Below are 55377 nucleotides of genomic sequence, written 5' to 3' on the forward strand. Positions count from 1 at the left end.
TTGGATGGTTTACCCACTGCTGTTACTATATTGCACCCAACTGAGAACCGCTATAAAGTTGTTGTATCCGACTGATTCGAGCGATCGCACACTCAACCCCACAATCACCCCTAAAGACAGCAAATACCGCACAATTGGGCATCAGATCAAAAATATGGTATAATCCATAAATACACTCAAGCAGTGATTAACAAATCAACCACTAAAAAGGTCATAACTAATAACAATTCGTTAATGATCAAATAAAGAAAAATACTCACCAATTATTATAGATAGAAACAATAAGCCACTAGTAGGGCTTGGCATAAATTCAGCTATTATTTCAATTAGCCAGACAAGTTGCTCAGAGGAACTTGTTAAAGGTAGGCAGACTTTCGCCACAGTGTACTATTTTGAAATTCTGTCCAGATATCTAGATAAGCTACTATTTTTCTCATTTAACAAGAATATCGCACAGATAACAAGAATATCCCACAGAAAGTCACAGGCAATTACAGTCAAGAATAGGCATACTGAAAAGAGGGAGAAAACTTTAGACGACTCCCTCCCAAGTCGGCGTGAAGGTGATTAAGCAACAATGAGACGTAAACCCACTGGTAAATCGGCTACTACTTCTAAACCCTCTATTTTCCAATCCCCGATGTTTAACCTCTTCACCATCGCAATTATGGGAGGGGTATTGATTTTGGGTATTGGCATTGGGATTGCTTTTAGTTCTACAACCACGTTAGCCCCATCAAATGTGGCTTCCCGTGAATTCATTGACACCAAAGCACCGAACCCGGAAATTTGTGTGCAGTACGGAGCCAGCGCGATGGTGATGGACGCTAGACTGTTCGTCACTCTCAACCCATTCAATGTCTATGTTGCCCAGCCCAGTATGCGTCCCGGATGCGTGATCCGACAAAATAACTGGGCGCTTTTAGAGCAACGTAAGTTGGTGACATCTGATCAGGTAAATGAGTGCAAAAATCGCCTGAACACCTTTGGCTTCACAGGTAACTTGGACAGTGACAAACCTGATATTAGATGCATATATCAGAATGAAGCTGCTCAAAACTTATTTACGGCTCAACCAGGAGCAGTTGGAACACCTCAAGAAACGGACAGATTTTAGATTTGGGCATGGGGCAATTCAATTTTAGATTTTGGTGAAGCAGCGCGGTCTTCTCCCAAAGGGAGAGGCTAGCGCCTGCCGTAGGATGCCCGAAGGGCTGTAGGGGGTTTCCCCCATGAGCGACTGCACCAAGCCGTTCGCGCAGCGTCTCCCCAACTCTTGGAGACGCTACGCGAAGGGAGAAGGGATTGACAATTTTGGATTAAATTTCAATTCTAAAATCTAAAATCTAAAATCTAAAATTCTTACTCCCCTGCTCCTTATTCGTACTCATCACGTATAATAGTTAAACCTAAAGCTTTGTAGGCACTGAGCATATTATTAGATACTGTAGGTGCAGTTACTAGATAAGTTAGGGCACGAATGGACTCCACTAGATAAGGAGCAGCCGTGTCTAATTTTTCTGCTGTCACTAATCCTACTACCTCAGCCGATCCAGCAATCATCGCTCGTTTGACGTGGGCTTCGTCTAGGTTAGGTACACTAATTCCAATCTCTGGATGCAAACTGCAAACCCCCAACATGCACAAATCTGCACGAATCATCCGTAATGTCTCAATCGTGACAGTACCCACGTTTACCAAGGCTTTTTTGTAGAGTTGTCCACCTAACATCACAACCTCTATATGGGGATGTTCTGCTAAGGCAACGGCGATTGGCGGACTATTTGTGATCACTGTTGCTTGCAAATCTAGGGGCAAATGACGGGTTACTTGGAGAGTTGTCGTACCTCCATCTAAAATCACCACCTGTCCTGTACATACTAATTTTGCTGCTGTACGAGCGATCGCTTCCTTTTCTTTTGGCGCTTGCTTTTGGCGATCGGCATAACTGGCGATCGCTGGAGATTTGAGGAGCGCTCCCCCATGAACGCGTTGCAATAGTCCAACTTCTGCTAGTTCTCGCAAGTCCCGCCGAATCGTATCTTCAGAAACCTTGAGAACAGCACTAAGTTCTGTTGAAAGTACCTTTTTATCACGACGCAGAATTTCTAAAATGAATTGTCGTCGTTCAGCAGTTAACATAATTTATTTTCCTGAAATTGCGTTTTTGAGCTTGAAATTGCACGTTTGTGAGTTTATACTTATTGATATGCAAATCTTTGTACGGCAATCCGTAACTTCAATTGAATTCAAGCACATTCATGCACTGTTGAATGTGTTGATTTTGTCCATTGAAGTCTAGATGGTTTGACAATGGTTGCTAGTGGTTGACTTTAGCTTGGGAAATGCTTGAATAATTGTTGCCCAATCTGGGTTTTAACAATTTTTTTTTGTAGTGCGCTCATGCGTCCCGCCTGTTCAAATTGCTTTTTATTCAATAAATAAGCCATGACTATTATTAATTCCCAATTTCCAATTGATCTCGGTGCTTACAAACCTTTAGGACTCAATCCAGCAAATTCGAGCCTCACAGATGAACAGCGAGAGACTCTAAAAGCGAATATTCAACTCTGCCGAGATGCGATCGTCTTTTTTACCGCGACTGGCGCTGCTAGCGGAGTGGGCGGTCATACTGGTGGGCCTTATGATACAGTGCCAGAGGTAATGATTCTCGATGCCTTTTTCCGGGGAGCATCGGAGCAATTTGTACCGATTTTCTTTGATGAAGCAGGACATCGAGTTGCCACTCAATATCTGATGGCAACATTGCATGGTGACTTACCTGCCGAGCAACTTTTACGTTATCGGCAAGCACATTCCAATTTACCGGGACACCCCGAACTAAAACTAACTCCTGGTGTGAAATTTAGTTCTGGCCGCCTGGGTCATATTTGGCCTTACATCAATGGTGTGGCAATGGCGAATCCAGGCAAGGCTGTTTTCTGTCTCGGTTCTGATGGCTCTCAGCAAGAAGGTAACGATGCTGAAGCTGCTCGTTTGGCTGTTGCTCAATATCTCAACGTCAAGCTGATCATTGATGACAATGATGTAACGATCGCTGGACATCCTTCTAAATATTTACCTGGTTTTAGTGTCGCCAAAACCTTAGAAGGTCACGGGTTGAAAGTACTTCAGGGAGATGGGGAAGACTTAGACGATTTATACCGTCGGATGAGCGAAGCCGTGAATACTCCCGGAGCGATCGCTCTGATTAATAAACGCCCAATGTGTCCTGGTATTGAAGGCTTAGAAGGTTCCATTCATGGTCATGATGTAATTTCTGTAGATTTAGCAGTTAAGTATCTAGAATCTCGCGGACAAACTGCGGCTATCGAATACCTTAAAAGTATTGAGAAACCCAAGCAAACATATACATTTCTGGGTAGCAGTGACAAATGGGGCGCTAACCGCAATGTGTTTGGTGAAGCCGTGGTGGGTGTCCTCAGTCGCATGAGTGAGGCGGAGCGTAAAGAAAAAGTCATGGTCATTGATAGCGACCTAGAAGGCTCCTGCGGTTTGAAGAAAATTCATGAAACATACCCAGAAATATTTATTTCCTCCGGGATTATGGAACGGAGCAACTTCTCTGCTGCGGCTGGATTCGGGATGGACAAGGGCAAGCAAGGTATTTTTGCGACCTTCAGCGCCTTCTTAGAAATGTGTATCTCAGAAATCACGATGGCACGGCTGAACTATTCCAATGTTCTGTGTCATTTTTCCCATGCGGGTATAGATGACATGGCAGATAACAGCTGCCACTTTGGTTTGAACAATATGTTTGCCGACAATGGCTTGGATGATGGCTACCCAACACAGTTGTACTTCCCGGCAGATAATAATCAAATGACAGCTTGTGTAGAAGCTGTGTTTTTTGAGCCTGGACTGCGGTTTATTTTCTCCACCCGTTCCAAAGTGCCCAACATTAAGGACAGCAACGGCAATGACTTCTTTGGAAATGGCTACAAATTTGTTCCTGGTAAAGATGAGGTTATACGAGAAGGGACACAAGGCTACATCATCAGTTTTGGCGATGCTCTCTACCGTACCGTTGATGCTGTAGAGCGTCTTAAGCAAGAAGGGTTAGACGTTGGTTTGATTAACAAAACAACTTTAAACACCATTGATGAAGAAATAATTACCAAAGTTGGTAACGCTCCTTTTGTGCTTGTAGTAGAACCCTTCAACCGTCGGACAGGCTTAGGCAGTCGTTTCGGTTCTTGGCTACTAGAGCGGGGGTTGACTCCCAAATATGCCCATCTTGGAACTCATAAAGAAGGTTGCGGTGGTTTGTGGGAACAGTACCCATATCAAGGTATCGATCCAGTGAGCATTATCAAGAAGGTGAAAGAGTTAGTTGGAGGAAAGTAATATCATTTTGCTTTCATCAAGCTACATATAGCGGTTATTGGTTGAGTCCAATACAGACCTAACAAGAACAGCCCCTTCCCTTGTAGGGAAGGGGAGTAAGATTTAAAGCTACCGTGTATACGTAACGTAGGGTGTGCAATGGCATTGTCAGCCGATGCAATGGCATTGTCAGCCGATGCAATGCCATTGTTAGTCGATGCAATGCCATTGTTAGTCGATGCAATGCCATTGTCAGTCGATGCAATGGCATTGTCAGTCGATGCAATGGCATTGTTAGTCGATGCAATGGCATTGTCAGTCGATGCAATGGCATTGCAGGTCAAGAAACTTGTGTGTACACCGTAGCTCCTTTTAGGAGGCACAACATTATTAGGGCATGGCGCATAGCGGATGAGGCATTGATTCGATTTTCCATGCCCAATCCCCAATGCCCCATGCCCTATTTGAATTTAGTTTTGGGTAAAGGTTGACCAAACTCGATCACCTGGGGATCGGGAACATTGGGGACTGTTGGAACTGGAAAGTCAGACCGAACAAAAGGAGGAACGCTATTCAAATTACCTGATTGATTTGGGAAAGTAGCAGGGGGAAGAATTGAATCAATTTGTTGAGAGGGTGTATTCGGAGTTAGGGGAGGTACAGTGACAAAAGGCTGTCCTGAGTTAGTAGTAATTGTTGGGGGTAGTTCATTGGATGGAGGCGGAACTGTGAGTAAGGGTAGTTGTGGGTTAGTAGTTACGGGTAGATTACTAGGCGGCTTTTGGAGTGTTTGAGGTTGTTTCTTGGGTGAATGTGGGGAGTTTCCTGGTTTCACGGCAGTAGTTTTACCAGAAATAACCGAACGTAATACCCAGCGAGTGGAGTTTTTTCGGGAAACGGGTTGCAGTTGTACCTGTTTGGGATTTAAAACAGTCCCTGGTGCTAAATCTAGGACAATGCGTGTGGCGTTTGCGTTCAGTTGAGAAACGCGAATGCTTTTGATTGCTCCAGAATAATTTTGTTGCCTGGTAATGTTGCCCAACTTAGTATTCGGTATATCTACAACAAGACGAGGGGGTTGGGCTAGGTAGAAATAACGGGGGGTTGTGCCTGCTGAGAGGGTGATTTCGAGTTGCTGTGTCTTGGGGGAAAAACGCCAATTATCTAGCTTTGCCACTGGTGTAGCAGCAGTAGTGCAAGTTTCGAGGGCGATCGCTGCATAAAAGCCTAATATACTGATGCTAAATAGCTGCTTGCGCCATTGGCAAAATTGCCTAGTCTTTAGTCGCTGATCCATTCTTTTTATTTGCTCCATAAAACCCATACAATGCGCTCACATTGCTGTTTACTTCGCGCTTCCAATTCTCCACTACAGACGCGATTAATCGCGTCTCTCCCCACCCGCAATTCAAGGAGCTTTTTGGGGCACAGCGGTAAATTTCAGAGTTTGTAGGATGCCATTTATGTTTAATTGACCTGTCATACTACCTTTGTCCACAAGTTGCATTTGAATTGTGACTGAGTTTAGAGGATCATTTTGGGGGCGAGGAATATTACAAAGGATTGATCTGCCAACTTTTCCAGATAAATTTAACTGTTTATTTTTGAAGATGCCTGTGAGCGAGTGCTTTTCGTCAATATCGGCGTTGGCAGTTGCCGGTAATACAGAGGCATTCAAGTAAATACCTGATTGCTCAATGTTTAAGGTCAGGGTATCCGATTTTTCACAGTTCGGCAAATTCTCCGCTAGCGTTAGACGATACGCGCCGTTAACTGGAGGAGGAGCCTTGAGATTGTTTTCCCCATAAACGCTGACAGTTCTAAACAACAGTAGCACTGAAATTATTGCTACTCCGTAAAAAGCTAAAGATTTGAAGTTGAAATGATTCATAATCTCAACTCCTCAATGTTGGCTTTTGACTACTAACCTCAGGAAGTACGGAAGCCAGATGAGCGGTGACTTGACTGTAGCGGCGGGTAATCAGCAGGGAGGAGCGACATTGGATGGCTAGTTGATCTATATATCTTCCCAAGGTTTGACGCTCGATACCCCAAGTGCGGCTGGTGCCAGCAATTGTCAGGTCTACACTTGTTGAGGCTTCGACTACAGCTTGGATTGCCTCTGAAGTTTGGACAGTTTTGATTTCTATGCGATCGCGTACACTACTCGGTAATTGCTCCATCATTTTATGTAACTCGTAGCTCAATTCATCCTTGAGGTGATTTTCGGGTAGAACCTGTAAAACCTGTAACATACAAGTTTCATGATTGATTAGCAGTCTGAGCGCCAGTATCAGTGCCAAATCATCATGAATATTTGCCGAATAAGGCACCAACAAGCTTTCTAAGCGATCGCCTCCCTTGTCCACAAACACTGCAACATCCACTGGCGCACTGGTGAGCATTTGACCGACTCTTCCACCTAAGCGATTGCTACTAAAAGCTGGGCGATGCCATCCCACAAGAATTAAATCAACTTGTTTGAGTGCGGCAATCTGTGCTGTTTCTCGTGCGACATTACTGGATATGCGAACGATGGGATGTACATGAGAGCGTATTTCTAACGGTTCGAGAGTATTAATCAGTTCTTCTAGCTGTTGGCGGCGCTGGGCAATTAATCGGTCTGCTTCAACTGGGGTACTTTCAAAGGCATAATCTTCTTCAAATTCAATCAGGCTAAGAGGGTTAACAATCGCGGGATGTCGGAAGTTGAGAGCGATGCTGACTGCCAACTGTACTAAACCTTTTTGGGTACTCGGATTAGCCACTGGTACCAAAATTCGGTAGGGACGAAGATAAGCTTCGCCACCAGTAGCGCTTGTAGCTGTTTCTGCTTCCGACTCCGATTCCACGACATCTAACCTGATCAGCTTCTTCGGATATGTCCATTCCAGCAGTGGTGAGGTCATGAATGTAGTTACCAATGCCATAATTACCAGCATGGTAAATATTAAGGGGGAAATTACCTTTAACTCTAGACCAATGTTTAGCACTATCAGTTCGGTTAAGCCGCGAGTATTCATTAACCAACCGAGTGCCGAAGCTTCCCGTTTATTAATGCCGCTCACACGGGCTGCTACATAGGTGCCAACATATTTGCCTGCGATCGCCACTCCTAAAATCAACGCACACAAAAGCCACAATTCTGGACGGTTGAGTAAGCCAATCTGCGTCCGTAAGCCACTATAGGCAAAAAATATTGGCAGCAAAAAAATCAGGACAAAATCTTCCGTTTTTACTGCCAATTCTCGCACTAAATCTTCATTTTTGGGCATGGCTGCACCCAGTAAAAATGCCCCAAAAATTAAGTGAATACCAATTAGTTCGGTGATTAGTGCTGAGGCCACTACTGCCATATAAATCCCAGCTAGCAGCAATTGGCTCAGGCGTCCCGCACGCAGGTAATGGGTAGCAAGGCGTTTGAGGAACCAACGTCCCGCCGTCAACATCAAGCCGATGTAGACTATGCTGGCGATAATTGTGGGTATGGCACCAGCAAAGTTGCCAGTTCGAGCGACAGCGATCGCTACTGCCAAGAGACACCAAGCTGTCACGTCATCCACTGCTGCACAAGTTAACGCCAACGTTCCTAAACGCGTTCCTTGTAAATTGTTTTCAGTAATGATTCGCGCTAAGACTGGAAAGGCAGTAATCGACATCGCCGCCCCCAAAAACAAGGCGAAAGCGGTAAAGGATACACTTGCATTGGAAACTAGGGGATAAAGTAGCACCGCTAGCAATGTTCCTAAGGAAAACGGCACCAAAATACTTACATGAGAAGTTAAAACTGCTACTTCTAATTGTCCGCTAAGGTATTTTGGATTTAGTTCTAGCCCAATCAGAAACATGAAAAATATTAGTCCCACCTGAGACAAAACATTTAGAAAAGGAAAAGTTTCTGGTGGAAACAAGGTAACTGCTAGATGGGGAGCAACTAAACCAAATAAAGATGGACCGAGCATAATCCCGGCGACAATCTCACCAATTACCAGAGGTTGCTTAATGGAACGGAATGCTAGCCCTACTAGCCTTGAAAGTCCAATAACAATCAGCACCTCAACCAGAACGAGAATAACTATGTGCATGGTTTCCTCACAATTAACTATCTGGTTTCTCTAAGATAATTCTTTAAAAGACTAGAAAATGTCAAGCTTGTTAGATACACCCAAGGTTAATTTGTGTTTTGTTGTCATGTCAATTATTGTTACGATTTAGTTGCAGCCGTGAGACATGAATTTTGATGATTTTAGCTTAAACAGCAGAAGCTCCACACTCACTTCTTAGGAGTGTGGGATGAATGCGCGGGAGTGGGGAGACATGGTAATTAATGTATTCTGGCGTAGTCAGAACAATTAATTATTATGTCGAGCCATGACCCATATTCATTCTGGACTATTTTGATTCTCGATGTATTCTTTAAGCTTTGAAATTGTAACTCCGCCACAGCTTGCGACGAAATAAGATCCGTTCCAAAACGCATCTTTCCAGAAGAACTTTTCTAGATGCTCGGCATATTCTTGGCGTAACCTGCGCGAGGTCACTGATTTAATGTTGTTTACAAGTTTACTAAGTTGCAAATCTGGGTGGTATTGAAACAATAGGTGTACATGATCTTCCTCTCCATTAAACTCCACTAATTTGCAATCCCACTTTTCGAGTAAGTCAATCAAGATGCCTTCTACTCGCTTCAACATTTCTTGAGTAAAGGCTTTGCGTCTATACTTGGTCGTCAAAACCAAGTGAGCTTTTAAGTCACTTACTGACCTACCTTTGGATACAAAATCGTTTTTCATTAAAAATCAAGAACATATGCTATGATTGGTGTAGCCTAAAATTATAACACCCATTCAGTTGATAGGATGAAAGTAACCTACCAGTAACGACTAGAACCGGAATCAAGTCAAAAACTAATTCTTAATGAATGGCTAAGAATTTGTCGGTACTGGTATAACCGCCAATTGGGTGAACGCTTCTCCTGGTGGGAGAATAACCGTCATGCTGCAAATAGTTGTCCAATCTTTGTAACCAGACTACCTGAGTTGCTCGACCGACCTAACTACTACAGTCAAAAACTCCAGCTACCAGTTATCAAAAAAGACTTGAGCATTGTTCAATGGTCAGGTGAATTACTCGATTTTAAAAGTGTAGATTCAACTGTCCTGCAATTGGTTTGCAAGCGAGTTGATAAAGCTTTTGAACGCTTTATAATTGGGGATTCTAGTGGTAAACGTTCTGGTAAACCACGCTTCAAAACTGAGGCGAGTTTCAAAACTATGACGTTTGCAACAGCCAATAACGAATGGATAAAGCTAACTCGCAAAAACTGGCTGTATATTCGTTTGCCCAAATTGGGTATGTTTAAGGTTCGGATGCACCGACCTATACTTGATGGGTTTATCCTTAAACAAGTTAGCATTACTAAAAAGGCTGATGGCTGGTACGCCCAAATAGTCTTGGAGGATATAACCATTCCAAGCCAAACTACCGAACTTATTCCCAGTTGGGTTAACTCAATAGGGATTGATGCTGTGTTGCAAGGTGATAATTATCTTGCAACTTCAGAAGGTGAAAAACTCCCATCTTTAAAACCATTACGCAAGAATCAAGCCAAGCTAGATCGTATTTCTACCAAACGAAATAGACGTAAGCGCGGGTCTAAATCTCGGCGTAAGTTGGCAAAACGTGAAGCTAAACAACATCAAAAAATTGCCAGAAGTCGTAAAGATTTTCAGTACAAAACTGCTCACGAAATTGTGAGAACTGGGAAAAAGTTTTTTTTCTACGAGGATTTGAATCTCAAAGGGCTAACCCGACGCAATAAAACCAAACAGGATGAGAATGGAAGCTATCTTCCCAATGGACAGTCTGCTAAGTCAGGACTGAATAAATCATGGGCTGATGGTGCTTTTGGGCAATTCTTTGAAATATTACAGCGCATAGCCGAAAAAGCTGGTGCTGTAGCAATTTCACAGAAGCCACAATATAGTTCTATGATTCTCAGTTACCGCAATGAGGTTATTTTTACTGATTGCAGTATCAGAGAATATTGGGATGAGCAAAATACTTTGATGGTTGACCGTGATATTAACGCCGCAGTCAACTTGAAAAGACTAGGGTTGGGCATTTTCCCTAGTATAAAACGTCGTAGTGGGAAGATAGACATAGTTGGAACTATGGACGATAGTACCACGAAGGAAATCCTTCATACCCTTAAAAAGGGCTGTTGGAAGCCTACACTTACCGCAAGCGGTAAGTGTAGGAGTATGTCACGAGCTAAATCTAGAAAAACTTCCGAACTAACGATATCAAGAAAATTAGGTAATAGGTAGTCTGTTTGTAGTGGCGCTTATGCGCCACTATAAACAGACTAGCGGTTATAGACACAATCAGGTCAGGACACGATATTACAACCACTCCCCACCCCGGAAACGCCAACGAGGAAAAATAATTCGCATCAGGCTTTGTGAACTAATAAAAACTGCTAGCCACACGACGCTATAGTGCAATAAAAAAGCTGCTGGTGAAAGTTCTTCTTTCGGTAAAGGTATTGGTAAGAAGCCAAACAGTTTGACTCCACAAAATACAAACACAAATTCCCATATGCCGGCTAAGAGTTGATAAGCTGCGGGCCAATCTCTATCCCACCGGAATTTTTGCAGATAGTTATAAAACACATCCCAGCCTAAGCCAAAGATAGTGACATAACCAAGTATCCAAAAATAAACTGAGTTAGCACTAAAACCAATCCAACCAATTGCAAATGGCAAAGATACGAGTAGGCCGACAGTTGCAAGTAATAATAATCGAGTTTGCCAGCGACCAAATAAAGTTGGTGTCATAGGGGCGGGGAGGGCTGAATAATGAACAAGAGAGAAATTAGAGTTTTTATAGATGGATTTTGAAATGGATTTTAGACTCACTTTCATTGAAAATTCAATGTACTTTAACAAACGAGTGTGAGAATCGAACCGCTCCAGGCGCAGAGGACGCACAGGAAGAGGGAGCGATCGCTATTATATGCAGGGTGGTTTTATACAAACAGAGAAAAATTACAATACTTCTGTCAGGCGATCGCAGTTGGGAAGACTAATACAAGTACAGTTTTAGGACTGACAAATAAAAATAATATTTCAATACTTCTTGTGGGGTGGGCGACACGAGCGCCCGTAGCCAAAGGCGGGCTTTCCTGCCCACCCCACAAGATGGATAATTTATTTCTTGGAAATCCCTTACGTCAGTTTGTAAAATGCTGTAAAAATATTAACGAAACAGCAAGATGACATTGAAGATTTGGGCATCCTAAACATCAGGAGTCAAGTTTTTCAGTTTCCCAACCATGCCCACTTCGATGTTTCTTGCCCAATCCTCCGGGATAAAGATTAAAAAGGCATCCCAGGAAGTGCCAGCAAGTAATCCTCAAATACTACCATTATTGGTGGTAACCTCTGGAGGACTGGCTTTAGCGGTGATTGCTTTGATTGTGTATAGTAAGATCCAGATGAATAAGCTGGAGAAAAAACTTAAGTTTGAACAATTCCGCGCGCGAGACTTAGAGAAAAAGTTTAAGCTAGCGCTGGAAACAATTCGCAAAATGGAAACTAATCCCGATTTGGTCAACTCACGGGACTTTAACCTGGATTATCTGCGAATGCGGATGGCAGAGGAGGTGTTTCATTTTGCAATCCTTAATCAAGTGAAGATTCAGATCAAAGAGAAAATTTCTCAAGCCCTGCGCCCAAATCAAGCCCAACTTGGATCAGTCGGAATTGCTAATAGCGTTGGACGGCAAGTAGATGAAATTTTTGATGTAGAGTATGAGACTGGTACTCCGCCGAACTCTGCCAAACGAGTGCTGTTTCGGATTCAAATCCGGTTAACGAAGTTACCGACGCAAGCAACTTCTGCAACTATTAGTCAAATTATTGACTGTATAGAAACTTACCTCAGCCCCATAGAAAATGAAGATACTTGGCAACCAATAATTCAAGGTCGGATTGCTACTATGCAATGGGATCAAAAGGCTAAACCTACGCCTCTACTGGTGCTAGAGCAATCGAATGAAGGCGTGAATGTGACTTTCCGTACTAGTCGCCAATCAAATACCCCAATTCAGCCAAAGCCACCTGGAATGAAAAAATCAGGCTCGACTAGATAATAATTATGGCTGTCATTAGTCATTAGTCATTTGTAGATACAAATGACCAATGACGTAGAAGCTTTGTGCAAGGTAGGACAACCCTTATGAGTCACACAATGAGAGGATTGAAGAATTGAAGAATTGAAGAAAAGAAAAGAGCAATTAAGTCACTTGCTCTGTCATTTAATTTCAGATTTTGCCCAAAGTTGCTCTTGCGGCTGTGGCGCGCTACTTCCTACAACTCTTGGAACCCCCCTTCGGGTGATGCCTCCGGCACGCGCCTTGGGCGAACGGCAGTTCCTCATGGGGGAAACCCCCTTTGAGCGACTGCCTCACCGCAACGGAGTGGCTTGACTTGAGCAAACTTTCCAAGACGGATTAAAGAATTATTCTCGCGTTTAAAGAAAGCTTGCTCTAGACCTTTTTAAATAATGGAACGCAAGAATCTTCTCTTCTTAGGCTCCGCCAACAATTCCATTATCCAAAATTTAAAATCTAAAATTCGGTAAATAGGCTATATTTATTCGCGTCACACCTTAGTTATTGAGTTGTGATTTCTCACTTTGGAATCATGACTGAATAGCTGCATTTGGAGAATTACGGGTTAAAAGTCCATCTTCCATTTCTACGATGCGATCGGCTATGTCTAAAATGCGGTTGTCGTGTGTCACTAATAAGATAGTAGTTCCCTGATTTTTGGCTAGACTCTGCATTATTTCCACAACATCGCGTCCTGATTGTTTGTCTAATGCTGCTGTTGGTTCGTCTGCTAGCACCAAGGGGGGATGATTCACTAAGGCGCGGGCGATCGCAATTCTTTGTTTTTGTCCACCAGAAAGATTGTCTGGGTAGTAATCAACTCGTTCTTCTAGACCAACTGACCCCAGCATGGCTTTTGATTTAGCCACTGCTTCTGTTTTAGAAATATGATCATTCAGTTCTACCGCCATTTGCACATTTTGCTTTGCTGTCAAGAACCCTAGCAAATTGTGAGCTTGGAAAATATAACCAATCTGGCGTCGCATCTGTACCAGTTTGCTTTGACTGACGCCAACAAGTTCTTCACCTAAAAATTTTAAACTTCCCTCTTGTACAGACCGCAAACCACCAATTAAGCTCAATAATGTTGTTTTACCTGAACCTGATGGCCCGGTCATAATTACAATTTCACCAGAATAAATTTCTAGGTTGATGTCAAATAATATCTGTTTTCTCAGTGCGCCTTTGCCATAATAGTGATTGAGATTTTTAATCGCAATTACAGGTTCTTGTTTCATCATAAATTCGTTAGCTATAAGTTAGTAGTTCTGAGATTCAACTGTAGTGCATATCAAAAATTAAGGTTTCTTAATTGTTAATTTTAAACTAGAATTATCAAGAATATGTTTTAATTAATATTGAATTAACTAAAAGATATCTGCTGGATCGGCAGAACGTAATTTTCGGACTGCGATCGCACCAGAAATAATGCACATCATTATAGTCAAAAATAGTACCATTACCGCCCGATCAAAACTCATAAAAACTGGTAGAAGTGTCGCATCTCTGGCACTTTTATACATAAATAAAGAAAAAGTAATTCCCGGAAAATATCCTAAAACTGCTAATAGCAAAGCCTCTTGAAGAATGACTGTCAATAAATAGTTTTGTGTATAGCCGATTGCTTTGAGAGTAGCATACTCAGCTAAGTGATCTGCAACTTCTGTATAAAGGATTTGATAAACAATCACAGTCCCTACAATGAAACCCATGACAGTTCCTAATGTGAAAATAAATCCAATAGCTGTACTATTTGCCCAATAATTTCGCTCAAAATCAATAAATTCTTGCTTAGTTAAAACATTTACCTCGCTAGGTAAGTACTTTCGTAACTCTTGGGCAACAACTTTAGCATCTGCTCCCGGCTTTAATCTAATCAACCCAATATCAATTAATCCTCGCTGACGATTGGGAAATATCCGCAGAAAGTTAAGATCACTCGTAATTAAATTACCATCCGCGCCAAATGATGCACCTAATGTAAATAGTCCCCCTACTTTAATTCGCCGCCTTCGCACTTCTGCTGCTACAGCCTTTCCTTGTTCATAATCAGCAGCAATTGGCCCATATTCCAGCCTAGAAGAACGGTCATATAAAACCACATCTGGCAGTTTAAGTTTATCTAAATTCTCCTGAACTCCAGGTAAATTAACTAGGTTAGTTTCTGGGTTCATTCCAAAGACAAGGATACTACGAGGACGGCCTGTAACGGGATTTTTCCAGATTGTAAAGTCTAAATATATCGGATGTACTGATTGTACTGCGGGTAACTCTAAAGCTTTATATAATCGTCGTTGAGAAAAGCTCCTCATCGCCAGTACAGCGCTAGATTGACTATTGATTAAAACAATATCGCCTTGCAAGCTGCTATGGAATCGAACGTTACTATAATACAGAGCATCCCGGAAGCCGAGTTGCATAAACATTAAAATATCAGCGAAAGCAATTCCTGCCAAAGCCACAGCTAGGCGAGTTTTTTCTCTTGTCAGTTGTAGCCACGACAGAGGTATTTTTTGATTCATTTTCTAGGCATCCAAGCACAGTTAAGATAATTCGGAATGGGCTACGCTAACGGAATTCGTAATTCGTAATTAAGAACATTTACAATCCAAAATATCAAATCATAAATTTGGATGACTGCTCACCTATAACTTAACTAGTTATTAATTTCGACAACAACTTTAGCGTAAGTTAAACCAGAAACTTTCTGGCTATCTGCTGGAGGGAGAGCAATTTTAACTTCTACGACTCTGGCATCCACATCTGCTGCTGGATCTGTATTCAGCACATCTTTTTTACCAATTTTTCTGCCAATTTCAGTGACAGTTCCCTTTAATTCGCCGCTAAATGCTTCATTATCGCTAGTGACAGTGGCGTTTTGACCAATACGCACTTTACCAATACTGTCTTCGGGGACTTCAGCAATCACAAACATTTGGCTGGTTTGGCCAATTTCAGCAATACCATTTGCACCGATCGCTTCGCCTGACTTGCTGTAAACCTTTAAAATCTCTCCAGCGATTGGTGCTTGAACGTAGCTCAATCTCAGTTCTGCTTCGGCTTTTCTGACATTTGCGATCGCATTACTAACTTGGGCTTGCGCTACTTGCACATCGGTAGGACTAACGTCTAAAATTCTGCTCAGTTTGGCCTTTTCTTCATCGATTTGTCTTTGCAAAGTTGCTACAGTTTTATCACGGTTAACTTTGGCTTCGATTAGCTGCTGTTGCAAAGTTGCTAAATTTTGTATTTGGGTAGCTCTGGCTTCGGCAAGTTGCTGTCGTAGAGTTGCCAATGTCTGTTTCAAGGTAGCTTGGCTTTCAGTAACCTGCTGACTAGAAGTTACTGCACTCAAGCGTCTTCTGTCCCGCTCTTGCTGAGAAATCGCACCTTCTCGGTATAAATAATCATAGCGTCCAGCATCGACTTGGGCATTACGCTGTTCGGCTTGGACACGTCCAACTGTCGCTCTTAGGACATCTCTTTGCCCACTAAGTTCAGCTTCTAGGCGATTCACTGTTGCTTGTTGGACGAGTTTATCCCCACTTAACTGAGCGGCAATCCGCGCGATCGTTGCTTGCCCTGCATTCCTTTCCCCAATTAACTGCGCTTGTAGCCGAGCAATAACTGCTCTTTGGGCTTGAATATCTCTTGGAGATCCGGCTCTGACTTGCGCTAAATTCGCACGGGATTCTTGGACTTTAGCTTTTGCCTCTTCTAGTCCGGCTATTTGGGTATCGCGGTTGTCCAAAATTGCCACAATTTGACCTTGCTTTACCTGTTCACCTTCTTTCACCAGAAGTTGCTGAATTCGTGACGATGGTGCTAATCCTGAGGATGGGGCGGATAATTTAACAACTTCGCCTCGCGGTTCCAAACGCCCTACAGCACTAATGCTATTGCTAGATGGCATTATCGGTGCGGATGTAGTTAGTTTTCTCAACTGCTCGATTTTGGCTGTACCTAGTATGCCAGCAGCGATTACTACTGGCACAGCTACAGCGATACCCCACCAAATCTTAGGTTGTTCATGATTAAGTGGCTGCTCACTTGGCTTTGGCTTTTCAGTCACCCTTGACATAATATGTTGCCCGTTTACCTGAATTGTGCTGATGGAAGTAAAAATAAAAGGGTTTTTAATCAACAGCCAGCCGCTTAGGACAAACAACAGTGGTTTAAAGCTGGGTATAGCTTAAAATCCATTGTGTGATCAACGCTCAACACTATGGCTTTGCAAAATGGTGTTTTCTATAGCGATGCCTACGACGGGCTATGACGCTCGTTCGCTCTTAGCGTCTCCCCTTCTCCCAAAGGGAGAGGCTAGCGCCTGCCGTAGGATGCCCGCAGGGCTGTAGGGAGATGACTCGCTACCACTTCGCTTACGGTGACGCTCGTACCCTGCTTTAAACCGCTACGCGTCTATGTATGCAATAGACTGACCTGACTTACATTCCTCTCTCCTTTTAGGAGAGAGGCTTTGAGGTTTACTCTTCTTCCTTTGCAGAGAAGGGCTGTTCTTGTTAGGTCTGTATTGAAACTGAGAAGTTGCTATAGTAGCTGGCTATTCAATAACTGTGAAGTATTTATTTATTATTGAGACATGCGTGCTGCATCTACGCCCGTCGTAGACATCGCAATTAGCAGAATTCACAAGCAGTATGAATCTAGATGTAGAAACGTGATATATAGCCTCTCTACACAAAATTCCAAATTGGTATGATGCGGTACTGTACTGCTACATTCAGTACGGCTACAGTTAGTCACAAAATTGAAAAGAAACATCAAAAATAGACTGTTGCCTTTGCTGGATACAATCTTGCTACAAAAGTTAGTCTTCCTTAAGTGAATCAACGATTAACTAGCTAAAAATTATCTGTCAAGTTGAGCATTTCTAACATCATTTCCTTAACTTTCTGGTCAATGAGTTAGCTGTCTCTAGTTGCTTGTACCCACCAAGACAACAAACCATTTTGTGATATTCGCTTCAAAGACCTTACTAATCTTCCTGTTGCTGTTTTGGGACTCCATTAAACTCTCGTTGAATGAATTCTACATTTATCCGTTACGCGAAAAGGTAACAGAGCCTACAGATTAGGAACTGTGAGTCTCGCAAACCAATCAAAGGTGAACCCCCTAGCATTATTACCGCATAAAGGTGGGATAGCTGTCCTAGACTAGAAGTAGGTTGAATTGGCTCGATATTTAACAACACTATCATTATCTATGAAAGCAATTGAAACCACAGCGACAATTAATGAAAGTGGACAACTTACGCAGGGTAAATCGCTGGGATTCATCAAACCACAGCGCGTTCGTGTTATCGTCTTACTTTCCGAAGATAACGAAACTGATCCTGATTAAACACCTACTGAAATTGTTATTGAAGGTATTCGTCAAGGTTTACACGAGGCTTTAACTGGACAAACTATTCCCCTCTCACAAATGTGGTCAGGCATCGATGCAGAGTGAACCATCGCCAATCCAGATTGCTCTTACACCTCGTTTCAAAAGGGATCGTTAAATTCGTACCGATCTCCAACCCTTAACCCTTGCAACTTCAAGCAGGTGAAATCCTTGGTAATAGAATTGCTGGAGTTAAATATCAGGTTTTCAAAGTTCATCTGCCATGCTTAGACTATGATCGTTTTTGAATATGACGAAAACAAAAGCCAATCTAATCTTGCTAAACATGGGATTGACTTTATTGAAGCTCAAAAATTATGGAATGACCCCAACCTGCTAGAAATTCCCGCCAGAACCCAAGATGAGCTAAGGTTTTTAGTTATTGCTAAAATAAATGACAAATATTGGTCAGGAATTATCACTTACCGCGCTCAAAATATTCGGATCATATCCGCCCGCCGATCACGCACAGAAGAGATTTCCCTCTATGAAAGCTAAGGAATTTGACCAAAAATTTGACGACGGTGAAGACATCACCCAAATGCTTGACCTGTCGCAAGCCAAGCGACCCCTCTCTACTCAAAAAAGACTCAGCATTGACCTACCCATCTGGATGATTGAATTAATCGATCAAGAAGCCAGTCGCTTGGGAGTAACGCCCCAGACAATCATCCAAACCTGCGTAGCTGAACATTTAGCGGTCAACAACCCCTCGTGAACGAAGCCGAAACTATCAGGTTAAGCGAAGCCGAAACCCGCGCCTAACTAATCGAACCCGCACTTAAAGCCGCAGGCTGGGGTATCATCGAAGGCAGTCGCATCCGCCGTGAAGTTATCGCCCCTGGTCGCTTAATTTGGCAGATCGAATAAAACTGTAGTCATGTAATTTTCTGCCCAAGCTGGGCCAAAGGCTTTTTCTAGTACGCGGCGGGTTTTATCGTTTTGCTGCTGTTTGGTACAGTAGTTGTGTTGTCCGGCGAGATTTTCTGTGAGTTGTTCAGCTGAAACAGGATGTGAGGCGATCGCTTGGGTACAATGAATGTCTAAAAATTCTCGCACCCGCGAGAGAAATATTGTTTCTTCTTCTGGGGAACTGGGGCGCACAAAGATGCAAAAATCCGAAAAAATATCTCCCCATTCAGGTAATTCACGAGGTTGGGAAAAGTTAAGCACTGTTAGCTGTGTCAGTGCAGAAGTATAAGATTCTGGTAAAATACGCTCTAATTGGATCGGAGAAAGGTCTGCGATCGCTGCACTAATTTGACCTCTACCCCCAACTAAATCGCAACCAAACATTGGCAGGCTGTATTCTGGACGGGGAAACATCACGCAGTGCAAAATATCCAGCATATTTCCGATTTTTGCCAGTTCCAAGTGCATTTTCCGAAACTGGGGCGTTTGATAGCAGCGATTTTCAATCGTCAGTTTTTCGCCTTCTAGTCTACCTTCCACATACCCCAACTCATCAGGCAAATGGTAGGGCGATAAATCTAGGTGCTGATGCCAAGCTGCCTCAATACAATCAGCTAGCTGACGAATTAGGGGATGTTGTTGCTCACGCAGCGAGGGCATAGAAGTAAATGACATATTCTAGTTGGGAATGCGATCTACTGGCCAGTCTACAACCTGTCGGGCCACACCTGTTATGGACTGCAATATAAGCAAACACTTGCACCCAGCCAACGTAAATTTATAAGACAGATGCTTCTCAGAAAGATTATTTATTTTGTAGTCTAGGTTACAGAAATAATTTTAGATTAGTCCATTCGTGAAGGCTAATAGAAAGCTATGAAACTAGATTCTCATAGACCAGATTTTGCTGTGCAAGCAAGAAGGCATAATCTCAAAGGTTTGCAGCAGTTAAGAGCTTCTACTTGGGTAAGGCTTTTGCTACTACCCAACCCTTTTAGTTTTGACGAAGCACTTTTATTATGTCCAATTTCAGCAGATGAGTGGCTAACCTGGGTTCCAGATCATGGAGAGGCAATACTCAATATTAGACAATTTAGTTATTAGTCATTAGTCATTAACTTTGGACAAAGGACAAACGACTATTGCCACAAATCAGTGACATCGTATCCTAATTCCCCTAGCATGTGCCGCAGTAGGGGTAAACTCAGTCCAATTACATTGCTGTGACAGCCTTCAATTTTTTCCACGAAGAAACTACCAAAACCCTCAATAGCAAAGGCACCAGCACACTTGAGGGGTTCACCTGTGGCAACATAGGATTTAATTGCCTTCTCGCTCATTTGAGCAAAGTAAACTCTTGTAACTTGAGACTTGACTAAAGTACGGTTTTGGTTTAAGTCAATTAAGGCATGACCTGTGTACAAGTCGCCAAAGTTACCTTGCATTATCTGCCACCGGGCGATCGCCTCAGAGAAGTCTGCTGGTTTGCCGTAAATTTCACCATTGATGGACAAAACTGAATCACAACCTATAATCAAAGCCGATTCAAACTGCGGGGCTACAGTTTCCGCCTTATATTGGGCAAGAGTTTTGACCAATTCTGCTGGTTCACTTAGTTCAATTTGCGACTCATCAAAGTCACTGGGTTTAACTATCGGTTCAATACCAACAGTTTGCAACAAGCGGCGACGGGCTGGGGAAGCGGAGGCAAGTACAAAAGGTGGAATTTTCATGAGATTTCTGACAAACTTGGTAATTACGCATTGGGCATTGGGCACTGGGCATTGGCCAAACAGGGCATTGCTTATTTCTCTTCATCTCCCTCATCTCCCTCACTCCCTCACTCCCCACTACCCACTCCCTCACTCCCCACTACCCACTCCCCAATTAATAAACAGAAAAAGAATTGACAACCTCATCAATCATTCGTTTAACTCTCTGCCAGCGTTTTTCAGGAATTGAGGCGTTAAAAGTAAAAAGTTTACCACGGCTAACAGCGACGCTGGCGATGTTGTGTCGTTGCTGTTGATTGGGGAGTTTAACCTCATACTCTAAAAGGTAGTATATTTTACCGTCTACTTCTCGCTGTGCGGCATTGACTAATTCAGCTGAACGACCAGAGTCAGGAGGTGCCAGAGCAGCTTTTCCTAATTTATATCCTACTTCTGTTGGGGTTCCCAATTCTGACAAAGTTTTGCCTTCTGGAACTGGGCTAATCACAACCGAAACATTTTCAGACACCTCAATCAAATCGTGGAAAACCACATCTGGCCCGTTGGCAACTTTAACTTGCAGCCAGCCGTTAGGATATAAAAACTGATAGCCATCACTAGTATCTACAAAGCTTTTGAGTCCAGCCGCAGCCGCTACACCAGAATTGCTCAGACTGAAGCTCAACACCAATAGCAAAATTAATATAATTCGTTTCCACATTTTTACAGATTCCTTTGGGCTGGAGACAACACCAAGCTTGCATCATTTCTCGTTATTATTCTCCCACCAACCGGGACGCTTCGGATGACGCATTATATGGTGAGGGATCAATCCTCAAATGTCGTTGAATGAGGCAGGAGGAGCAAATCATGTTTTTATTTGAAGAGAGGATGATTTGGAGGTACTGAACTTTTGTAAAGTTGCAGCCCTACCCGCCTCGGAATGAATTCCAAGGCTAATAGCTCAAGTCAGCTCAAGCTGACTGGAAGATTTTTAACGATTGTGGGAATACTAGACATAGTAAATTCCATCAAAAACATCACGTACATGGCTCTGTGGCGACTTTATTATCATCTTGTTTGGGCGACAAAAGAGCGAGAGCCACTAATTACCCCTGAACGCGAAACCCAACTTTATAGTTACATCATCGGCAAAGCCAATGCACTTGGTAGCATTATCCATGCTGTGGGCGGAATAGAAAACCACATCCATTTAGTAGCTTCTATTCCACCGAGACTTTCTATCTCTGATTTTGTCCAAAATCTTAAAAGCAGTAGCGCTCATCATCTCAATCATCTCTCGCCCTCCCAAGATTTGTTTGGCTGGCAACGCGGATATGGCGTTTTTTCAATGGGAAGCAAACAACTTGAGCAAGCTGTCGTGTATGTAGAGAATCAGAAAGCGCATCATTCCAATGGGACTATGATTTTGTCTTTGGAACAGCATAATCATGAAGATGAAGGGCCAAAACTCACGCAGCTAAACCAATGAATTCCATTAATCTTTAAGTTCATTGAACCGTAGTCAGCTTAAGCTGACTTCAGGTATAAGCCTGGTGAATTCATTCTGAGGCGGACTTGTGGTCAAGCCAATATTCCGCAATTATTCAAATACGTAATTTCCAATCTCCCGCCTGAACTATTACCCGCCATAGGTTAGAAACCTACGGCTAATAGCGAAAGTCATCTCAAAGATGACTAAAGAAAAGAAAAGTTAAAGAAATAAGGGGCTTATCAGAACACAAAAAACCCCGACTTGATAGCCGAGGTAGATGGGAGAAGTCCAAATGTCGATGAGATATAGCGATACCGAAATCTGCTTTTCTTAGCTAACACCAGTTGGATAGTTAAGTTTAGGCTTTGCTAAGTTATGTAAATAAATTTAACAAAAATATTACAAATAGTCAATTAGACTTGACAAAAAAAGACTGATGTATTCCATAAAAGCTACTTGTCAGGGAAAGTATGGAATTATTTTTGGAGGTGTAGTAAGTGAAGTAGGGAAAATAAAACGGGTTACTGGCTAAGATAGTGACATGAAAATGAGAACTGATGTGCTTTGAGGAGTGGAAAAACTGAGCGATTAGCTGCATAAATCAGGGTAGCCGGAATTAAGCCAGAGATTTTATAAGCTAGCTACTAGATCACCAAAGTCTTTACAATTCCTTTGTTAGCTCAAAAAGTATTTCTCGACCTATGACGAATCAAGCTCCTATCCCGGTTATTGTCAACGGTGCTGCTGGTAAAATGGGACGTGAGGTGATTAAGGCGGTGGCGCAAGCGCCAGACTTAAACCTAGTGGGTGCAATTGACCACAGTCTTGAACATCAAGATAAAGACGCTGGAGAGTTGGCGGGTTTAAGCGAACCCCTGGAAGTGCCGATTACCAATCAATTAGAACCGATGTTGGGATATGTGGCTGGCGACAGACAGTCTCCTCCAGGGGTGATTGTAGACTTTACCCATCCCGATTCAGTTTATGACAATATTCGCAGTGCGATCGCCTACGGAATTCGTCCTGTAGTTGGCACCACTGGGTTAAGTCCAGAACAAATTCAAGACTTGGCAGATTTTGCCGACAAAGCTAGCACTGGTTGTCTAATTATTCCTAATTTTTCCATTGGGATGGTGCTGTTGCAACAAGCTGCGATCGCAGCCTCCAAATATTTTGACCATGTGGAAATTATCGAACTGCATCATAATCAAAAAGCTGATGCTCCCAGTGGTACTGCCATTCAAACGGCGCAGTTATTAGGAGAATTGGGTAAAACTTTTAACCCTGCTGTTGTAGAAGAAACGGAGAAATTACCAGGAGCTAGAGGCAGTATAGCAGATGAAGGGATTAGAATTCATAGCGTGCGCTTGCCAGGATTGATTGCCCATCAGGAAGTTATTTTTGGCGCAGCAGGACAGATTTATACTTTACGACATGATACGAGCGATCGCGCTTGCTATATGCCAGGAGTGCTACTAGCAATTCGCAAAGTCTTAGCGCTAAAGTCGTTAGTATATGGATTAGAAAAGATACTTTAAACTTTAAACACACTATTGGGCATTCATCACTCAGCACTCATGTTAGTACCACTGACTCGCCAAAAATTTGAACAAGTTGTCCCCCTAATTGCCACTGGTTTGCAGTACAAGTACTACTGGGGGAAGTTCTCAAATTTTTTGCAACGGCTGTTAATTTCTGTAGTTGCCGTAGTTGCTATTTTGTTGGTGACATTCGTTTTCAAACTTGAGTTTGCTTCAATAGTATTTGTGCTAGGGGTAGTGAGCGCTTTTTTTTGGCTGTGGTATCCAGTCTTTCAAGCAAGTATGCGGAATTTGCAATGCCGCCGTTATAAGTATGGCGGCTTTTTCCGTGGTCAAGTGCTAGATTGGTGGATCACAGACCAGTTGATGGGTAAAACCGAAACAGTCAACAACAAAGGCGAATTGGTAATTGTAGAAAACCGAGAAAAACAGATTAACCTAGAGGTGGGTGATGACACAGGATTTAGCATTCAATTTGTAGCACCATTACGTTCTGCCCACAAAGTTATTACTCGCGGGCAAATTGCAGAAATGGTAGTGATGTCAAATCGCGCAGATTTGAGCAGTATTGAAGAATTCAGCGATATATACTTTCCCAATCGTGACCTCTGGGTGAGCGATTATCCTTATCTGCGGCGGGATTTCTTTAACGACATCGGTCGCCGCTTGCGTGAAGACCAACAACAAAAGCCCCGTCGGCGGCGTCGTAGAGTAGAGGATTGAAGAACAAGTCAGACAATTTTGGATTTTGGATTTTAGATTTTAGATTGAAAAGAGCAATCAAGTCACTTGCTCTGTCATTTAATCTTAGATTTTGCCCAAAGTTGCTCTTGCGGCTCTGCCGCGCCACTTCCTATAACGGGGGGAACCCCCGCAACGGAGTGGCTTGACTTGAGCAAACTTTCCAAGACGGATTAAAGAATTATTCTCGCGTTTAAATTCGGGGGTTTCTCTACGAGACGCTACGCGAACAGACCTTTTTAAATAATGGAACGCAAGAATCTTCTCTACGAGAGGCTTCGCCAACAATCCAAAATCCAAAATTTAAAATCTAAAATTCGGTGAAGCAGGCAGAGGAGGATGTAATCAGTATGGGCTTCTCTTTCCTGCCCTATACTTCCTGCCTTCTTGCTAACGAGAACATCCCACTTTGATGAGTTTCCCTTGCAAACCATAAGTCACTGTCCCACAAACAAAACCTGCGGACTTAGACTCTAGATAAGTCTCCGTTGGCGGATTTTGTTTATCTAGCCGCAATTTCCAATCGCCAGATATTTTTTCTAGGGTGGGATGCTTACTTAAAAACTGTGAGTCTGCAACAATATCGTGAGGGCCCTTAACACTTATTTTAGAAGTATTCAGGTAGATATTATAATCATAAATAACGTTTTGATTTTTAATATTAATATTAATATCTTTTCCAGGGAAAGCATAGAGAATGTTATTTAAAATTTTCACATCAGATGACGTATGAGCATATATTTGTGCGCCTTTAATTTCTGGACTCTGATTATTTAAAACAGCAGTGTTATTTAGAATATCAACATGATCGCTAAAAAATGCATGAATACCTGATCCACCATTATTAAATGTCAGATTATTTTTAACTAAAGTACGCCCTTTGTATGCACCCAATTTTGGGTTATTATCATTCCTTGAACTATCAATAATAATGCCATTACCGTCTGTGATCTTTCCGACTGCAATCCAAGGGATGTACATGCGATTGTTGTAGCTCTTGTTGTTGGTCACCAACATCTTGTATCCCTGGTTGTTGTCAAAATTCCAATTGCTCAACATCGAAATGCCACTATTACCATAGATTGAGTACCAGGCATTATTGAACACCACGTTATTATCTACTGTCACATAGTCCGATTGGATTACTGAAATACCTCCTCCTCCACAGTCATGAACTTTGTTGTTCAGAATACGGATGTGATGAACATGATCACTGGTTCGTCCGTCAATGTTTATACAGTTTCCGTTCGTCAGTGGGTTTTGTTTGTTAGTCTTCTGACTCATCGCATAATCAAGGGTTACATTGGCATTGTTACCTATGACCTCCAGCCCATTTATCTCAATATATGAAGCTCCATTTGAAACTAGGATACCGTTCCATGTATTGTGCTGAATTTTTGGGAAATGCCCAGGATATGCTTTATACCTAATCCATCCTTTTGCATTTCCAGAACGTTTAATATTTACTACACTCCCAACTTTGGGTAAATTTGTGTATACTCCGTTCATAATCAATACTGTATCGCCAGGCTTAGTCAAATCTGCTGCCTTTTGAATTGTCCTAAAGGCGGATGAAGAAGAAACTCCACTATTTTTGTCGTTTCCAGTACCACTAACATAGTATGTTTTCGGAGTCGCGTTAGTGCTGATTACCTCGCGGCTGGGTAGGCTCATTTCCTTGTTAGTGGATACCTGACGGGCGTTTTCAAAATATACTTTTATCCATTCTCCCCCAGCCAAAAGAGTTAGGATCACGGGAATTGCAAGATATGCTTTTAAACTGAAACCTTGAATTATCACAATAAAATGCTCCTTTATCAGCACTCCTAAACAAAAATATCAAGATATTCAGTACTTTTAAATAGTATTTAGCATAAAGGATAGGATAGAGCGAACTTTCCTAACTCCCGCGATTTTTATCTTGTCCATAGGCTTGCCATGCCAAGTCTACCAATCCATCAACGATCGCAGCTGCTACAACTGCATTACCTTTGCGACTGTCAATTGTAATGTGAGGTACTAAAGAATCTCGTAAGCGCTCCTTAGCTTCATCAACATTTATAAATCCCACTGGAGTCGCAATTATCAAAGCAGGTCTAATTTCCTCAGCTTCAATTAAATCCACCAGTGCTGTTAGTGCTGTTTGCGCCTGACCCACCACAAAAATGCCCTCTGGATAACGCTTTGCTAAGGTTTCTATTCCCCATGCGGCGCGAGTTTTTTCTTTTTGAGGGCGTGTCACAGCTTCCATACTGCAATACACCGGATTGGCAAAGGTATTTTGAATCTCGTAGGCAATACCTACTTGTACCATCGGCACATCTACGACAATTGTGGTACGCGCGGCTAGTGCTGCTGCTCCAGCTTGCAAGGCACGCTCAGAGAAACGAATCAAAGACTTATACTCAAAGTCAGCCGTGGCGTAGATTATCCGACGGACAATCTCATACTCTGCGGGTGAAAACACATGATTGTCAATTTCACTATCAATGATTGCTAAACTTTGAGCATCTGTTACGTGCCATTCCATTTTTGTTGAGCTTCTTCTCAAATATTAGTTTTCAGCTTATCAGCTTCAGAGAGTTAGGAGTTAGGAGTTAGGAGTTATAAGTTTTTAATTTACTCATAACTTAGCGAAAAGTTTGAGCGGCGGCCCAAGCCGCCGCTCAAATCTTCGGTACTCATAACTCATTACTGGAAGAAGACCGACTGAAAATAGGAGATAGGTAGGCAACCAAGACGCCGATAAGAAAACCAGAGATATTGCGAACTAGAGGTACCCAGTCGCTTGTGCGTGTCACCACTGGCCCAATACCAAAGGCAATAAACAAGATTCCCCACAAAGGTGAGAAAATTAAAGCCCATTGCCAAGCAAAAATTTGTCCTTTATTGCGGGGTTGAGCTGCAAATCCACAAATCACCCCACCAATAACTGAGGTAATCAAGGTGAGAATCCACTGCTCTCGTGGCAGTCCGGGGACAACATTGCAACCACCTTTGAGCAAACAGCCTTTAACCGATTCTAAGGCTTGCAGAATGGCTTGATCTTCCCCTTGTTCGCGGACAAAGTACAAATTACCGAAGCGGGTTTGCAGTTCTATCCAGAAAGTCCGGGGTAAAAGTTTATAAACAGCATCACCAACGCTAAAACTGAGGATGTTACCGCCACGAGAATCGGCAACTAGGAGAATGCTTTTGTCATCCAAACCCCAATATTTTATGACTGCTCGACCTGGAGTGCGGTCATATTGGGTCAATACTCGCAGTTTCCAGCCCGTATCGGCTTCAAACTGCTCTAATTCTTTGACAAGCTTTTCTTCTTGCAGCACAGGAAGAGATTTAGCTAAGTCTACAACTGGGGTAAAGGTGGCAGGGAGTAAGTCAGGATTGTCATAAGCCAGTGCTGGGGGAGAATGCATCACCCAAATTGACCCAGCCAGAAAAAATACTGCAATAGATACCAGAATTCGTCGCCAAAAACAAGATTGCATGGACGTTTTTATACAAATATCAACGGTAGAAGTGAACAAGTTGTTTTAAAAGAGTATTGGAAAAGTGATAGTTCTTTACACTTGTTTACTTTACTCTAATCTAAGGGATCAACGCAAAGGGTTTTTGGGAGTGGGTAGTCGGGAGTGGAAGTTAAAGATAAGGTGTATTTTGTCAATCAGTTAAAATACTCAAAATATCCCAATACGGCTCAGTTAAGGATAATCGTAGGTTGGGTTTCACTTCCCTACGGGACGCTGTTCGCGTTCGTTCAACCCAACCTACGCAGTTTAAGGTTTTTGGCGCTAACCCAAGCGTATTGCAAAATATCCTTAATAAAAATGATAATCGTGGCTGGGGAGAGGAGTAAGACTCAAAATTGACTAAGCCATAGTGGAGTTCCCCATACAATAAAAGGGGAATGATTAGAGATCAGAGATGACTAACAAAGAATTATTAATCCAAGAAATAGAAACTTTACCGCCGGAGTTGCTAACAGAAGCACCCAATTTGATCCGTTCTATTAAGGTTAACTATACAAAAAAGAAGTTGGAAGCAGGTAAGCTTGAACCTATCCCTTTAAGCGATTCTACAGAAACTTCTAGCGATCAAGAGCAACTTACATACCGTCCTGCTTCGGGACGCTCCATCCTTCGACACGCTGGTACTTGGGAAGGTGACGACTTTGAAGAATGCCTTCAAGCAGTATATGCTACTCGTGGTCAAGCTAAATTTGATGACGAAAACCTATTTGAATAATGTATTTCGGCTTGATTAAAATATGCTTCACCTGTTTTCCCAAATTGCCGAATACAATGCCAAAGTTTATCCATAAACAAAAAAAATCGCTTTTTTTTAAGCTAATGAAATAGTACGTTTTGACACCGTAACAAGAAAGATTAGCAATGCCCCATGCCCTTTTTTTTGCTCAATCTTCATCATCAAAATTGGTTTCCCAGCTAGCAGCGTCGTTGTAACCGTCATTAACACGGTATACTTCTGCTTTGCTCCGACGATTTTCTTGCTTGAGGACTTCTCGTTCTCGCAACGTTAGTGGTGGTTTTTCATTGCTTAGGGTGCGATCGCTTGTTCGCCTCGTGGGTTTTTGGCGCGTGAAGTTTCTCCAAGCGGCTTTTGCGCCAACAAAGATGCTGCGTGTACCCACTTGCAGATTTTGAGCCTGAATTCTTGCAGTATCAAGGCTTTGATCAACTTGTTTGACGACTTGATTAGCACTTTTTACACCTTCACTGACATCATCAGTTAAGTCAGTGATTTCCAAACCAGTCACGCGGATAGCTTCTAGAGTGGGCGGTAACTCCCGCGAGAGTGTATCAAATAGCTTTTCTGCACTACGAGCCGCGCGTGCTAACTCTTGCAAAGCCGGTATTGCCGCCACTAAAACCGCAGTCAAACTTGTGGCGACTAAAAGTAAGGAAAGTCCCAACCAGAACAGGGGATCAATCACGGTTATGTCATTTATGAGCGTTCTAATTGCTGGGGAAGAGAATCTGAGTCTTCAACAGATGTTTGCCGTTTCAAGACTTGGCTTTCTCGTTGACTGGCATCTACACCTGCTGCGATCGCTTCCTGTAATCTGTCTAAAGTCTCATCCCAGTTTCGTAGTGCGATCGCAGAGAGACGATCTGCCTGGATTTGCACACTCGTTGATAAATCTTCTGCCAATTCTGGGATAGCATTGGCAGATTTTTTCAAAATTTTACGCGTTTCGCGCCCTGTGCGCGGAGCTACGAGCAAACCGGTCAAAGCACCGATGGTAGCTCCCAGCATCAAACCGCCAATAAATACTCCAGAACGGTTATTAGACATCTTGTTGTTTCTCTCCTTACACCCATTTTAGGTGGGTTTTCTCTCCTTGTAAGACTCCACCGATTTTATTCAGTTAATCTATCGTGACAATATATCAGCCCGAAATGTTGCTTTTATTCATTAAATCTCAAAACTATTAATTACTTATAATTCAAAACTCCCCGTGCCTGTTAAAGTTTTTATGCCTCCGGTAAGCATTCTGGCGGGCTTTTAAGTCCCAAATCGGCGCGTCCCGGTGTCCTCGCATCAGCCCTAATTATAAATGTTCATGAAGCTGACATAACTCATTTTCCAACAGTTCTTTTCCCAGATGTTAACACTAGCTTACGAAAATAACGCTGCCAAATTTGCCGTCCTAGCAAAAGTAGACTGATAATTTGCCGCACTTGTTGGATTTGCATTTGTAGCGCTTGATTTTTTTGCCGTAAGTTATAAATATTCTCTTGGCTGAGATAAATATTTTCGGGTGCTTTATTCAGTGCTGCATGGGTACAACTTTCATAGGCGGTTAACCTATCTGTTATGTATGCTAGCTGCTGCTTGAGTTGCCACACCCGCCAAGCCACATAGAATAGTATCAGCGAAATCAGGGTGTTAGCGAGGATAACTAAAATTACCATTGTTTACCTTCACCAATATCAGCTTTGAGGGATTGTTCTATATATTTGACTTGGCTCTTATTTAATGATGAATAAACTAAAGGATAAAAATTATCGCACAAAGTACAGCCTGGATTATGGCAATATAGAGCAGTTAGATAATGCTCGCGATCGCTAATGAAAATTAGTTTAACAAAGGCTGATGGCTAAAAAATCGCCAATTCGCCAATTTTGTAACAACTATATGCCCACACCTCGCAAAACCACAGCTACAATTGCCTTAGATTCACGACTCGGTTTGCTCCCATCAACCCGTATGCCCAATAAGCCCCAGCCTTACTACGTTCCACTCCTTAACGTGATAATCCTAGTCGATTTGCGACCTTTGTAGCATGTAAGCACAATGCCATAGCCGCTTCAACAGACGATGAGAGAACTACACTACACTCTTACGGAGGCTCGCCAGCATCGCCTTTATTATTGTGCTTCTACCTCTACCAGTTTTCGAGTCTCTCGCGTGAAGCTAACTAACATTTTGCCTGCAAAAACCTCACTAGTCAGTAGTTCACTAAGCAAAATTTGCTGGGTGTGGTCTGGGGAAAGGGAAAGTGGGAAACGAGAGAGTTTATTAATTCCTCTTCCCTCAACTTTTACAATTTTCCCAGCCGAAGGCTTCCCCCTGGTATCTCACTAATCCGTTACTGATAATGATTATTTTTTCAATACATCCAGTAGGAGTTGATGATGTCAAAAAAATTACCATCAACTAATTCCTTCCGAGCTATTTTTGTTGCTTTGACGATTGGATTTGTTGGGTGTGGAAATCAAGCTGCAAGAACCGCATTCACTCAGACAACCACCCAGGTAAATGAGAATCTTCCCCAAGTCGTAGCAACTACAAGCGTACTGTGTGACTTAACCAGACAGGTTGCCGGGAATACAGTTAACCTCACCTGCTTAATTTCCCCTACAGCCGACCCCCAATTTTATAAACCAAAACCGGAAGATCGTAGAGCCATTCAGCAAGCTAATCTGATTCTCTATAATGGCTATAATTTAGAACCAAATCTGATCAAATTAATTAAAGCGACTAAAAACAGTGCACGGAAAATAGCCGTCGGTCAACTAGCAGTGTCTAAGCCACAAAAATTTCAGAAAGGCGGCAAGAATGTAACTGATCCTTATCTTTGGCACAATACCAAAAATGCGATCAGAATGGTGGAAGTAATTAATAGTAACCTGAGAAAATTAGAATCTAATGATGCAGCGACTTATAGCAGCAATACCAAAAAAATCACAAATGAACTCACTCAACTAGATAGCTGGATTAAGTCAAGAATTACGAGTATTCCTACCAAAGAACGCAAGCTAGTTACAACCTCTGATGCACTGGGCTATTACGCCAAAGCATACGGTATTCCATTAGCAGGGGGATTACAAGGTATTAGTACTGACGAAAACCTCACAGATGCAAGAGATAAAAATTTGGTGACAAATATTAAACGGGCTAAAGTTTCAACAATTTTTTCGGAAGCGGCAATTAATCCTAATTTGCTTCAATCTGTAGCAAGAGTTGCTGAAGTGAAAATTTCTCAGAGGAAGTTGTATGCTAAGGGACTTGGTGAACCAGAAAGCGAGGGGGACACTTATCAGAAAATGATGATTGCCAATACACGCACAATTGTAGAAGGGTTAGGAGGGACGTATTTAATGTTTGAAGCGAAAAGTCCTAAGTAGTTATAACATCAATTCAGTAATCTGATAAACCGAGTTTTTTAGATTACACAAAGCTCGGTTTATCAGCCTCTTTTTTAAAATTTGGATTTTGAATCTTCTCTTCTTAGGCTTCGCCAACAATCCAAAATCCAAAATTTAAAATCTAAAATTCGGTTAGGTTAAGCTCTACTCACTCTTATGAGGAAATGCTAGATCAGAAACGGGGAAATATATCAAATAAAGTGTGAATTTTATTTCTCGAATCTGATATCAATAACAGTTGCATTAAAGTTGTAGTTAAAGCCTTCTAACTCAAATGGCATACCAATTTTCACTTTACTGCTACCTAGAACTAGTCCGCTTTCAGTACGTTGGGCTTTACCTTCTAAGGTTAAAACCATATCTGTACTAAAATTGTTACTTTTTGGATCTGGCAATTCTTTAACAGTGCCATCAGGTTGAGGAATATTGATTGTTCTAGGTAGCTGTTGAATGGATTTAATCCCTATTTCTCCATAGGGTTGATTGCGGATAATTACATTAGTTTTCCCGCCTTTTTTTAAGCCGTTGTCAAATAATTGCTCAGGATCACGTACATTCAAACCACGAACTATTAAGTCTACTTCTATGGGTACTGTTTTCGCTCCGACTTGGGCAACAGAACCAGAAGTGCCAGGAAAGACAAAGATGCCAAATATAACTAGCAGAATTACCAGTGCAGCAGCTAAATCTAAGAGGTTGATTTTGCCGAACAAACGACCTTTTGAATCTAAAATAGCCATAAAAAGTTTTCCGAGGTAATAGCGAAGTAATTGATTGTAGCAAGAAGGTTTTCGATGGGAATAGCAATTTTCCCTATTTGGTAATAACTCAAAGCGGCTGGGCGTTGCGGTTATGCGACAGTTTATCACGAGTTCGTAAGTTCGGAGTGGCGGCAGATGACTCTCAAACTTTTGCCTGTTACGACTGACGCACCCAGAAGGTAAAATCTAGTGTTTAAGCCTATTCCTAGAGGGAATCCCTAGCCGTCCACAATTCGTTAGATTTGCCTAAGCATTGGCTGTATAACAACCCCTTTGAGCTTCAGTTAAGAATGCAACTTAGAATGATCTAAAACCGTCTGATAATTTATCTCATTATTTTATGTTCTCCCGAAATAATCTTCAGAGCGTATTATGTTCAATCGGAAAGGTTTTGTGGCAAATTCCCGTGTGTGGCGGCATCGCTGGTTTTATCCTTTAATTTCGGTGGTAGTCGCCCTGAGTGTGTGTCTGAGTACACCCTTGCCTGGAAGAACTTTAGACTTCTTGCCTCTTCTACTCCAAGGAGTTCAGGCATTTCAGCTTTCTAATATATCCCCTAACCAAGAAGTTGATCTTGGTAAGCAGATTAATCAGGAATTAGTCGGCAGTCAAGTCCGGCTTTACCGCAATCCCGAAGTTAATCGCTATGTAACCCAAGTTGGTCGGCGTTTAGCAGCTAATAGCGATCGCCCCGATCTCCCCTATACCTTCCAAGTAGTTCAGGATGACACTATTAATGCTTTTGCTACCTTGGGCGGCTATGTATATGTCCACACGGGTTTGCTGAAAACCGCAGACAATGAAGCGGAACTAGCAAGTGTACTCGCCCATGAAATTGGTCACATTGGCGGGAAACACGTAGTCAAACAGATGCAGCAAAAAGCGCTCGAAAGTGGCCTATTAACAGCTGCTGGCTTAGACCGGAGTACGGCGGTGCAAATTGGTGTACAGTTAGCACGAGACTTGCCACGCAGTCGTAAAAATGAATTTGAGGCTGATCAAAGAGGATTAAGAACTTTGACACGCACTGGTTATGCTCAGTCTGCAATGGTTTCCTTTATGCAAAAGCTGCTGAAAAAGGGTGGTTCTGCTCCGACATTTTTGAGTACGCACCCCGGAACCAGCGATCGCATTGATGCCCTCAGACTTGCAATTAACTCTCAGCCTAGTAATGGAAATTATGGCTTGGATAAAGCTAGTTATAAAGCTAGTATTCGACCATTAGCAAGGTCTTGAGGGTATTGGGCAAAACAGTTTCAAGTTAAGAGTCCTGAGTAAAGAAGTGATATTCCCCACTCAGCACAGGCTAAACCCTAGCTATCCGCTAACAGCGCTACTACTCCCCCACTCCCTCTGATCTCAAAATATTGCTCAATTCTTATTGCGGCGATCTACTTTGATTTTGGCTGGATCAACTTTGATCACTACATCTTTTAAGGGGAGAGCACGAATATAGTTTCTAAAAATATTAACTTGATAAACCAACTGATTTGTAACATCCAGTCCAGTTAACCACCCACTCTTGGGATGATAAGCACCAGTATCTATGTCTAGCCATCCCTGTCCTTGTGCCAGTTTTCCAGGAGAAACACCTGGCAGAGTAAAAGTAATGGTGTGACCGATGATAATTTGCTTATCGGGGAAGTAGGGTTTTTCAATACTATGAAATTCCTCTCGTATCCAACACAGTTGATCAGCAGTTTGTTCTGTCACCGACTTGGAAGGGTCAACACCAGCATGAGCTAACCATATATCCCCCAAGTCGAGATATGTAGGCAAACTCTTGAACCAATCCAGATGGTCATCAGGAATTTGAGCCTCCTGGTAACTGTCCACGGTAGCTTGCCCTCCACTATACAGCCATGCTTGCATCGTCGGGGAGGAGGTTCTTTCATTGGTCAGAATGTTTAATAACATCTGCTCATGATTTCCCAGCAAACATGGGTAGTTATTTCGCTTGACAAAATTCACTACTTGTGCGCTATGAGGGCCGCGATCAATTAAGTCTCCTAGAAAATAGACTTGATCCTCTGAGGTGGGGGCGATCGCCTCCAACAATGTCATCAAACCTTCATAGTGACCATGCACATCCCCAATTACAATTCGTCTGGGGCTAATTTCGTTCATTGTCTCTTAGCTTCAATAGTTTTGGCTAATACTTCTGCTACAGTCTAAGCTTTCTGGTTTCCGCAATCACAGGTAAAAATACTGAACAAGTTTTATTTTAATTTAATTATTCTCCCACAAATAAAAATAATCTATGATGCTAATGGGGTAAAATATATAGTTTTGAGTGCTAAAAAAGAAAATCAGCAAATTTCATTTATGTTGTTAGCTTAAAATTTAAGCTGTTACTGTATAGCTGATTTTCCATCTCACAATGTCTAAGGATTTCTCTGCTGATACTAGTTCGCGTATCTGCAAACAGATGAATGATAATCATGCTAAGGCTTTTGGCTTTTGGCGGTATAACAGATGCGATCGCTTGCATTAGTTAAGGTTGTGAGACGCTATCACAATCTTGATTTTCTTTCTTCGATCATACTTAAATCCCACATTCTGCCGGTGCTTCGGCGTAGCCCGCCGCAGGCATGGTAAGTGCTGTATTTTTCAAAATGATCTAAATGCTGCATTTTAGAAGCATGACAGCATCACCACTAGATATTAGGGTAAAATATTGACCACTGCGGCATAAGGCTGGGGTTGTACAATTTCAAGCTTCCAGTCTGAAGAATAATCAGGCAACTCATAGCCAACGCTCTTAACATGAGCCAACATCAACTCATCCCGTTGATGCCAAACTGCAAATATTCTCTCCCTGCCATCATGAAGGGTTTCTAAGTCGATTTGATAAACCTCATTTACCCGCTTTAGTTTCAAGCCCAACAAATTGAACAGTCGGCTGAGTATTTTTATTGCCGAAACCTGCTCTTTCTCCCCGATTAAGTTAATACTAAGCGCTCTCTTAATATGCCTACTATGCTGAAAAACAACATTTTTAAGCAATATCAAATCTGTATTACTCTCGGTAAATTCTCGTTTTTGTTCGAGAAACTGAAGCATTCCCAAAGCTCTCATCGCCTCAACTTTGAGCGTGTAAGTTTTTAAATCTGGTAGAAAAACTTTCCCTTCACCCCAAGACAGTTGCTGATGCCATTCTTGCTGATCTCTAACGTGAAAATACTCGCTTTCGTGAGTTAGATAATAATGAATTAACAGTTGACAATAATATCCGTGGTCATCCTGCAATTTTAGCCCAGGAGTAACTTCTACACCATATCTTTGTCTGAGAACATATTTATTAATTTGGTTGCGTTCTCCATCAGTCAGAGAATGCTTCACTAATAGCTGCTCATATTCTACATAATCGATATCTTGAGCATTAGCTACAGCAGCTGCTAGCGATAGTTGATTTTGCTGCTTAATATCTTTAATTTTGCGTTTAATTTCTTTAGCTTTTTGACGGCTTTGCGCCCAATCTTTTTGAACTTTGACAATTTCCAAAACTAATCTTCTGCGGGTAGCTAAATCATCCGCGTCAGTTGCCAAAAAGGCCAGGCGTAAATCTCGAATAATATTATTGTGAACAGCATTACTCCGCAGCTGAATTTGATGCCCATCAGCAATCAAACCATCTTGCATCGATTGACGGTAGAGCCGGATAGAAGCATTTACCCGTGCAGATAACTTAGCCCAAGTTCGCAAATGAATCGGGTCATGAACTAAAGGTAAATCCACATCTATTTTATGTAATGGACTAAGCAAAGCTAAGTTTTCTTTTTGATTTTCTTGATACCAATCAGATAGCAAACGATAATTTGTACTACCACTACCAATTAAGCCAATACCTCGTTTCGCGCACCAGACAACACGCGGCACATCATCCCGCACTCTTGCTAATGCTTGTCTTGCTTCCGAGTCAGGAATTACCCCTTGAAAAATGCCATAAACTCGGTCGAAATGTTGGACATCAATACTAATTCCCGTACCAAGGCTAGGGGTAACAAAAACGCCATCATATTCAGAGATTTTATCATTGATAGCGGCGATAAAATCAACGGCTTCGTGTCCAGGTGTGTTTGTAGTATGGCTACTAACTACTAAGGTTTTAGGAAATTGCCGTCGGAATTTTTCTAACCGCTCTTTGAGATAACGTTCAATGGTTTCACAACTGTAACGCCCAGCGCGACTATCGGTAGTAACATAACATTTACGTCCAGCAAGTAAATCCAATTCCAGTTGGTGAATTAGCGGTGTTGGGTTCGGCGAATCATAAAAAGTTACGTCCCAACCATGCTGAGGTTTCCACTGGTTGAGAACTACCCAAGGTGTTAATTTAATTCCTGCCAATCCCTGTAAATATTCAAGTGACACATCTGATAAATCAGCATCTTGGGCAATTACTAACCCCCCAGTTGTTAAAACTGTGGAAATTAGTTGCTGGAATAATTTTAATATCTTTACACGCTTATGTTTACAAGTATTACTGTTTAATAGATGCCACAAAGACTGCTCTACTTCATCCAGGATTACTATTGCTCCCCGCCAATTTTCAGGGTTAAGTTTCCAAATAGAATCAACGCACAATCCAAGAGATTGCTGAGGTGAGAGTGAGCGGAGAATGGGAGGAGCGGGGGTAAGTGTTTTATCAATCCTTTTCTCTGGATCTTCTTTATGTGTTCCCCATTGAATACCAATTTTCTCACACAAAAATCTTCCTAGTAGAATTCTGTGAGTAATTAATAAAACAGGTTGATTTCTAACTTTTGCTTGCTGAACAACGGCTTGCAGTGCTGTAGTTTTACCCGTTCCTTTTGCTGATTTGACTCCTACTAATCCAGAGGTGGGGAAAGGTATTTCACTTATATAAGGGCGATTCAAGGTGAGTGCAGCAGGAATGCTTAACTCGGTGTGGGGTTTGGTTTGAGCAAGATAAATTTCTAAATCAACACTTTGACGATAAACTTTCTCGAAACTACTTGCACCTTTCGCAACGATAAACTCATCAACTCCTTTTTCTATTCCTGGAAGTTCGATGACTTTAACAGTGCAATTTTTTTGCTGGAATAAACAACTAAGTTGAGAAATAGCATTATTTACAGCAGCAATTTTTTTAGCTTGAGTTTCAAAATCAAAACAAATATAAAAGCTACGCTTTGTAATCGCAAACGCTGCTAAATCGGGAATTAGCTGACGACGGGTAACTTTACCAAATTCGTCTTTGACAACCCGATAACCACTGGTAATTCCGGGAATGGCAATAGCTGCATATCCTTGCGTCAACAATGTGGCTGCTTTCTTCACACCCTCGCAGATAATGAGGGGAATATTCTGTTGCATCACCCATTGCCAAAAGCCTTCAGCTTCACCATCAGAAGTAATGGTGATATTGTCAGGCATGACCAGATTGTAACGTCCAGCGACTTGCTGCCACACTTGCAGCGTTATCCGCAAACAAAATACTCGCGTTGGCGTGCTAGGGGGATGCTCGTATTTGATGGACTTACCATTGTGATTCTGTCGCGGTTGGTTTGGCTTAAAGCATCCCCATTCCATGATTTGCCAATTATTCAAAGGGTCTAGCCCCGAACACCACCAACCACCTTCAGTGATATGAGCATAACGCTGCAACCATGCACTTTTCACCATTCCGGTATTGGTGCGGGGGAGTAGTTCAGAAATCAATAGGTACTCATAAGCAGTTACGCCTTGGAGTGACCTAAAATTGAGTTGCACTAAGTGTAAGTCTATACCACTGCTCTTGACTAATTCTTCAAGGTGTTGGGGGTGTAAATAGTGCAGATGCATAGGGAAAGACGCTAAGGGAAAGTCAATGAGATTAAAACATTAACACGCATCTGCTGTTTTTCTATAAGAGATATTGCGAGGCTTTAATGATGCTTTTTTTACTTCGTTGTCGGAGACACATCGGTTAAGACTCTAGTGGGTTATTCTGCCTATTAGATCCCCGAAGTAATAATTTTGTATTGTAATATTTGTTCGCTATTAATTTTTATTTATCAGTAAATTTATTGGTTAAGGAATGCGATCGCTATAGGGTAACATATTGCAAGATAAGCTTTGTCGAGAATCGTAGACGCATAGTGGCTTGTAGCTATGTGCTATTTCAGTAGTGATATCGAGCTTGAAGAAAATCAATTCGGTCATCACTTACTAGATAAACAATCCGGTGTTCTTGAGTAAGTCACCGCGACCAAGCATCTGAATCTAAGTATTTCAATGGTTCAGGTTTTCCAATACCTGTAAAAGGATCTCGCATAATCGCTTCAACTAAGTTAAAAGCGCGAAGCGCAGTTTTGCGGTTTGTCTCTACCCAATAGGCGAGGTATTCCCAAAATTCTGGATGAAATACAGCATCTCGAACTTTATTGTCTTGAGGTTGGGTTTCATCCTTCTTCTTCGTCAATTTCCAACTCCTGACGTAGTTCGTTAATATTTTGAGGTTTTAAAGTTCTAGCTTTTGCTCTTTCCAAAGCAGTTAACAGACGGACTGCATTTTTAGGTGAACGAAGTAAATGAGATGTTTCTAGTAAACTATCTAGTTCATCAACAGCAATTAGGGCGACGCTTTCGCCTTCTTGTCGGGTAATAATTACCACTTCTCTATCTGCAATTACTTGATCGCAGAGTTCGGCTAAGTTGTTACGAGCATCAGTCAAGTTTGTCTGGTTGGACATGGTGGGAGATTTCCTAATGCTGTAGGCTTTACAGAACATAATAGCTTGACTAGTTGGAGAATTGTGTCTAAGCTAAAATCAGTATTCATAAGTGCCTTAAACTTCTAAGTACTTAGTATACAACTATGAAAAAACCTAAGGTCACAAAAAAACAGAAATATCAGTTGATTGCCGACTATTTAGCCCAACTACCCTCCGATAAACTACTATCTCAAGCAAAGACAGACGAGCAACGAATCGAGTGGTTGAGGTTAAGGCTTAACTATGGATTACTATCAGTATTTTGGAAAGAAAGTCATTCTATCCGACATAATCTATTTGACGTTATTGCTGATAATAAGCAAATTAACGCTCATACTTGTGAACACTACCGACGATGGATGAACTATCTGATGGGTTTATGGGAATTGGTACAGGTTGCTGAACCGCAATTTAGAGAAAAATGTCTAAAAGCAAACTTACCTTTTAAGTACCCTTTCCAATCTCCTTTGGAAATGTTCTTCGCATTTTTGGAAGAAGAAGCAGAAGATGAGTTTTTACCTTGTCTACAAAATCATTATGAAAAATCACTTCCAAAAATCAAGGAAATGATTAACTCAGGCAAAAAATCTCATCTAGTAGAGAATAAAAATGGAACGGCAAAGTTAGTTCTTGAGGAGCAACGTAATTCAATAGAAGTTAAAAATTATAAATCATTAGAAAAGAAGCATTTTGTTAAAGAAAGACGTTGGTACTTTCTTTTTATTACTTTTTGTCGGATAGAGGCAAGGTCAAATCGACGGATTAAAGAAAATTTTGATACCTTTATGACAGCATTTTACGAATTTCAGAATCATATAGCTACTTCAATTCGTAAGAGAGAATCAGCTACCTGGCAAAAAAGCTACTCTTATGCTTGGAAAAAAGGTACAAAGGTTTGTGCTGGTAAGGGTGGTGCTTATTCTGGTTAACAATTCTTCATATCTTTGACACAGGTGATAGACCCACTAGGAACAGGCTTTAGTCTGAAAAGTATAAATTTAGTGGGTTTTTAACCTATGAATAAAAACAATGGAATTGGTTTTTTACAGTCTTCACCCTCCCTTTCCCAAAAATCGGAATACGACGTTGACGCTCAAAAGACAGTGGAGAAGGTAGAAAAACAGCAGGGGATGCTTATCTCTTCCGATTCTCCAACACCACTCCCACCCGTAGTTTCAATCCCCATATTGATGTATGGAGGAATTGCAGTAGCCGTCATTATTTCAATGAGTTACTTTTCCCAAATCCAATTGAAGTTGATTACTGAACTAATCAAAACACTAAACAAAAAGACCAAGTAGTTTGCTAGCTCTACTCACATAACAAAATCAGCAGTCAGCCTTGGAAGTTGACTGCTGATTTTATTAACCTCTGAAACTATGCCCCGACAGCTTCTTTGGCGGCGTACAACACCTCAGCGTTAATTTCCTTGAAACCCCGATCGCGGGCAAATTTCTCAGTATTACGCTTTACTTTGCCGCGAACAAATCCCGGAATCTTATTCAATTCTGCTTGACCATCTTTTGTCCAATTCAAATCAGAATCAGCAGAAATTCCTCTAGTAATTACTTCTTTGGTATCGTGACCACCGAAGATTTCTAATAGGTGATCTTCCATTCCCAAAGTGAAGGAATTGTAGATCAAATCTGTAATCTGATTCGTGCCTTCGTAACCCATAAATGGTTTGTAACCAATGGGGAAGTTTTGGACGTGGATTGGTGCAGCAATTACGCCGCAGGGAATATCCAAACGTTTACCAACGTGGCGTTCCATTTGGGTACCGAAAATTGCGGAGGGTTCGACACGAGCGATCGCATCCCCAATTGCACCATGATCTTCGGAGATTAGCACTTCATCGCAATACTCGCTCACCTGTTCGCGGAACCAGTCTGCATCATATTTACAGTAGGTTCCAGCCCAAACAACATGAATCCCCATTTCTCGCGCCAGAATCTTGGTGATGGCGGCGGCGTGGGTGTTGTCACCAAAGACCACAGCTTTTTTGCCAGTCAAGTTTTGACAGTCAATTGAACGGGAGAACCAAGCAGCCTGAGAGACATGCAGGGTTTGCTCATTGATGAAGTTTTCGTAGTCAACTTCTGCGCCTTGAGCGTTAATTACCTGCTGAATCTTGCGAATACAACGGGCAGTTTCCACTACACCCATTGGAGTAATGTCTATATAAGGTGTGCCAAATTGTTCTTCCAGGTAACGAGCTGTGGTCAAACCGAGTTCACGGTAAGGCACCAGGTTAAACCAGGCTTGGGACATCTTTTTCAAGTCATTCACCGAAGCACCTTCGGGAATTAAGGTATTTATCTCAATTCCCAAGTCAGCCATCAACCGTTTCAGTTCGGTGCAGTCGTGATTATTGTGGAAACCAAGGGTGGTAGTACCGATGATGTTAACTGAGGGTTTCGCAGTTTTGCCCTCTGGCAATTCGCCCCGCTTCCGGGCTTTTTCAATGTAGTATTGGACGATTTGATCCAAAGTGCGATCGGCGGCTTGCAGTTCGTTGTAGCGGTAGTGGTTCACATCCGCCAGCATTACGTCTCCTTTCGCTTCCAACTGCGATCGCTCAACAAAGTTGTGCAAATCCTCTTGCAAAATGCTGGAGGTGCAGGTGGGAGTTAACACAATCAGATCCGGGTGTTCCTCGGCATCCTTGCGGATGATGTTATCTACCACCTTCTCTTGAGAACCGCGTGCCAAAACGTTGCGATCGACGACACTGGTTGTTACCGGAGTAAAATTCCTTTCCCGCGATAGCATGGAGCGCATGACGTTAAAGTAGTCATCGCCAATGGGGGCGTGCATGATCGCATGGACATTTTTAAAAGAGCTAGCGATTCGCAGAGTGCCGATGTGGGCTGGGCCTGCATACATCCAGTAAGCCAATTTCATGTTTGTGTTCTCCCTTTTCAATAGAAATAACACGGAGTCCGATAAGAGTGGACTATAAGTGCTTGATTATTATTAAATCGTTTCTGATTGTCTCAAAACTTGTAGCCCTAAAGAAGTGAAGACTTGTAAGGGTTTTATCTGAGGTGCGTAGGTGTAGGCATCGCTCAAACCGAGTTCCTGATTGGAATCTAGCTTCTGAATTTAACAATATTACTGTTGTTTTTTTAAAATAAATCTTAATTTTTCGGCAAATTAAAATCTCGTTTCCAGCCTCTGGCTGGAAATGCTCATCATAGCGGCTCTGCCGCAAGTCTTAAGGCGGAGCCTCCTATAGGTATTCCCAGTCAGAGACTGGGAACGAGAGAACAATGGCAAAATTCGGGAGAGTATAAATTAATTTGGAGAGGTGTTAGTTACTGCCGAAAAATTTCTACTTTTTCTAACACTACGTCTTGATTAGGACGATCTCTAGTCGTAGGCACGTTGGCGATGCGGTTGACTATATCCATACCTTCGACAACTTTACCAAAAACACTGTGTTTGCGGTCAAGATGAGGCGTTGGCCCTTCTGTAATGAACCATTGCGAACCATTAGTACCGCGTCCTGCATTTGCCATTGAGAGGATACCGGCACTAGAGTGTTTCAACTCAGGATGAAACTCATCTTCAAATTGATATCCCGGGCCACCAGTACCCCAACGGTTGGCCATATCTGGATAACGAGCCAGGGGATCGCCACACTGAATCATAAAATCAGGGATAACTCGGTGAAAGCGAATTCCATCGTAGGCAGGAGTCCCTTTCTGAGATTGACCTGTCTTAGGGTCTTTCCAGTCGATTGTCCCGGTTGCTAAACCTACAAAATTTTTGACGGTATTGGGGGTTTTGTCTTCCTCCAAACGAACTATAATTTGACCCAAGGAAGTAATTAAACGAGCGTGCAATGTGCCATCACCGGGAATATTAATTTCTGGAAAATCCATGAGCTATCCTATGAATGAAAACTTCTAGTATTTGACCTACGATAAGCTTATCAGCATTCAAGTTACAGGTTTACAGATTACGAAAAAACTGAACCAAGGAAACTTTAGAAAACGAATATTTTACTCTGGTAAATTAATCGCTGGATTACGGCTAAAGAATCCTCTAGGTACTAGCTTAAAGCCAACTTGGTGAACAGGCATCACAGGCCAATCTTCCGATCGCGGAATATGAGTTACGCCCATTGTGTACCACAGTACGATATCTTCACCCATTAAGGACTCATCGTCAGCAATATATTTTGGCAAACCCTGTCCGGGTTGAGTCTGGTTGGGATAATCACCACCAGCATAAAGTTCAGTAGGTTTATATTTTGTTACCCAGACGTGGTGAGTCGCAAATTCTGCCTTTTGACGGATGTTTGAGCCTTCCACAGGGAAAAATATGGAGTTTCCTTCAGGCATCAGCATATATCCAGGTGCAGCGCCTAGAGCATTCTTTTTGTCTGCGCTAACAATCATCCATTCCCGACTGTGTTTCATATCCAAATCGCGGACAGCAGCCGTTTCTTTTGCTAATGGGGTTTCTGTAACTGCGTAGTTTACCGCCGTAGGCATCGCATTTCCTAAAGGATTTTTCTCATCCATCGGCAAAGCTTTCACATTCATTTCCATCACAGAATTAGCCTGACCATCGACATCGAAATCTAGGCGATAGTTGAAAAAGTGCTGGTGATTTACTCCAAAAATATTCTTAGCAATTAGCCGACCATAGGAATCATCCTCAGATTGCTTTTGGGCAGCCGTTCCCTGCGCCAGTACGATACCCGTTAATTCATTTTGGACTTCCAAAGTCCCATCTTGGTGAAAAATCCAATTAATGCTGTAATCATAGTTGTCAACGGCCGCAGTCATCGACATCACTAATTCTCGACTGCGACGCACATCATTACGCTGAGTATTATACTCATAGTGTTTCCACAGCATTCCGCGATCGCGTTCATAGATACCGATAATCCCTGGTATCTTATAAGGTTCTCCCTGCTCATTAGCAAATACAGCATCCAGCAAAAGACCGTTTTCAGGAATTTCTTTACCTAAGTCCATCGTATTTGCTAGCAAACCAAGGTTGTATTCCCCAACATCAAAAGCATTCCTAAACGACCAAGTGGGATCTGGATCGCCGTAAGGAACTACCATCTCTGATAGGCTAGCGCGGTATAAAACTGGTCTGATATCTTTTCCGTCGTCGTGTGTTACTTGGTACAGCACCAATCCACTACGAGGATGCATTAAATAGCGAAACTTCCAACCTTGCCAGCTAATTTCATTGTTATTAATTCGGAAACTTGCACCATTTGGTTGCAGAATCTTTAATGCTTTAGGCGCTGAAAGTAATTTACCCAAGGACTTTACATCATAATCCCAGTTTTCTTTAGAGAAAGGTACGTTTCCTCTGTCAACAAAACTGGCGATTTTACCCGTGTTCAAATTGACTGTTGCTAAGACTCCTTCAATCGGACTACCGTAATAGTTCCAGCGATCGCCTTTGTAATAAGATAAGGCTCGACAAAGACGATTACCTGTTGCTTGTTCCTGTTGACTCAGGATTCCTGGTGCCCAACAACTGATTTTGACTTGATCAAAATCTGTAATTCCCCGCTTTCGCATCGCTGTTTGCCATCGGGAATCGGCTTTAACTACCTGAGTTGCCAGTTCATATTCTGAAGCGACGATCGCAGGTTGAACAGAGGGTATTTCTTTCCAGGAATTTAAAGTTTTGCTTGTGAGATCAACAATTCCCTCATAGGTTTTGTTTTGCGAACGTTCATAGATTACCAAAAAAGCTTTTCGCCCAAAAGCTTTACCAGGTGTAAATTTCAGAACTTCTTCTTTATCTGGTTCTTCTAAGGCAATAAGTGGAAAAGCTGCCATTTCACTCAAAGATTTTTCTCTTTTGATCACTGAAACGGCTGTGCTAATTTCTGCCTCGGTTAGCGAAGTGAGAGGATGGGAAATCGAAGGCTGTTGAGCCGTCAATATTCCGATTAGTCCCAGTGAGATAGAAATGACAACAATGATGGCAATAGCTAGCCACAAAAAACGCTTTAGCCGCTTAATCATCTTTTACATTTTTACAAAAGACGTATAGTTATCTATTTCCAAGCCTAAGCATGAAAACCGATAAATTAAGAGGCTAAAGCCAAATTAATTTGTTAATAGTTGGGGAGTAGGGAGTAGGGAGAAATAAACAATGCCCAATTTACGCAGAAACTAAACGACGTAAAGATTCAGCACGGCGTTTAGCAATAGGGTTATTTGGAGCCAATTTTAGTGCTTCTTCGTAACTTTGTAACGCCTGAGTAGTTAACTTTTTTTTCTCATAAGCGTGACCGAGATTATTCAACCCTGTTACGTAGTCTGGTTTAGCTTTTAGGGCTTCTTTATACTGACGAATTGCTAGGTCATATTGCTCTTGGATAAAATAAATATAACCCAGCCCGTTGTAAATAGGGGCAATATTTTCTTCCCCCTCTTCTTGGGCAGCTTTGATCGCTTTTTGAAACAGCAGTATCGCTTGGGAATACATTTTTTTGTCTGAATAAATACTGCCTAACTCATAATATTCTTGAGTCGTACCCTTTTCTTTCTCTAACTTCTTCCGCAATCTTCCAAAAGAGCCTTCAATCTTGCGAGTTTTGAAAATCTGCCGAAAAACACTCACGGCTGCAATTGTGAGTATAACCACCAAAACTGAGAGATAAACAACGGCTAGACTGTTATCCATTGCTGCAAATACAAATATTAAAAGTTACTTCTGTAATCTATTATCAGCCTATTGGGGATGAGGGAGATAAGGATAATTATCTTAACTCCTGTACGCGATTAATCCCATCTCTCTTGTACAGACGCGATTAATCGCGTCTCTTACGGTAAGCCCCAATATTGAGAGCGTTGCTGGAGCCAACCTGATGCTAAGTAACGAGCGATCGCTTGATTGACATTCCGTCTTAATTCATCGTACTGCAATCCCTTGGGCATGACTACAGACAAGGGTTCAGTTGATAGCTTAATTGGCAATAGCCGATATTGGGGATATTGTTGCACCCAACCACTCAGAACGCTAGCATCTGCGGCAAAGGCAAAGGCGGCATTAGTTTCTATTTGCGATCGCGCTTCGTCATATGAATTCACTCCTACCAACTTTGCATTTGGCACATAGTACCGCACTTGAGCAATGGTGCTGGAGTTATTGAGTACAGCAATTTTTTGTTTTGCAAAATCACTCAATTTCTGTACAGAGGGATCTTTTGTAACTAATACAGTGCTATCCAAATAGTAGGGAACACTGAAACTAACTATGCGGCTGCGAGATTCGGTTGCTGTCACCCTAGCGATCGCAAAATCAACTTTCTTGTCTAAGACTACAGACAGGCGATCGCTATTCGCTACAGGTTTAAACTTGACAGCCTCGGCTTTCCCAACCAAATCAACTGCCAAGCGCTGTGCCAAGTCAATTTCCAAGCCTTGCAAATTGCCACTAGCATCTCTAAATCCCAAGGGACGCAAGTTATCCTTAACGGCAACAGTTAGATAGCCTCGCTGCTGAATTTCTGGCATTTCGGCAGCAGATGCAGTTAATCCCGTCCCCACTATAAACAAACAAAAAATCCAAACAATAGTGGCGGACAATACCAGATGTAACCGAGTAATTACTTGCCATCTGTTACATCCGTTATACATCCGTTGCCACCTTTATCCTTTAGCTTGATTTGCCAATTCAGCAACTTTGCCGAAGCTAGCTGGATCGAGGACTGCTAATTGTGCCAACATCTTGCGATTTAGTTGGATATCAGCTTTTTTCAAGTTACCGATCAACTGGCTGTAACTCAAGCCGTGTTGCCTTGAAGCAGCGTTGATGCGGGTGATCCAAAGGCGACGAAAATCGCGCTTTTTCTTTTTGCGATCGCGGTAGGCACTGCGTAGCGCCTTCATCACTTGTTGGTTGGCGGTTCTAAACAGAGTTGAGTGAGAACCGCGAAAACCTTTAGCTAGTTTGAGAATTTTATTGCGGCGCTTCCGAGCTACATTACCGCGTTTTACCCGTGTCATAACTTATTTCCTTAAATACTTACAAATATGGGAGCATCAAGCGCACGTTAAGTTCATCGCGTTCATGTACAAGCGCACTCTGACGCATACTACGCTTTTTGTTAGAACTTTTGTGTTCTAAAAGGTGGCTTTTGAACGCTTTACGACGGACGATTTTGCCGGTGCCGGTGGCACGGAATCGCTTCGCTGCGGCTTTACGAGTCTTTAGTTTAGGCATGGTTTAGCTTTAATTCGACACGATCCATAATTATATACTATTTAAATTGCTCGAATGGCAACTAAATAAACGATTTAACTAACCACGATCCGTGTAGATAAAATTAATTTCACCGATGGATGAAGTAAATATAGTCGAATATGACCCACGTTGGCAGACTTTGTTTGCACAAGAAGCCGAGCGTATTTGGCAGGCACTAGGCAATGACTTAGTTGTGGAAGTTGAACATATTGGCAGTACGGCAGTACCAGGAATGGCAGCCAAACCAGTTATTGACATTATGGTAGGGGTACATTCCTTAATAGATGCGAAATCTGCTGTTCCGATATTAGAATCTTTGGGATACGTTTATTGGCGTGAAAACCCACATCCAGGACGGATGTTTTTTGTGAAAGGAATGCCACCATATGGAAAGCAACGTACTCACCATGTTCATATAGTCGAGGTGAAGAGCGAATTTTGGGAACGCAAGCTATTTTGCGACTATCTCAGAAGGCATCCTGAGGAGGCGAAACGTTACGAAGCTTTAAAACGCGATTTGGCGGCAACTTTTAGGAGCGATCGCGAGGCTTATACCAATGGTAAAAATGACTATATCCGGGCTGTGATGTCAAAAGCGCGGTGTGAGTAGATGGGGAAAATCGCTTTTGTCAAACGGACTTCCAAAAAAAAATATCCCAAAACTGAAGCAAAAATCCTCTCTATTTCTCCTCTCTCTGTGTTCTCTGCGTCTGGAGTGGTAGCCTGCGGCAAGCCCTCCGGCTTGGTGCAGTCGCTCATCGGGGAAACCCCCTGTTCCCGCGCTGCTTCACCGCTCCGCGTCTACGTTTATTCCGATAATTTATTTCTTGGAAATCCCAAATGCAGTTTTAAGGAATATCCTCACTTAAGAAAACTGTATCTAAATCCCGATAACCACTGACAATACGTGCAACTTCCACACCACCATCAAGGGGACGATAAAATATCAAGTAATCTTCTACCGGCAAACTCCGTAAACCGTTGCCAAAATTATCGCAACTTTGCCCCATATTAGGAAAATCAGCCAACAGCTTACACTGCTGTTTAATTTTTTTGTTGAGTCTTTGAGCTGCACCAGGATTAAAGCGCGTAATATAACTGCTAATTTCTTTCAAATCTAATCTAGCTGAAGGCGCTAAAATACACCTACTCATTATTTAGCAGCCTCAGCTTGTTGCATTTGAGCTTGGGCGCGTCGAATGTCTTCCTCTATTTCTGCAAATACCTCTTCACCATCAATTCCTTCACCACGTTCGAGTTCTTCGATACCAACTTGGATTTTAGCTTTCAATTCTGCTAGACGCTGTTCTCGAATGCGATCGCGTTCTTCTAGCAACCTCAATGCTTCACCCATCACTTCACTAACTGAGTGATATTTCCCACTACTAACTTTATCCTTAACCAACTGCTCCAGTTCTGGGGTCAAAGATATATTCACAACTATTACCTCATTCCATTTACCCTATATCCTAACCGACAGGGGTTAGAGCAAGATTAAAATAATTCGTATTTGAATCAATTGGGGTATAAATCTCCAATTAAACCTCGTCTAACTTGAGAACTGTAGTTTTTTACCAAAGTTTTGCGATTGCTTCCTTCGTCGCAATGACACAACAGAATAATTCAAAACTCCAGGTTTCAACATGGACGAGGTTTAATTAAAGATCACCAAGAAAGCCAATTACGTGCCAGTGTTTCACCAATAATTACGTTAGCGCAGCGTTAGCGACGTAGGAGCGTCATTACGAATTACGTTAGCGAGTATTCGTACTCCTGCGGAGGACAAGCTACGCGCTGCGTCTCGTAGAGAAATTAGTTAATTCGCTGCTGTTTGGGCTTCTTGATAAACTATTTCTTGAAACTGGATCATATCTTTTTGCGGATCGGCGTGGCTGACTTTCACCAATATCTGTTCGCCCAACTTGACAGAACGTTTGAAAACCATTGGTAATTGCAAGCCCAAATCTTCTAACAAAATTAGGGCCAAGTTACTGTCTTCTCGCAGCCACATCAACACTGTCACATCCCAAGTTTCCTCTGGATGACGGCGTAAATACTCTAGAGCATAATATCTATTAGTTTGCCGTTCCACCATCGTCACCTCTTGGGTGATGCTGGTGACAGTCATCATTACTTCTTTTAGTTGTTCTGCGGAAAATGGTAAAACTTCACCCCGTAAGTGGGCTTTAAGTTGAAAGTGGGTAAGTAAGTCACTGTAGCGACGGATGGGAGAGGTTGCTTGAGTATAGGTATCTAAACCCAAACCAGCATGACGCAAAGGCGTAATGCTCATTTCACTTTTAGGCATACAACGACGCATGGCGCAAGCGCGAACGAATCCAGCCGGAAGTAGGAGCAATTCCTCATCTGGAGGTAATTCTGGTTGTGGTTGACCGCGAAAGGGCAAAGGTATGTTATGAGCTTTACCATACCGAGCCGCAACTTCACCGGCAAGAATCATCATTTCTGCTACCACTTGCCGCGATGGGGAATCGTCCAAAATCTCAATGTTGATCTCGTCATCTTTGACTTTGATCATCGCTTCGGGCATAGTGATGCTAATTGCTCCTTGGGCGTAACGCCAAGCTTTGCGCCTCTGTGCCCAACTAGCGATCGCGGCAATTTCTGGTTCTGCTTGTACGCGTAATTGCAGCATTTCATCTACATCTTCGTAGGTGAGGCGATAAGTCGGCTTAATCAAGCTGGTATGAATGCTGTAATCTTCTACTACCCCACTTGTACCTAAAACTATCCCGAAACTGAGGGCGCAACAAACCCGTCCCTGAATCAGACTCATTGGCCCAGTTGCCAATACCTCTGGAAACATGGGAATCATCCCCGTAGGTAAATAGACTGTACTACCCCGCTTTCTGGCTTCCAAATCTAATTCATCTTCCGGTACTAACCATCTAGTGGGATCGGCGATATGCACCCAGAGGCGTTCTTGTCCATCGGGGAGTACTTCCCAACTCAGACCATCGTCGATCTCTGTGGTAGTTTCATCATCAATGGTGTAGACCTTCAGGTGAGTCAGATCCAGGCGGTTGGTATCTGAGTCAATCGGCGGGAAATCCAAACGCTGTTGCGCCACTTCTAATACCTTATTAGGAAATTGAATTGGAATTGAAGAACGACGCAGGAACAAGTTTTCATAAGGACTCCAGCAACCCAAATCTACCAATAGTTGAAAGGCCCCTTGGGGTGTTGTGGGCCGTCCCAGCATGGTCATAGTTTCTAATACTGGAGCGCTTGGCGGATAAGCGCGAGCCAATGAGTCATAATTGACCCCCATCCGCACGGTGTCAGCAAGCAGCGCTGCGTATTTTTCTAGTCCTTCTAAGCGTTGGCGATCGTGCCGCCCCCACTCTATTGCTTCGCCTTTGAGCGCCTGCTCTACACGAGTTAAAAATTCCTGCTGTCCCTTAGCTTTTAGTGCCTCTACTTCCAGCTGGTGCTTGCGTTCTGCCACTTGGGCAGCAGTTCGCGGCTCGTAAGCGTCTCCTTTTTGCTTGAAATAGAGTTTATCGTCTGATAACAAGCAATAGGCGGCGTAACAATGAGGCGCGGCTGATTCAGAAAATAGCAGATTCGCCATTTGGTCTGGGGTGACTGTTTCCCCATCTTCAACCAGTAATTCCCAAGCTACTTCCAAGCTAGATGGATCTAAATAAGGCTTAACCTGCTCCGAAAAGCTGGCAATCTCAGAGGGCTTGTAAGTCTGTCCGTTAACTGTATAAGTTATTTGTCTGGGCGCGAGGCTGTGCGATTGACCACGTTCGTCTACCACAAACCACCGGGTTTTTCCGTCTGGACGTTCTACGATGCCCAGACGGCGATCGCCTTGAACCCTAAATTCAACTAGCGTCCCCTTCTCCACAACTCTCGCACTCTAATAATTTTAGATTTTAGATTTTAGATTTTGGATTTTATAACTGGTGTCAAATCCTAAATCCTACCGTTTTTCATTCAGCAATCTATTTTACACTCTCTGATTCAGATTTGAGATTTTGGACTCAGAAAGACAAAGCCAGATGTTTATTTAAATGCAGCTTCTCTTTATAATCCAAAATCCGTCTTGCAAAGCTCTGATCGGAGGAAACCTCCGCTCAGACTTTCCGCAAAATTCCAAATCCAAAATTGCTTTAGCCTTCAGCGTTGATGAATGGCAACAAAGCCACAATCCGCGAACGTTTAATTGCTAATGTCAACTCTCGCTGTTGCTGAGACGTAAGCCCAGTAATCCGACGTGGCAGTATTTTACCCCGCTCGGTGACAAACTTACGCAATAAATCAACATCTTTATAATCGATTGGTTCTCCGGGCTTGATCGGAGAAAGGCGACGACGGAAATAACTCATCTTTACTTAATTTCCTTGTGAACGGTATGTTTATTGCAGTGGGTGCAGAACTTTTTCAGTTCTAGCCGGTTAGTGGTGTTGCGGCGATTCTTGGTACTGGTATAACGGGAAACACCAGCAGAACGCTTGTTTGAATTTGTCCGACACTCGGTACACTCTAGTGTCACAATTATGCGGGCGCCTTTACTCTTAGCCATAATCTTACAAACAGTGAAGCCTGAAGAGAATTAACACAAATGACTATCTTCTCACATTCCGCCGCATATTATCAACTAATCTTTTGATTTTTATGTCGAGCGAGTAGCCACGACGCGACGAAACTATGAAAGTTCCACAAAAGCGATCGTGTAAAGCCTGCCGCATCTGGGTATCAGAGAAGGCAGTCCCACAATCAATTGCGAGGGGAAGTACTAGCAGTATAGCAGTGGGATTGGCTCTAATATTGCTCAGGGCAATTGACACGAAAAGGGCACCAAAGCCGATAATTGCCTCTCGCTTCACCAGTGAGAGCAAATCTGGAATTCTGCCCATTACTTGCCCATTTTCGACTGACAACACCTTTAAATCGAACGCCCAACGCCCTAAACTTTGCCCTTGATTGTTATATACAACCAGCACCCGCAAAACCAGCCAAAGTATTACGAAAACTAAGATTTCAACAAATTGAATACCGATATCGCCGCCTCCCAGTAGGGAGCTGACTAACCAGACACCAAGGAAATCAAGCCCCAATGCCATACCTCGCCGCCCAATATCAGCCTTGGGATAGTGTTTTTGGGGAACTCGTTCGATTGTCATACAAAACAAGTATTTTTATTTAGGGGTTGGGAAATAGCGATCGCTCATAATTTCCAACATTATATACTTTCTTAATTGAGTGGTCAGTGTTACTTTCCGAGATACTATTATTTTAAATTTAGTACAACCGTTGGATAATCAACGGGATACACAAGTTGTCGATTTATTGGCAGCCGATAGTCGCATTTTAGCAACACCTGTTACTAGTCCGCTAGATTTTCACTGACAGAAAACTTGCTATTTTTTTGATTGTTGCTAACTTTCCCCAAATCACTTGAGTTTTCATTCTGTTTATGGGAAATATTGTATTGTTGTAGAAACTTAATTTTAATTAATTTGGAAGTTGTACCTATGACACATCTGTTTGCTAAAACAGCTATTAGTCTGGTGGCGACTACTGGTTTAGTGTTAGCGATCGCCATCACCGCTAACGACCTAGCTCATGCTGCTGAGTTCAAATTTAACTGGAAAGGAGACACTGGTTATCTAGCTCAAGGTTCATTTAATTATGATACAACAACTGCTCCAAGCATCATTTCTGAAGCAGGTTTGGGAGCTACGAAGAACTTGCAGTCCCTCTCAATTTCCTTCTTTGATCCATCCAGCACTCTAATAAATAGTTTCACTCCAGTGTTTAGTGGTGTATCTAACTACAGCTTTTTGAGATTCAACTTTGATAGCACGAAAGAGCAAATCTTTGGCTCATTCGATGTTGGCAAGGATAATAACCTTCTTGGTGACACATGGCTGAATAATAATCTCGCACTCATAGACGAAGGTTTTAGTGATCAGGTTTTAGCTAAAGAATTTCGTTTGAACAGTAGAGATGCAGCAGCCAAAGAGCAAATACTAGATTTAAGTAACAATTCGGTTCAGGTATCCAAAGTAAGAGAAGGAAGCATAATTATAGGTTTACTAGCAGTGTGTAGTTTCGGATTTACCCTCAAGCAGAAATTCAATCAAAAATTTAAAATCTAAAATTGAACAGTGTTACTTTACAGGGATAAAGAAAAAAGTTGGAGGCGATCGCTATGTTATCAGTCAGCGATGCAGAAGCAATTATTTTAAATTTAGTACAACCGTTGGATGATCAACGGGATACAGAAGTTGTCGATTTATTGGCAGCCGATAGTCGCATTTTAGCAACGTCTGTCACCAGTCCGCTAGATTTTCCCCATTGGGATAATTCGGCAATGGATGGTTATGCAGTTCGCTACGAAGATGTGCAACACTCTAGCACCGAACAACCAGCCGTTTTAGAAATTGTTGAAGAGATTCCGGCTGGATATCAGCCCAAGTCTACGATTGGGGCAGGACAAACCGCAAGGATTTTCACAGGTGCGGTGATGCCAGCAGGTGCAGATACTATAGTTATGCAAGAGAAGACACGTCGCGATCAAAACCGCGTATTTATTCTGGATGCGCCAAAACCGCAAGAATTTGTCAGACAAAAAGCATCTTTTTATCAAGCTGGAGGACAACTGCTACCAGCAGGAATTAAGTTAAATGCCCCAGAAATTGCCGTATTGGCAGCAGCACAATGTCCGCAATTAAATGTTTACCGCCGTCCGCGTGTGGCAATTTTTTCTACTGGTGATGAGTTGGTATCAGTTGATCAACCGTTGCAACCAGGGCAGATTGTGGATTCTAACCAGTATGCACTGGCAGCTTTGGTAAGACAAAGTGGGGCAGAACCGTTAATTTTAGGCATTGTTAAGGATGATCCAGTTGCTCTGGAAAAAGTCATTGCCCATGCTGTTGCGATCGCTGATATAGTTCTCTCTTCTGGTGGTGTCTCAGTGGGAGATTATGATTATGTTGACAAAATTCTCGACTCATTAAGAGCAAAAATCCACATTCGGGCTGTACAGATAAGTCCAGGAAAACCCCTTACCGTCGCCACCTTCCCCAGTACAGACGCGATTAATCGCGTCTCTCCACTATACTTTGGTTTACCAGGAAACCCTGCTGCTGTGTTGGTGACATTTTGGCGGTTTGTGCTACCAGCAATCAAGAAACTTTCGGGAATTACTGAAGGTTGGGAACCAGTATTTTTGAAAGTGCGATCGCATGATGAATTGCGATCAAACGGCAAGCGCGAAACTTACCTTTGGGGTAAATTGCATTTAGTTGATGGAGTTTACGAATTTCACAAAGCTGGTGGTAGTCACAGTTCTGGCAATTTAATTAATTTAGCTCAAACTAATGCCTTAGCTGTTCTACCGATAGGTAAAACATTAATTTCCCCAGAAGAAGAGGTGCAAGTTTTACAGCTTTTTAACGGGTAATAGGGAGTGGGGAGTGGGGAGTGGGGAGTGGGGAGTGGGGGATGAGGGAGAGTGAGAATTTTAGATTTTAGATTTTAGATTTTGGATTAAAGAATTGAAATTTAATCCAAAAGACGCTCTCTACGAACGCGAATAGCGTGTCGCAGACAGACGCTCTTGCTAGCTTGTCCTCCGCAGGAGTACGCGGACTCGCTCTCCGTGGCGCTATCGTCAAT

At 42.4% G+C, this 55377-nt stretch carries 56 protein-coding genes and 5 pseudogenes; 23 read left to right on the top strand and 38 right to left on the bottom strand.

Annotated elements, in window-relative coordinates:
- Positions 1 to 45: 45 nt before the first annotated feature.
- A pseudogene (locus HWQ23_RS33770) lies at positions 46 to 145 on the bottom strand (ABC transporter permease); the annotation flags it as partial.
- A gap of 432 nt (positions 146 to 577) precedes the next feature.
- Between HWQ23_RS33770 and HWQ23_RS31650 the strand changes: the two are divergent.
- Positions 578 to 1117, top strand: coding sequence for a DUF3172 domain-containing protein (locus HWQ23_RS31650; protein WP_292837585.1), 540 nt, complete (start codon positions 578 to 580; stop codon positions 1115 to 1117).
- A 260-nt stretch (positions 1118 to 1377) separates the two neighbouring features.
- Here the strand turns inward: HWQ23_RS31650 and HWQ23_RS31655 are convergent, their stop codons facing one another.
- On the bottom strand, positions 1378 to 2142 hold the full coding sequence (locus HWQ23_RS31655) for a DeoR/GlpR family DNA-binding transcription regulator (protein ID WP_292837587.1): 765 nt from the start codon (positions 2140 to 2142) through the stop codon (positions 1378 to 1380).
- A gap of 306 nt (positions 2143 to 2448) precedes the next feature.
- Here HWQ23_RS31655 and HWQ23_RS31660 point away from each other — a divergent pair, with 306 nt between their 5' ends.
- Positions 2449 to 4368 carry a transketolase C-terminal domain-containing protein gene (locus HWQ23_RS31660; protein ID WP_292837589.1) on the top strand — a complete coding sequence of 640 codons (1920 nt, stop codon included), beginning with the start codon at positions 2449 to 2451 and terminating at the stop codon, positions 4366 to 4368.
- Positions 4369 to 4506: 138 nt separating this feature from the next.
- Positions 4507 to 4713 (top strand): hypothetical protein, encoded by a 207-nt coding sequence (locus HWQ23_RS31665; RefSeq protein ID WP_292837591.1) that lies wholly within the window; start codon positions 4507 to 4509, stop codon positions 4711 to 4713.
- A 94-nt stretch (positions 4714 to 4807) separates the two neighbouring features.
- On the opposite strand, the gene HWQ23_RS31670 is transcribed toward HWQ23_RS31665, so the two are convergent.
- The 4 genes from HWQ23_RS31670 to tnpA (HWQ23_RS31685) form a co-directional block, all read right to left on the bottom strand.
- A complete protein-coding gene (locus tag HWQ23_RS31670) occupies positions 4808 to 5644 on the bottom strand; it encodes an AMIN domain-containing protein (RefSeq protein WP_292837593.1) in 837 nt (278 codons plus the stop codon).
- A 111-nt stretch (positions 5645 to 5755) separates the two neighbouring features.
- Complete coding sequence (locus tag HWQ23_RS31675) at positions 5756 to 6238, bottom strand: hypothetical protein (protein ID WP_292837595.1); 483 nt, start codon at positions 6236 to 6238, stop codon at positions 5756 to 5758.
- 4 nt (positions 6239 to 6242) lie between these two features.
- Positions 6243 to 8432, bottom strand: a complete 2190-nt coding sequence (locus HWQ23_RS31680) for a cation:proton antiporter (RefSeq protein ID WP_292837597.1) — start codon at positions 8430 to 8432, stop codon at positions 6243 to 6245.
- Positions 8433 to 8729: 297 nt separating this feature from the next.
- Positions 8730 to 9140 carry an IS200/IS605 family transposase gene (gene tnpA, locus HWQ23_RS31685; protein WP_292837599.1) on the bottom strand — a complete coding sequence of 137 codons (411 nt, stop codon included), beginning with the start codon at positions 9138 to 9140 and terminating at the stop codon, positions 8730 to 8732.
- Between the two features lie 99 nt (positions 9141 to 9239).
- On the opposite strand from tnpA (HWQ23_RS31685), the pseudogene HWQ23_RS31690 reads away from it, so the two are divergent.
- Positions 9240 to 10676 (top strand): annotated as a pseudogene (locus tag HWQ23_RS31690) (RNA-guided endonuclease InsQ/TnpB family protein); the annotation flags it as partial.
- Between the two features lie 75 nt (positions 10677 to 10751).
- Here HWQ23_RS31690 and HWQ23_RS31695 read toward each other — a convergent pair.
- A complete protein-coding gene (locus HWQ23_RS31695) occupies positions 10752 to 11186 on the bottom strand; it encodes a hypothetical protein (protein ID WP_292837601.1) in 435 nt (144 codons plus the stop codon).
- 497 nt (positions 11187 to 11683) lie between these two features.
- Here HWQ23_RS31695 and HWQ23_RS31700 point away from each other — a divergent pair, with 497 nt between their 5' ends.
- On the top strand, positions 11684 to 12502 hold the full coding sequence (locus tag HWQ23_RS31700; protein WP_292837603.1) for a hypothetical protein: 819 nt from the start codon (positions 11684 to 11686) through the stop codon (positions 12500 to 12502).
- Positions 12503 to 13053: 551 nt separating this feature from the next.
- Here the strand turns inward: HWQ23_RS31700 and HWQ23_RS31705 are convergent.
- From HWQ23_RS31705 to HWQ23_RS31715, 3 genes are all read right to left on the bottom strand, one after another.
- On the bottom strand, positions 13054 to 13764 hold the full coding sequence (locus tag HWQ23_RS31705; protein WP_292837605.1) for a DevA family ABC transporter ATP-binding protein: 711 nt from the start codon (positions 13762 to 13764) through the stop codon (positions 13054 to 13056).
- A 126-nt stretch (positions 13765 to 13890) separates the two neighbouring features.
- Entirely contained in the window at positions 13891 to 15045 is a 1155-nt protein-coding gene (gene devC, locus HWQ23_RS31710; protein WP_292837607.1) for an ABC transporter permease DevC, read from the bottom strand.
- 134 nt (positions 15046 to 15179) lie between these two features.
- A complete protein-coding gene (locus HWQ23_RS31715) occupies positions 15180 to 16604 on the bottom strand; it encodes an HlyD family efflux transporter periplasmic adaptor subunit (RefSeq protein WP_292837609.1) in 1425 nt (474 codons plus the stop codon).
- Between the two features lie 1142 nt (positions 16605 to 17746).
- On the opposite strand from HWQ23_RS31715, the gene HWQ23_RS33775 reads away from it, so the two are divergent.
- From HWQ23_RS33775 to HWQ23_RS33545, 4 genes and pseudogenes are all read left to right on the top strand, one after another.
- Complete coding sequence (locus HWQ23_RS33775; RefSeq protein WP_375466643.1) at positions 17747 to 17884, top strand: hypothetical protein; 138 nt, start codon at positions 17747 to 17749, stop codon at positions 17882 to 17884.
- A 276-nt stretch (positions 17885 to 18160) separates the two neighbouring features.
- Positions 18161 to 18424: a BrnT family toxin gene (locus tag HWQ23_RS31725; RefSeq protein ID WP_292837611.1), complete on the top strand. Its 264-nt coding sequence runs from the start codon at positions 18161 to 18163 to the stop codon at positions 18422 to 18424.
- A complete protein-coding gene (gene brnA, locus HWQ23_RS31730) occupies positions 18414 to 18644 on the top strand; it encodes a type II toxin-antitoxin system BrnA family antitoxin (RefSeq protein WP_292837613.1) in 231 nt (76 codons plus the stop codon). The genes HWQ23_RS31725 and brnA overlap by 11 nt, the downstream gene beginning before the upstream one ends.
- 50 nt (positions 18645 to 18694) lie before the next feature.
- Positions 18695 to 18781, top strand: a pseudogene (locus HWQ23_RS33545) (type I restriction endonuclease subunit R); the annotation flags it as partial.
- On the opposite strand, the gene HWQ23_RS31735 reads toward HWQ23_RS33545, so the two are convergent.
- Positions 18776 to 19513, bottom strand: a complete 738-nt coding sequence (locus HWQ23_RS31735; RefSeq protein ID WP_292837615.1) for a phycocyanobilin:ferredoxin oxidoreductase — start codon at positions 19511 to 19513, stop codon at positions 18776 to 18778. The pseudogene HWQ23_RS33545 and the gene HWQ23_RS31735 overlap by 6 nt on opposite strands.
- A 201-nt stretch (positions 19514 to 19714) precedes the next feature.
- On the opposite strand from HWQ23_RS31735, the gene HWQ23_RS31740 reads away from it, so the two are divergent.
- Entirely contained in the window at positions 19715 to 19942 is a 228-nt protein-coding gene (locus HWQ23_RS31740; protein ID WP_292837617.1) for a hypothetical protein, read from the top strand.
- 35 nt (positions 19943 to 19977) lie between these two features.
- Here HWQ23_RS31740 and HWQ23_RS31745 read toward each other — a convergent pair whose 3' ends face one another.
- Complete coding sequence (locus tag HWQ23_RS31745) at positions 19978 to 20571, bottom strand: Maf family protein (protein WP_292837619.1); 594 nt, start codon at positions 20569 to 20571, stop codon at positions 19978 to 19980.
- 154 nt (positions 20572 to 20725) lie between these two features.
- Complete coding sequence (psbP, locus tag HWQ23_RS31750; RefSeq protein ID WP_292837621.1) at positions 20726 to 21271, bottom strand: photosystem II reaction center PsbP; 546 nt, start codon at positions 21269 to 21271, stop codon at positions 20726 to 20728.
- A 327-nt stretch (positions 21272 to 21598) separates the two neighbouring features.
- On the opposite strand from psbP, the gene tnpA (HWQ23_RS31755) reads away from it, so the two are divergent.
- From tnpA (HWQ23_RS31755) to HWQ23_RS31765, 3 genes are all read left to right on the top strand, one after another.
- On the top strand, positions 21599 to 22042 hold the full coding sequence (tnpA, locus tag HWQ23_RS31755) for an IS200/IS605 family transposase (protein ID WP_292837680.1): 444 nt from the start codon (positions 21599 to 21601) through the stop codon (positions 22040 to 22042).
- A 704-nt stretch (positions 22043 to 22746) separates the two neighbouring features.
- On the top strand, positions 22747 to 23583 hold the full coding sequence (dapB, locus tag HWQ23_RS31760) for a 4-hydroxy-tetrahydrodipicolinate reductase (protein WP_292837623.1): 837 nt from the start codon (positions 22747 to 22749) through the stop codon (positions 23581 to 23583).
- Between the two features lie 39 nt (positions 23584 to 23622).
- Positions 23623 to 24309: a phosphate ABC transporter permease gene (locus HWQ23_RS31765; RefSeq protein WP_292837625.1), complete on the top strand. Its 687-nt coding sequence runs from the start codon at positions 23623 to 23625 to the stop codon at positions 24307 to 24309.
- 408 nt (positions 24310 to 24717) lie between these two features.
- Here the strand turns inward: HWQ23_RS31765 and HWQ23_RS31770 are convergent, their stop codons facing one another.
- The 3 genes from HWQ23_RS31770 to HWQ23_RS31780 form a co-directional block, all read right to left on the bottom strand.
- Positions 24718 to 26127 carry a right-handed parallel beta-helix repeat-containing protein gene (locus HWQ23_RS31770; protein WP_292837627.1) on the bottom strand — a complete coding sequence of 470 codons (1410 nt, stop codon included), beginning with the start codon at positions 26125 to 26127 and terminating at the stop codon, positions 24718 to 24720.
- Between the two features lie 100 nt (positions 26128 to 26227).
- Positions 26228 to 26857: a precorrin-8X methylmutase gene (locus tag HWQ23_RS31775; RefSeq protein ID WP_292837629.1), complete on the bottom strand. Its 630-nt coding sequence runs from the start codon at positions 26855 to 26857 to the stop codon at positions 26228 to 26230.
- Positions 26858 to 27008: 151 nt separating this feature from the next.
- Complete coding sequence (locus tag HWQ23_RS31780) at positions 27009 to 27818, bottom strand: TPM domain-containing protein (protein ID WP_292837631.1); 810 nt, start codon at positions 27816 to 27818, stop codon at positions 27009 to 27011.
- A 436-nt stretch (positions 27819 to 28254) separates the two neighbouring features.
- Here HWQ23_RS31780 and HWQ23_RS31785 point away from each other — a divergent pair, with 436 nt between their 5' ends.
- On the top strand, positions 28255 to 28575 hold the full coding sequence (locus HWQ23_RS31785; protein ID WP_292837633.1) for a DUF2281 domain-containing protein: 321 nt from the start codon (positions 28255 to 28257) through the stop codon (positions 28573 to 28575).
- 169 nt (positions 28576 to 28744) lie between these two features.
- On the opposite strand, the gene HWQ23_RS31790 is transcribed toward HWQ23_RS31785, so the two are convergent.
- The 3 genes from HWQ23_RS31790 to HWQ23_RS31800 all read right to left on the bottom strand — a co-directional run bounded on the left by HWQ23_RS31790 (position 28745) and on the right by HWQ23_RS31800 (position 30266).
- Complete coding sequence (locus tag HWQ23_RS31790) at positions 28745 to 29284, bottom strand: DUF948 domain-containing protein (protein WP_292837635.1); 540 nt, start codon at positions 29282 to 29284, stop codon at positions 28745 to 28747.
- Positions 29285 to 29295: 11 nt separating this feature from the next.
- Positions 29296 to 29646 carry a YtxH domain-containing protein gene (locus HWQ23_RS31795; protein ID WP_292837637.1) on the bottom strand — a complete coding sequence of 117 codons (351 nt, stop codon included), beginning with the start codon at positions 29644 to 29646 and terminating at the stop codon, positions 29296 to 29298.
- A 284-nt stretch (positions 29647 to 29930) separates the two neighbouring features.
- Positions 29931 to 30266, bottom strand: coding sequence for a hypothetical protein (locus HWQ23_RS31800; protein WP_292837639.1), 336 nt, complete (start codon positions 30264 to 30266; stop codon positions 29931 to 29933).
- A gap of 181 nt (positions 30267 to 30447) precedes the next feature.
- On the opposite strand from HWQ23_RS31800, the gene HWQ23_RS31805 reads away from it, so the two are divergent.
- Positions 30448 to 30636: a hypothetical protein gene (locus tag HWQ23_RS31805; protein ID WP_292837641.1), complete on the top strand. Its 189-nt coding sequence runs from the start codon at positions 30448 to 30450 to the stop codon at positions 30634 to 30636.
- 353 nt (positions 30637 to 30989) lie between these two features.
- The gene (locus HWQ23_RS31810) at positions 30990 to 31982 is read left to right on the top strand and encodes a metal ABC transporter solute-binding protein, Zn/Mn family (protein ID WP_292837682.1); all 993 of its coding nucleotides are present in this window, start codon (positions 30990 to 30992) and stop codon (positions 31980 to 31982) included.
- Positions 31983 to 32212: 230 nt separating this feature from the next.
- On the opposite strand, the gene HWQ23_RS31815 is transcribed toward HWQ23_RS31810, so the two are convergent.
- Positions 32213 to 32743, bottom strand: a complete 531-nt coding sequence (locus HWQ23_RS31815; protein WP_292837643.1) for a DUF4330 domain-containing protein — start codon at positions 32741 to 32743, stop codon at positions 32213 to 32215.
- A gap of 393 nt (positions 32744 to 33136) precedes the next feature.
- On the opposite strand from HWQ23_RS31815, the gene HWQ23_RS31820 reads away from it, so the two are divergent.
- Complete coding sequence (locus tag HWQ23_RS31820) at positions 33137 to 34000, top strand: M48 family metallopeptidase (protein ID WP_292837645.1); 864 nt, start codon at positions 33137 to 33139, stop codon at positions 33998 to 34000.
- 135 nt (positions 34001 to 34135) lie between these two features.
- Here HWQ23_RS31820 and HWQ23_RS31825 read toward each other — a convergent pair whose 3' ends face one another.
- From HWQ23_RS31825 to HWQ23_RS31845, 5 genes and pseudogenes are all read right to left on the bottom strand, one after another.
- Positions 34136 to 34891 (bottom strand): metallophosphoesterase family protein, encoded by a 756-nt coding sequence (locus HWQ23_RS31825; RefSeq protein WP_292837647.1) that lies wholly within the window; start codon positions 34889 to 34891, stop codon positions 34136 to 34138.
- A gap of 537 nt (positions 34892 to 35428) precedes the next feature.
- A complete protein-coding gene (locus HWQ23_RS31830) occupies positions 35429 to 38572 on the bottom strand; it encodes a plasmid replication protein, CyRepA1 family (protein ID WP_292837649.1) in 3144 nt (1047 codons plus the stop codon).
- Positions 38573 to 38800: 228 nt separating this feature from the next.
- The gene (locus HWQ23_RS31835) at positions 38801 to 38932 is read right to left on the bottom strand and encodes a hypothetical protein (RefSeq protein WP_292837684.1); all 132 of its coding nucleotides are present in this window, start codon (positions 38930 to 38932) and stop codon (positions 38801 to 38803) included.
- Positions 38892 to 39191: pseudogene (locus tag HWQ23_RS31840) on the bottom strand (Txe/YoeB family addiction module toxin). Before HWQ23_RS31840 ends, HWQ23_RS31835 begins: the two are co-directional and overlap by 41 nt.
- Positions 39172 to 39462, bottom strand: coding sequence for a type II toxin-antitoxin system Phd/YefM family antitoxin (locus HWQ23_RS31845; protein WP_292837650.1), 291 nt, complete (start codon positions 39460 to 39462; stop codon positions 39172 to 39174). Before HWQ23_RS31845 ends, HWQ23_RS31840 begins: the two are co-directional and overlap by 20 nt.
- 125 nt (positions 39463 to 39587) lie before the next feature.
- Here HWQ23_RS31845 and HWQ23_RS31850 point away from each other — a divergent pair, with 125 nt between their 5' ends.
- Together HWQ23_RS31850 and HWQ23_RS31855 are read left to right on the top strand one after the other, a co-directional pair.
- A complete protein-coding gene (locus tag HWQ23_RS31850; protein WP_292837651.1) occupies positions 39588 to 40412 on the top strand; it encodes a hypothetical protein in 825 nt (274 codons plus the stop codon).
- 87 nt (positions 40413 to 40499) lie between these two features.
- Complete coding sequence (locus tag HWQ23_RS31855) at positions 40500 to 40784, top strand: hypothetical protein (RefSeq protein WP_292837652.1); 285 nt, start codon at positions 40500 to 40502, stop codon at positions 40782 to 40784.
- 76 nt (positions 40785 to 40860) lie between these two features.
- On the opposite strand, the gene bchB is transcribed toward HWQ23_RS31855, so the two are convergent.
- The 7 genes from bchB to rpmI form a co-directional block, all read right to left on the bottom strand.
- A complete protein-coding gene (gene bchB, locus HWQ23_RS31860) occupies positions 40861 to 42387 on the bottom strand; it encodes a ferredoxin:protochlorophyllide reductase (ATP-dependent) subunit B (RefSeq protein WP_292837654.1) in 1527 nt (508 codons plus the stop codon).
- Positions 42388 to 42800: 413 nt separating this feature from the next.
- Positions 42801 to 43370, bottom strand: a complete 570-nt coding sequence (locus HWQ23_RS31865) for a peptidylprolyl isomerase (RefSeq protein ID WP_292837656.1) — start codon at positions 43368 to 43370, stop codon at positions 42801 to 42803.
- 120 nt (positions 43371 to 43490) lie between these two features.
- Complete coding sequence (locus HWQ23_RS31870) at positions 43491 to 45491, bottom strand: primary-amine oxidase (protein WP_292837658.1); 2001 nt, start codon at positions 45489 to 45491, stop codon at positions 43491 to 43493.
- A 139-nt stretch (positions 45492 to 45630) separates the two neighbouring features.
- On the bottom strand, positions 45631 to 46155 hold the full coding sequence (locus HWQ23_RS31875) for a tetratricopeptide repeat protein (RefSeq protein ID WP_229472156.1): 525 nt from the start codon (positions 46153 to 46155) through the stop codon (positions 45631 to 45633).
- A gap of 140 nt (positions 46156 to 46295) precedes the next feature.
- Positions 46296 to 47111, bottom strand: a complete 816-nt coding sequence (locus tag HWQ23_RS31880; RefSeq protein WP_292837662.1) for a transporter substrate-binding domain-containing protein — start codon at positions 47109 to 47111, stop codon at positions 46296 to 46298.
- Between the two features lie 12 nt (positions 47112 to 47123).
- Entirely contained in the window at positions 47124 to 47480 is a 357-nt protein-coding gene (gene rplT, locus HWQ23_RS31885) for a 50S ribosomal protein L20 (RefSeq protein ID WP_069069781.1), read from the bottom strand.
- 19 nt (positions 47481 to 47499) lie between these two features.
- Positions 47500 to 47697 carry a 50S ribosomal protein L35 gene (gene rpmI, locus HWQ23_RS31890; protein WP_196521814.1) on the bottom strand — a complete coding sequence of 66 codons (198 nt, stop codon included), beginning with the start codon at positions 47695 to 47697 and terminating at the stop codon, positions 47500 to 47502.
- Between the two features lie 115 nt (positions 47698 to 47812).
- Here rpmI and HWQ23_RS31895 point away from each other — a divergent pair, with 115 nt between their 5' ends.
- Entirely contained in the window at positions 47813 to 48328 is a 516-nt protein-coding gene (locus tag HWQ23_RS31895) for a GrpB family protein (protein ID WP_292837666.1), read from the top strand.
- Positions 48329 to 48566: 238 nt separating this feature from the next.
- On the opposite strand, the gene HWQ23_RS31900 is transcribed toward HWQ23_RS31895, so the two are convergent.
- The 6 genes from HWQ23_RS31900 to HWQ23_RS31925 all read right to left on the bottom strand — a co-directional run bounded on the left by HWQ23_RS31900 (position 48567) and on the right by HWQ23_RS31925 (position 52874).
- Positions 48567 to 48872: a type II toxin-antitoxin system RelE/ParE family toxin gene (locus HWQ23_RS31900; RefSeq protein WP_292837668.1), complete on the bottom strand. Its 306-nt coding sequence runs from the start codon at positions 48870 to 48872 to the stop codon at positions 48567 to 48569.
- Entirely contained in the window at positions 48872 to 49156 is a 285-nt protein-coding gene (locus HWQ23_RS31905) for a type II toxin-antitoxin system ParD family antitoxin (RefSeq protein WP_292837670.1), read from the bottom strand. Before HWQ23_RS31905 ends, HWQ23_RS31900 begins: the two co-directional genes overlap by 1 nt.
- Before the next feature lie 378 nt (positions 49157 to 49534).
- Positions 49535 to 51595 carry a ribonuclease catalytic domain-containing protein gene (locus HWQ23_RS31910; RefSeq protein ID WP_292837672.1) on the bottom strand — a complete coding sequence of 687 codons (2061 nt, stop codon included), beginning with the start codon at positions 51593 to 51595 and terminating at the stop codon, positions 49535 to 49537.
- Positions 51596 to 51860: 265 nt separating this feature from the next.
- Positions 51861 to 52076 carry a 30S ribosomal protein S18 gene (gene rpsR, locus HWQ23_RS31915; RefSeq protein ID WP_012411240.1) on the bottom strand — a complete coding sequence of 72 codons (216 nt, stop codon included), beginning with the start codon at positions 52074 to 52076 and terminating at the stop codon, positions 51861 to 51863.
- A 2-nt stretch (positions 52077 to 52078) separates the two neighbouring features.
- Positions 52079 to 52273 carry a 50S ribosomal protein L33 gene (gene rpmG / locus HWQ23_RS31920; protein WP_196524501.1) on the bottom strand — a complete coding sequence of 65 codons (195 nt, stop codon included), beginning with the start codon at positions 52271 to 52273 and terminating at the stop codon, positions 52079 to 52081.
- A gap of 43 nt (positions 52274 to 52316) precedes the next feature.
- Positions 52317 to 52874, bottom strand: coding sequence for an RDD family protein (locus HWQ23_RS31925; protein ID WP_292837674.1), 558 nt, complete (start codon positions 52872 to 52874; stop codon positions 52317 to 52319).
- Between the two features lie 79 nt (positions 52875 to 52953).
- On the opposite strand from HWQ23_RS31925, the pseudogene HWQ23_RS31930 reads away from it, so the two are divergent.
- The 3 genes and pseudogenes from HWQ23_RS31930 to HWQ23_RS31940 all read left to right on the top strand — a co-directional run.
- Positions 52954 to 53094, top strand: a pseudogene (locus tag HWQ23_RS31930) (gephyrin-like molybdotransferase Glp); the annotation flags it as partial.
- Positions 53095 to 53225: 131 nt separating this feature from the next.
- On the top strand, positions 53226 to 53852 hold the full coding sequence (locus HWQ23_RS31935; protein WP_292837676.1) for a PEP-CTERM sorting domain-containing protein: 627 nt from the start codon (positions 53226 to 53228) through the stop codon (positions 53850 to 53852).
- A 53-nt stretch (positions 53853 to 53905) separates the two neighbouring features.
- On the top strand, positions 53906 to 55162 hold the full coding sequence (locus HWQ23_RS31940; protein WP_292837678.1) for a molybdopterin molybdotransferase MoeA: 1257 nt from the start codon (positions 53906 to 53908) through the stop codon (positions 55160 to 55162).
- Positions 55163 to 55377 lie beyond the last annotated feature (215 nt).

Source organism: Nostoc sp. JL33 (genome assembly GCF_017114985.1).
In the GTDB taxonomy this organism is placed as follows: domain Bacteria; phylum Cyanobacteriota; class Cyanobacteriia; order Cyanobacteriales; family Nostocaceae; genus Nostoc.

What these genes read in the sequence shown, in the direction of transcription:
- HWQ23_RS31650 (WP_292837585.1), top strand. Translation starts at nt 578, where the DNA reads ATGAGACGTAAACCCACTGGTAAATCGGCTACTACTTCTAAACCCTCT.
- HWQ23_RS31655 (WP_292837587.1), bottom strand. Translation starts at nt 2,142, where the DNA reads ATGTTAACTGCTGAACGACGACAATTCATTTTAGAAATTCTGCGTCGT.
- HWQ23_RS31660 (WP_292837589.1), top strand. Translation starts at nt 2,449, where the DNA reads ATGACTATTATTAATTCCCAATTTCCAATTGATCTCGGTGCTTACAAA.
- HWQ23_RS31665 (WP_292837591.1), top strand. Translation starts at nt 4,507, where the DNA reads ATGGCATTGTCAGCCGATGCAATGGCATTGTCAGCCGATGCAATGCCA.
- HWQ23_RS31670 (WP_292837593.1), bottom strand. Translation starts at nt 5,644, where the DNA reads ATGGATCAGCGACTAAAGACTAGGCAATTTTGCCAATGGCGCAAGCAG.
- HWQ23_RS31675 (WP_292837595.1), bottom strand. Translation starts at nt 6,238, where the DNA reads ATGAATCATTTCAACTTCAAATCTTTAGCTTTTTACGGAGTAGCAATA.
- HWQ23_RS31680 (WP_292837597.1), bottom strand. Translation starts at nt 8,432, where the DNA reads ATGCACATAGTTATTCTCGTTCTGGTTGAGGTGCTGATTGTTATTGGA.
- tnpA (WP_292837599.1), bottom strand. Translation starts at nt 9,140, where the DNA reads ATGAAAAACGATTTTGTATCCAAAGGTAGGTCAGTAAGTGACTTAAAA.
- HWQ23_RS31695 (WP_292837601.1), bottom strand. Translation starts at nt 11,186, where the DNA reads ATGACACCAACTTTATTTGGTCGCTGGCAAACTCGATTATTATTACTT.
- HWQ23_RS31700 (WP_292837603.1), top strand. Translation starts at nt 11,684, where the DNA reads ATGCCCACTTCGATGTTTCTTGCCCAATCCTCCGGGATAAAGATTAAA.
- HWQ23_RS31705 (WP_292837605.1), bottom strand. Translation starts at nt 13,764, where the DNA reads ATGATGAAACAAGAACCTGTAATTGCGATTAAAAATCTCAATCACTAT.
- devC (WP_292837607.1), bottom strand. Translation starts at nt 15,045, where the DNA reads ATGAATCAAAAAATACCTCTGTCGTGGCTACAACTGACAAGAGAAAAA.
- HWQ23_RS31715 (WP_292837609.1), bottom strand. Translation starts at nt 16,604, where the DNA reads ATGTCAAGGGTGACTGAAAAGCCAAAGCCAAGTGAGCAGCCACTTAAT.
- HWQ23_RS33775 (WP_375466643.1), top strand. Translation starts at nt 17,747, where the DNA reads ATGAAAGCAATTGAAACCACAGCGACAATTAATGAAAGTGGACAACTT.
- HWQ23_RS31725 (WP_292837611.1), top strand. Translation starts at nt 18,161, where the DNA reads ATGATCGTTTTTGAATATGACGAAAACAAAAGCCAATCTAATCTTGCT.
- brnA (WP_292837613.1), top strand. Translation starts at nt 18,414, where the DNA reads ATGAAAGCTAAGGAATTTGACCAAAAATTTGACGACGGTGAAGACATC.
- HWQ23_RS31735 (WP_292837615.1), bottom strand. Translation starts at nt 19,513, where the DNA reads ATGTCATTTACTTCTATGCCCTCGCTGCGTGAGCAACAACATCCCCTA.
- HWQ23_RS31740 (WP_292837617.1), top strand. Translation starts at nt 19,715, where the DNA reads ATGAAACTAGATTCTCATAGACCAGATTTTGCTGTGCAAGCAAGAAGG.
- HWQ23_RS31745 (WP_292837619.1), bottom strand. Translation starts at nt 20,571, where the DNA reads ATGAAAATTCCACCTTTTGTACTTGCCTCCGCTTCCCCAGCCCGTCGC.
- psbP (WP_292837621.1), bottom strand. Translation starts at nt 21,271, where the DNA reads ATGTGGAAACGAATTATATTAATTTTGCTATTGGTGTTGAGCTTCAGT.
- tnpA (WP_292837680.1), top strand. Translation starts at nt 21,599, where the DNA reads ATGGCTCTGTGGCGACTTTATTATCATCTTGTTTGGGCGACAAAAGAG.
- dapB (WP_292837623.1), top strand. Translation starts at nt 22,747, where the DNA reads ATGACGAATCAAGCTCCTATCCCGGTTATTGTCAACGGTGCTGCTGGT.
- HWQ23_RS31765 (WP_292837625.1), top strand. Translation starts at nt 23,623, where the DNA reads ATGTTAGTACCACTGACTCGCCAAAAATTTGAACAAGTTGTCCCCCTA.
- HWQ23_RS31775 (WP_292837629.1), bottom strand. Translation starts at nt 26,857, where the DNA reads ATGGAATGGCACGTAACAGATGCTCAAAGTTTAGCAATCATTGATAGT.
- HWQ23_RS31780 (WP_292837631.1), bottom strand. Translation starts at nt 27,818, where the DNA reads ATGCAATCTTGTTTTTGGCGACGAATTCTGGTATCTATTGCAGTATTT.
- HWQ23_RS31785 (WP_292837633.1), top strand. Translation starts at nt 28,255, where the DNA reads ATGACTAACAAAGAATTATTAATCCAAGAAATAGAAACTTTACCGCCG.
- HWQ23_RS31795 (WP_292837637.1), bottom strand. Translation starts at nt 29,646, where the DNA reads ATGTCTAATAACCGTTCTGGAGTATTTATTGGCGGTTTGATGCTGGGA.
- HWQ23_RS31800 (WP_292837639.1), bottom strand. Translation starts at nt 30,266, where the DNA reads ATGGTAATTTTAGTTATCCTCGCTAACACCCTGATTTCGCTGATACTA.
- HWQ23_RS31805 (WP_292837641.1), top strand. Translation starts at nt 30,448, where the DNA reads ATGGCTAAAAAATCGCCAATTCGCCAATTTTGTAACAACTATATGCCC.
- HWQ23_RS31810 (WP_292837682.1), top strand. Translation starts at nt 30,990, where the DNA reads ATGTCAAAAAAATTACCATCAACTAATTCCTTCCGAGCTATTTTTGTT.
- HWQ23_RS31815 (WP_292837643.1), bottom strand. Translation starts at nt 32,743, where the DNA reads ATGGCTATTTTAGATTCAAAAGGTCGTTTGTTCGGCAAAATCAACCTC.
- HWQ23_RS31820 (WP_292837645.1), top strand. Translation starts at nt 33,137, where the DNA reads ATGTTCAATCGGAAAGGTTTTGTGGCAAATTCCCGTGTGTGGCGGCAT.
- HWQ23_RS31825 (WP_292837647.1), bottom strand. Translation starts at nt 34,891, where the DNA reads ATGAACGAAATTAGCCCCAGACGAATTGTAATTGGGGATGTGCATGGT.
- HWQ23_RS31830 (WP_292837649.1), bottom strand. Translation starts at nt 38,572, where the DNA reads ATGCATCTGCACTATTTACACCCCCAACACCTTGAAGAATTAGTCAAG.
- HWQ23_RS31835 (WP_292837684.1), bottom strand. Translation starts at nt 38,932, where the DNA reads ATGACCGAATTGATTTTCTTCAAGCTCGATATCACTACTGAAATAGCA.
- HWQ23_RS31845 (WP_292837650.1), bottom strand. Translation starts at nt 39,462, where the DNA reads ATGTCCAACCAGACAAACTTGACTGATGCTCGTAACAACTTAGCCGAA.
- HWQ23_RS31850 (WP_292837651.1), top strand. Translation starts at nt 39,588, where the DNA reads ATGAAAAAACCTAAGGTCACAAAAAAACAGAAATATCAGTTGATTGCC.
- HWQ23_RS31855 (WP_292837652.1), top strand. Translation starts at nt 40,500, where the DNA reads ATGAATAAAAACAATGGAATTGGTTTTTTACAGTCTTCACCCTCCCTT.
- bchB (WP_292837654.1), bottom strand. Translation starts at nt 42,387, where the DNA reads ATGAAATTGGCTTACTGGATGTATGCAGGCCCAGCCCACATCGGCACT.
- HWQ23_RS31865 (WP_292837656.1), bottom strand. Translation starts at nt 43,370, where the DNA reads ATGGATTTTCCAGAAATTAATATTCCCGGTGATGGCACATTGCACGCT.
- HWQ23_RS31870 (WP_292837658.1), bottom strand. Translation starts at nt 45,491, where the DNA reads ATGATTAAGCGGCTAAAGCGTTTTTTGTGGCTAGCTATTGCCATCATT.
- HWQ23_RS31875 (WP_229472156.1), bottom strand. Translation starts at nt 46,155, where the DNA reads ATGGATAACAGTCTAGCCGTTGTTTATCTCTCAGTTTTGGTGGTTATA.
- HWQ23_RS31880 (WP_292837662.1), bottom strand. Translation starts at nt 47,111, where the DNA reads ATGTATAACGGATGTAACAGATGGCAAGTAATTACTCGGTTACATCTG.
- rplT (WP_069069781.1), bottom strand. Translation starts at nt 47,480, where the DNA reads ATGACACGGGTAAAACGCGGTAATGTAGCTCGGAAGCGCCGCAATAAA.
- rpmI (WP_196521814.1), bottom strand. Translation starts at nt 47,697, where the DNA reads ATGCCTAAACTAAAGACTCGTAAAGCCGCAGCGAAGCGATTCCGTGCC.
- HWQ23_RS31895 (WP_292837666.1), top strand. Translation starts at nt 47,813, where the DNA reads ATGGATGAAGTAAATATAGTCGAATATGACCCACGTTGGCAGACTTTG.
- HWQ23_RS31900 (WP_292837668.1), bottom strand. Translation starts at nt 48,872, where the DNA reads ATGAGTAGGTGTATTTTAGCGCCTTCAGCTAGATTAGATTTGAAAGAA.
- rpsR (WP_012411240.1), bottom strand. Translation starts at nt 52,076, where the DNA reads ATGAGTTATTTCCGTCGTCGCCTTTCTCCGATCAAGCCCGGAGAACCA.
- rpmG (WP_196524501.1), bottom strand. Translation starts at nt 52,273, where the DNA reads ATGGCTAAGAGTAAAGGCGCCCGCATAATTGTGACACTAGAGTGTACC.
- HWQ23_RS31925 (WP_292837674.1), bottom strand. Translation starts at nt 52,874, where the DNA reads ATGACAATCGAACGAGTTCCCCAAAAACACTATCCCAAGGCTGATATT.
- HWQ23_RS31935 (WP_292837676.1), top strand. Translation starts at nt 53,226, where the DNA reads ATGACACATCTGTTTGCTAAAACAGCTATTAGTCTGGTGGCGACTACT.
- HWQ23_RS31940 (WP_292837678.1), top strand. Translation starts at nt 53,906, where the DNA reads ATGTTATCAGTCAGCGATGCAGAAGCAATTATTTTAAATTTAGTACAA.